Genomic DNA, 55,910 nt, shown 5'->3' on the forward strand with positions numbered 1-55,910 from the left:
GCTTTCAGTGAGATATTTACTTACGCATTCACACCGCAGGCAGCGGCAGGCGGTCTCTCTGGTTGGCTGGTTTACTCGGCTATCAGATACGGCTTTGCAAGAGGATTGTTCTCCAATGAGGCTGGATTAGGTAGTGCTCCAAACATGTACGCGTATATGTCTGTCGACCACCCTGGTAGAGTAGGCCTCTACGGTATCTTCGAGGTCTTCATGGATACAATAGTCATATGCTCTATGACCGGTATAGTCGATATAGTTACCCGTGTATATATTGAGAGACCAGATCTATCTGGCGCAGCATTGGCTATGGAGGCTTTCTATAGAGCCTATGGGATATGGGCACCTGTAGTACTTGGTATAGCATTAGCGCTTTTCGCGTATACAACCCTGTTGACATGGGAGTGGTATGGCGAGGTCAACTGGATCTACTTCTGGAGTAGAACACTTAAATTACCTGAGAAACCAATGAGGTGGGTGTGGAGGGTTATGTGGGTTATACCCATAATACCTGCAGCGATTGCTGGAGAATTATTCGAAGTATTCTGGAACTTCGCTGATGTGGCAAATGGTCTCATGGCTATACCAAACCTGATAGCTGTCGCGTATTTCACACCAGTGGGTATAGGGCTTATAAGGGACTTCCTAAGGTCTGGAAAAATATAGTCGATTCATACAGTAGTCTTTTTTATTATTAATCATTTATCATGCTTTGGATTGGATTACTCCTTCATATGTTAGCTTATATATTTCACTGGATTCCAGCCTCCTTCTATCTCTGATGTATTTCCTGGTTACCTGTCCTTTTGGCAGACCGTATTTCCTCGAGTATTCTTCAAGTGATATACCGTATTCTTTATGTATTTTATCCCTGTATATATCGTCGAATATATTGAATGCGCAGAAGGGTATTAATCTACCATCTGGCACCGAGTAATGTATATTACATCTCTGAACCCTCTGTATATCGTAGTTGTAGAGGTCCATGAAGTGCATTTGACCCAGGAATAATAGCTTGTAATGGAGCTCGCCCAGTGCATCATAGCTTCGCTTTATTACAATGTTGAATAATAGCTTGTATAAGTCGAATCCCTCAGGCTGCTTGCTTGAGTCAATGAATTTCCTTATGGAGTATAGTAGCCTCAGCCCAACCATATACCTGTTCGACCCAGTTACGAGGTCCTCCCATTTCTCTCTCAGGTACTCGAGTAAACCCTCCACATCCACGAAGCTAGTAATAGGGGTTAGCTTTATCTCGTTGCCTTTTTTCTCGACGTATATATAGGTTCCAACGCCGCATATTGGGTGATTACTCATCTCGAACTTGAATTCGCCGCTGAATCCCTCTATGAACCTTGAGAATAATGCGCTAACGTTTACCGGGAACCATGCATCCCTGGTTACCTGTCCATCGGTCTGCTCCTCTATCAACTTTGCTACTTCTGGTATCGTTATCCTGTATTTCTCCCTCTCATGCTTCTTCATGTATCCAGTAAGGCTCACTGGCTGTAAGTTCACTGCTCTTATGACATCCATGTGTTTAGCAGCGAACCTGACTATAGCCCCGAGCTCATGTGTGTTCACGCCTTTAATAACTGTTGGAACCAGTACAGTGCTGGTCATGCCGGCCTTCCTGAACGTCTCAAGTATGTATGGTACCTCCCAATGGTTCTTCCAGTTTGTTACGGGCGTTACCCCGTCGAAGCTGAGGTATACGGTGTTCACGCCGTTGCTTCTCAGCTCTCTAGCGTACTCAACCGCTTTAACTGGATCCTCTATATATAGCTCGGCGAATCTTATCCCATTAGTATTTAACTGTATGTGTCTTACCCCCTCTTCCTTTAATAGCTTCACGATGTCAACGAGGTCCTCCCTTAATAATGGTTCCCCTCCAGTCAACTGTATTGCAACAGTTACACCCTGCTTCTTAATGCTTCTAACCATCTCCCTTATTTGATCCAGTGTCGGCTCATAGACGTATCCCGAGGCCTCTGAGTAGAAGAAGCAGTACCAGCAGGATAAGTTACATCTATTTGTTATAACCATGTTCACCAGTGCCGTATGCTGTTTATGCATCGGGCACAATCCACAGTTGAATGGGCATAGTGTTTTAACCTGTGTGTATATGTGTCTGGCTCCCCTCCCGTCTTCGGTGTACTTTACAATCCTCTTATAGAAATCTACATCGCCGTAGTATAGTTCCTCGATTTCACCGTGTTCCGGGCAGGTTCTTCTAATATATACCTTCCCCTCTCTCTCAACTATTACAGCTGGGAGAACCCTGTAGCAGTATGGGCAAACACTTGTTGTAAGGGATAATACTTCCTCGCCACTATGTAGCTTCGGCAGGATGTAAACTATTTCCCCGGGCTTCTTTGATGACTCCTGAATACTCAAATCACCCACCAGGTGGTCTATAAACATGTTATAACGGGATCCCTATTTAAAAACTTGGCTTGACTCCGGGTTTGTGTTATAATAAGGGTGACTTCGCTAATAAACCAGGGGTGTTTAAATGGGTAAGATAATAGTGGTAGCTGGGGTGCCTGGTACAGGGAAGACCAGTGTATCAAGGGAGCTGGCCTCCTTGACGGGGTTTCAGTTAATCGAGCTTGGGAGGTATGCCTTGGAGAGAGGACTAGTTACTGGTTTCGACAATGAGAGAGGTAGCTATGTGATAGATGAGGATGCTTTGTCGCGTGAGGTGTCAATGCTTGCGGGAAGCAGTGAAGGCTATATCATAGTTAGCACCCATTACCCTGAGATCCTGGATCCCAGCGTAGTTGAAAAAGTATTCGTGCTGAGAACGCATCCCCTGGTGCTGGAGAAGAGGCTTGAGTCGAGGGGATGGGACAGGAGGAAGATCAATGAGAACGTGATGGCCGAGATACTTGGTGTTGTATCATATAATGCGTTAACAGTGTTCGGGGAGGAAAAGATATATGAGATCGATACGTCTAACACTACACCAGGCGAGGTAGCGGGGCTCATAGCTAATGCATTAAGCAACAAGACTGTTATTCCCTCAGGCATCAGAATAGACTGGCTCTCAGTACTCTCAGCCGAGGAGTTATCGAGGTTTGAGAGCTATGAGTAGGGGAGGATTCATACTAGCATCGTGGAGCCAGCTAGATAGAATGATCTCCAGGGTAGACGTCGTCTTAATGGTGCTGGATGCAAGGGATCCCTTAAACACGTTCAGTAAGAGGCTTGAATCCATTGTTAGGAAAAAAGGGAAAAAGCTGATCCTGGTGTTAAACAAGTCCGACCTGGTTCCCAGGAACGTGGCAGAGGAGTGGAAGAGGTACTTCATGGAGAAAGGATATACAACAGTCTACATGGCTGCTGCTAGACACATGGGTACCCTCAGGCTCAGGAGGACTATACGTAGAGTAGCCCCCTCGCTGCCAACGATAGTGGCTGTAACAGGGTATCCTAAGGTCGGTAAGTCATCTATTATAAACGGGTTGAAGGGGAGGCATTCAGCCCCGACAAGTCCATACCCTGGAAGCCCAGGCTACACGAGGCACTTCCAATTATACCGTGTAGACAAGGATATACTGCTGGTCGACTCGCCTGGAGTGATACCTGTCGAAGGAGGAGAGCTTGAAAGGGTGATAAGGGGTTATCCAATAGAGAAGCTCGAGGACCCTGTTCTCCCGGCTATAAAGCTCATCGAGAGGATAATGACCTACCACCCTGACGCATTCATGGAGGCTTATGGTGTCAGTGAAAGGGATCCCTTGAGGATCCTTGAGGAGATAGCTGTGAGGCACGGGTGGTTCTATAAAACTACCAGGGAGCCTTTGATCGAGGAGGCAGCTAGGAAGGTGATTAGGGATTACCATGATGGAGCCGTGAAATTCTATATAAGACCGGCTTGGATCAGAGATATTGGTGAGCCACGTGATCAAGGTGAGGGTGACCGGTGAGCAGGCACCTAGAATACTGGATGCCGGAGAGATAAGTGTTTCAGAGCTACTTAGGAGGCTGGGGCTCTCTAAATCAGAGCACATAGTGTTAAGGGAGGGGGTCCCTCTAACAGAGGACGATGTCATCAGGGATGGAGACGAGGTAGTTGTATACCTGGTTAAATCAGGTGGCTAGGGATGAGTCTAAGCAGTGTAGAGTATGAGAGGTATAGTAGGCAGTTGCCAATAATAGGCGTGGAGGGGCAGTTGAAGCTTAAGAAGACAAGTATCCTTGTCGCCGGTGCCGGCGGCCTCGCATCCACGATACTCTATTATTTAACAGCGGCTGGGGTTGGGAGGATAGTGTTCATCGATGACGGATTGGTGGAGCTGAGTAATCTCCAGAGGCAGATACTATACAATACTGAGGACATAGGGAGACCGAAGGTACGGGCTTCATATGAGAAACTAAGGAGGCTGAATCCAGATGTAACGCTGGAACCCATACAGGCGACTATAAGTAGGGAACTCCTGGATAAACTAGTCCCCAGTGTGGATATAGTCGTCGATGCCCTAGATAACTGGGAGACACGATTCCTGCTCGACGAGTCTGCATGGAGGTATGGAAAACCACTTGTCCACGCTGGGGTTGGAGAGTATTATGGACAATTAACGGTTGTGATACCTGGTAAAACCCCCTGTCTTAGATACTTGTTCCGCAGTGTTGGGGGAGGCGAGAGGGGAAGGGTCATAGTCATGGCACATATACCGGGCTTGCTTGGATTGCTAGAGGTAAACGAAGTATTTAAGCTCATACTGGGCTACGGCTCTCCATTAGCCGGTAAAATACTATTATTCAATGCGAAAACCCCTTCGATAGACCTTGTTGAAGTGAAGTATGAGAATAGTGAAGAAATAGAAAAATACTGTGGCGAACCCGGAGTCAACCACCCATCTCGGGAGTAACCAGTGTTATCCTATCACCGTCTTTCAAAGGAGTATCCGGGGATAGAACCGGCTTATCGTTTACGAGTGTCACGAATATGTAGTGTCCATCAATATATCTCTCGTAGAGCAGTGGATTGGTTTTCTCGCTGAGAACCCTAATGGCATCTCTTAGCATGGCGCCCTCGGGGAGCTCTAGCTCCACTATGCTTCTACCAGTGTAATCGCTCGCCCTTCCCAGCGTGATCACTGTGATTCTCATGTGTAGTCCTCTCCTCTAGCTACTACTATCCTTACTGCTCTCTTAAATCTTAACACGGTTATACAGCTTCAACCATGTGAAACGCTTCTATCGCCACCTACGATATCACATCATCCTCGATGATTGGGCAATTTCCGAACACCGCCGTAGAGAACTTTCAGAGACGGGCAACCAGTGAGCCTATGTCCCTTAAAGAAGCATGGGTTTCAAGCGATTTATTCGCATCCAATATTGACAAGTTACGTATGCAGGCTTGTGAATTAGTGTGGAAGTATAGATGAGCTAATAATGGGCATCGTTGATCCATCTATTATAAGGCTCGTCACTAAGAGTTCATCTCACTGGTGGACCTATATCAAGAACCCAGGGATAGTATTCATATACCTATCATTCCTCGCGAAGATGGTGGGGAGTTATGGAGTACTAAGATGAGGGTTAGCCACCGAGGAATTCCTCTATTATTAGGATACGGTTTCTACTTGTTATCTTCATAGTGTAGTCCTCTACGAGCTTGTCATCTACTAGTACTATGATGTTGTTTCCTGTAAGCTTGTCTCTAGCTGATTCCACTAGGTCTACTACCCGGGCTTCCTCAGCGTCTATGCATAGGGTTTCGCCTTGTGGAAGTATCTTGGCGCATATCACTTTTACCACTTTTGAAATTTATTGGTTACTTGGTATCTATATATATTTTGGAATTGGTTCCCGGGTGTTTTTGAATCAACCAAGTGTTATTTCACTCGGTAAGCGAGATCATATTGTGTGAGGTTAGGTATGTTGAAAAAACAAGTCTACAGGGTTCACTAGGTTACTTGGGGAATTTCCTGTCGAAGTATATGTTCTTGCCTTTAACTGATAATGGTATCCCGTACACGATGTCAGCGTCTATTAACCCTAGCTCCTGGGCTGCCACGCCTATAGAGTACATTATCCTATTGTCTATGTTTAGCAGTGATGCTGTCTTGACTGCTGAACCCAGTGCTATGCCCAGGTTTACTATTGAGTTAACGGTGTCTGCGTCGAGCACCCATTTCTCCGGCTTAGCTAGGTTGAGCCCGGTTATTTTGCAGCCTATTAGTACCACTGCGTCGCTATTCAACACGTTCTCAGCGTCTCTCTCGAAGAACATACCGTACTTTCCTGCGAGTTTCTTCATGTACCCTGCCAACGCCTCGAGCTCCTGTTTCTCGGTTATAATGGCTGATACTATGTTGTCTATGCCTCGTGCCTTAGGCGCTGTCTTGGCTGATGCGAGCATTAGTGATGCAACGGTTTCAACGGCTTTCTTGAATGCTTCCTGCTCGGTTATCAAGCCTACCACCATGTTACGCTATAGATCTCTACTTAAGGATATATAATCAGTGGTCTCCATGCCGGCCCCCTAATCCCTTGATTACTGTGCTATATTTGTAAATCATGTACATGGCTTGTCTAAGTATGCAGGGATCGGTTAACCATGTATTGATCAATAAGGGTAGTTAATCGCTTATTAACTGGAAGAGTGTCAAGTTAACCAGTGATCCAACCATGGTGTGGAGGCGATCACTCCTCATGGACGGGCATCTATTAGATGCTACATGGTTCCCGGGGCTTCACGGCAGTGAGGATAAGTGTACATGAATATGTATCAGGGTTAAATAGTATTATACATGGATACAGAGGTATGCTCGATAATACCCATGAAACCTGAACAACTGCCCCGTCTACTCGAGCACCTATATCAAATAACAGGGCCTTGCCTTGATCGGCTTCAATAGGTAATACCATCATGATCATGCATAGTAATATGGTTAATGTATTGTAGTAATATAATTATAATCCTAGATAACTAGTTTTGTACAATATATCAAGGATTGCAACATGAATACCGATTTAGTAAGGTATTACCCTTGGAAGGTAATCTAGTCAAGGGACCCCCAAGGGATATAGGTGCATTAAAGATTATCTTCCTAGATCACTTTTCAAGGGTAATACCGTTGTAGATGAGTCATACATGAATAATACATGATATAATGATTCATGAATAGATTATATTATTATGAGTGATTGCTTCTAAATCATAAATACTTAACTATGTTTCATGATTATTGATAGAGATATGTAAAATAGTTAATATTGAATAATAATTAAAATCAAGTAATCAAGTACATGACTATGAATTAATTAATTGAATATAGATGTAAAAAACAATATAAAACAATGAATTGGATCTATTGATGGAGACTACTTAATCAATAAGCAGAGATGTAATCAATTAACTTGTAATATACCACTGTTACTCCTTTATGTACGGCTTACCCAGGGCCCTCGGCATCCTGATCTTCTTCATTATCACGGTTATCACAATAATAGTCGCAACATAAGGCATCATCTTGAAGAGATATGTTTCAGCAGTAAACTGCCTGCCCAGCATGGATTGAAGCTGTATCGGTAGGCTTATCGATAACGCCTCGAAGAACCCGAAGAGCAGTGCACCGGCAACAGCCATCGCGGGGTTCCAGTTACTGAATGCCTCATTAGCCAGGGCAATGAAGCCTCTCCCAGCCGTCGTCGCCTTAGTATAGTTCCCGAACCACTCGGCTGAAAGAAAGACTCCACCTAAACCCATCACAACCGCTCCGAGAACAGTTGCTAGGAGCCTGGTCCTGAAGACATTGATTCCCATCGCCTCTGCTGCACGTGGCTCGTCACCACACGCCTTCAGGATGAGCCCGTACCTCGTCTTCTCGAGGATAAACCACTCGGCGAACCCGATGAGGATTGCTGCTATGGAGAATAATGGGATGATGAAGACTTTCCCGCCTATGGCTAACTGTAATCCCTGTAGCTTCTGTATCTGGGGGGTCTGGGAGTAGTCTCCCCATGTCGTCACCATCATTACTATTGTTAATCCGGCTGCAACCATGTTGAAGCCTACGCCGATAATCACCTGGTCTCCTCTGAGGTATACGGAGATCAAGCCGTGGATTAAGCCCGCTAACCCGCTTACCATCAGGGCTAGGAGGATGCCTATAGCCAGGTTCCCTGAGGCCAGGGTGAAGTATACTGTGGAGAAAGCCGATAATATGAAGATGCCTTCGACACCTATATTCACCACGCCGCTTTTCTCATTGATTATGGCTCCAAGCGCTCCCAGCAACACTACTGTAGCTGAATACAGTGTGTTCTCGATTAAGGCTATAAGGATATCTATCATTCTACCCCCTCCTCAACTTGGATACTAGTAGCTCGTAGGTGTAGGTAGCTGATAAAGCAATAACTATGATACCTATGACTACATCGGTTAAGTAGGGGGGTGCCCCGGTACGTAGCTCAACCCATTGCCCGCCGAATTGGAGTCCACTTATAAATAACCCGGCTAACACCACCCCGATAGGGTTATTCCTCCCAAGTAAGCCTATACCTATACCGAGGAAGCCGAGGCCGTAGATAGCGGACATCGTCGTATCAATCGAGTATATGACTGAGAGCACGAAGAGCGCGCCCCCGAGTCCAGCGATCGCTCCAGAAATAAACATAGCGGTTATAAAGATCTTCTCTAAGTTGAACCCGGCGTAAACAGCCGCCTTAGGATTCAGACCGGCAACCCTTATAGAGTAGCCGAGCGAGCTATACCTTAACACGATATATGTCAGTACAGCTACTCCAACAATCATTGCGAAGCCAAGGACATTGGGTATCCTGGAGGATGCGGGCACGAAGACACTCATGTGGGAGTAGATTGGGTCAGTGAACCTTGAGACAATTAAGTAGAGCACTAGATAGTAGGTGGCCCAGTTCATCATTATCGCGACTACAACCTCGTTAACACTCCTCCGCGCCCTCAAATACCCTATTATAAAGCCCCAGAATCCCCCTGCCAAGGCCCCTGATACCAGGCCTGTTACAGAGGATAACACGGGTTGACCGGTGGCGTTATATATAATATATGTTGACGCAAGCCCTGTGAAGGCACCTATGTACAGCTGGGACTCACCCCCTATATTGAATAACCCGGCTAAGGAGGGTATAGAGAACGCGAGCCCTGTTGCGATCACTGGTATGCTTTGCTTCATCAATACCTCTATATTCCTGAATCCCTCGCTGAACAGGATACTGATAACGGGGAATGGTTCATACCCGTTGAACAACAATATGACTACGGCTACCGCGAAGCCCACCAGGAGTGAGACAGCTTCCTCTATAATCACCTTGACTATCCTCATGTAGTTGAAGGCCTCAGGCACTGACACCACCCATTAAAAGCCCTAGCTTTTCAAGGGTAAATTCCTCTGTTCTTCCCTCACCAATTACTCTGCCCTCGTACATCACGATTATTCTATCGCTTAACTGAATCACCTCGTCTAGGTCCGTGGATATCAAGAGTATTCCAACCCCCCTGGTCTTAAGCTCCAGTAGCTTTCTCCGTATAAACTCTGTCGAGGCGACATCCACGCCTTGAGTAGGCTCGGAAACCACGAGGATCCTTGGCTTCTTCACTAGCTCCCTGCCAACCAGGAGCTTTTGCTGATTTCCCCCGCTGAGATGCTTCACCATAGTATAGGGGTTGGGAGGGTTGATATCGTACTCCCTGATTATTTTAAGAGCGGTCTCCACTGCCCTACCCCAGTCTATGAAACCGTATCTCCCAATGTAACTATACGTGCTCGTTAACACCGAGTTCTCGATAATATTCATTTCATGGATTAACCCGTTCCTCCTGCTTTCAGGAACATATGATATACCCAGCTTGTATCTACTCATAGGGTCAAGCATGGTGATATCCCTCGAGTCAAGGATTATCCTACCCCGGTAAGGCCTCCTTAACCCAGCAATAGCCTCTGCCAGCTCTGTCTGGCCATTGCCTTGAACACCAGCTACTCCAATGATTTCCCCTTCCCTTACCGAGAGATTAATGCCTTTCAAGACATCTACTCCCTCACTGCTTCTAACCCATAGATCCTCTATCCTCAATACTTCCCGACCGGGCTGAATGCCAGGGGGCTTCTCCAAGACTAGTTCAACATCCCTGGCAACCATCATTCTAGCTAACTGGGCCTCAGTGACCTCGCTAGTCCTCACCGTCCCCACTTTAACCCCTCTCCTGAGAACTGTTACTCTATCGGTTACAGCCTTGACCTCTCTAAGCTTATGTGTAATCAATATTATCGTCATCCCCTTCTCCTTTAACCTCTTCAGGGATTGAAATAACTCCTCCACTTCAAGAGGTGTTAACACGCTTGTGGGCTCGTCGAGTATAAGTATACGTGCATCCCTTATGAGGGCTTTAAGTATCTCGACCCTCTGCTGGACACCGGCAGGGAGCTCCTCAACCACTTTGTCAAGGGGTATCTTTAACCCTGTCTCACCGATCAACTTCTTGGCTCGTGCCTCGACCTCGCTTCTAGTAATACGTGGATTAATAGTTGCTAAGGCAAGGTAGAGGTTATCCAGCACCGTCATCGTTGGGACAAGGGAGAAATGCTGGTATATCATTGCCATGCCCTGCTTAATAGCATCCCTTGGATTCCTGTATCTAACTCTTTTACCGAGTACCTTGATCTCCCCCTCTGTTGGACGTATCTCACCGTAAAGTATACGCATTAAAGTGGTTTTACCGGCCCCGTTTTCCCCGAGTAACCCGTGTATCTCCCCTTCCTCAGCCTCGAAATCGACTCCATGTAAAGCTATTACGCCGTCAGGGTAAATCTTTCTAATACCGTGCATTTCAACAGTCTTCATAGTCGGACGCCTATAAAGAGGCCTATGTTATTCCTGTTTCATTGAGAAAAGAGATGAATGGATAAAAAGTTTTCTTCTTCTCTAGACGCTTCCCTTGCTTAAAGCTGCATTTAAGTCTCCGTTCTTGAGGGCATTCACTATTTGAGCGTATTCATCCTCTGTGGAGGGATTCTTGAATGCTATCTGTCCACTTATAATTAGTTGCTCTAATTCACTCATCACGCTCCAACCAGTCTCCGTGATATAGGTGTTCCTGGTTTCATTAACTATTCTTACAACATCATTCGGTGTGAGCCCGGTTTCCAGCTTGCTCTGGTTGTAAGCTATCTCCGCGAAGTATTTAACGCCATCGAGATCCCATATACCTACTCCACCATCTTTCAACCCTAACACATGTATTCCAGGGATCCACTTGTTTTCAACAACCATTTTAATGACATCATATACTGCTATATCAACTCTTTTAGCACCGCTTATAGGCATATATCTCGGCATATACCACTCCTGGCTGGCGTCTTGGCCTATGGCTAATGCAACCCCTTTACCCTGCTTATTCCAGTCTCGTACAGCATCGAACATTCCAACATGTGTTAAGCCGGCTAAACCGTAGAGTACGCATGCTCCCTCCTGCAGCATTGATGTAGCATACTGGTATCCCTTCTGAGTATCACCGAATGTACTCGTGTACTCCCAGAGGAAGCCTATGGTCTTATTTGTTTTCATCTCATAGTATTTAACACCGAATAAGTAGCCTATGTGGAATCTCCATAGAGGCGGTATAGACATACCGGCTACAGCACCTACCTTGTTACACCCTATTTTAGAAGCCATGTCAGCTGCTAAAACACCTACTAGCGCCCCTACTTCTTGTTCAGAGAATAAGATATCGACCTCGTTAGATCTATTGATGAACGTGGATGAATCAATTAAAGCATACTTCTGGTTAGGGTATTTATCAGCTGTAGCGTTCAACGGGGATGTCCATAGGAATCCAACCAATACTATCAAGTCGTATTCGCCGCTGGCCGATAGTGACTCCAATAGATCCTGCATCTTAGCCTGGCTCTGCGGAGTCGTGTATTCAACCTGTATATTGAAGTCCCTTACGGCTTTCTCAGCACCAAGCCACGCCATATCGTTGAAGCTTAGGTCTCCTCTCCCACCTACATCAAAGAGTATTGCAACCTTGATAGGTTTACTAGTTGTTGTGGTTGTTGCGGTTGTTGCGGTTGTTGTGGTGGAGGGGGATGCATAGTTATAGTAGTAGTATACCCCTATTGATGCCACTATGATGACTACTATTACAACTAATACAAGGGTTTTCATAGCTAGGGATCTCATCAGCTCACCTCTTATTGATAATTTAAGTAATGACAGTAAATAAATATAAAAACATATTATGTTTCTTAGATACATTACAACATGTATGGGGATACAGTGTGAAGGCTCTTCTACTCCTCGGTGCAAGAGATCTAAGGCTTGAAGAAGTTGAAGAACCGAGACCTGCTCCAGAATGGGTCCTCATCAAAGTTGAGAGGGTTGGTATCTGTGGAACGGATAAAGCCATGTACTCGGGGACATATAAGTTACTTAAGAAGCCCCTTATTCCGGGTCACGAGGTTTCAGGTATAGTTGTCGATGTTGGTGAAGGGGTTCCAAGGGATCTCGTAGGGCACAGGGTTACAACCGAGATAAATGTCTACTGTGGTAGGTGCTGGTATTGTAGAAACGGAATGCACACTCATTGCCCCTACAGGGAGACCATAGGGATAACGCGTGATGGAGGTATGGCAGAATACATGGTGACGAGGCGGGATCTTATCCATGTAGTCGATGACTTAACACCACTTCAGGTAGCATTTATTGAGCCTCTTGCAGCAGTGGTCGAGATGATTGAGATGGAGCCAGTTAAACCATTAAGCAGAGTTGCAGTTATAGGTGTTGGGGCGATTGGGTTACTCGCCATACAGGTGCTCAAACTATTCGAGCCAGAGCTCCTGGTAGCTGTCTCGAGGCCTGGTTCTCCGAAGGCTCACCTAGCCAGGGAGCTTGGAGCAGATTTAGTCGTGGATTACCAGGGGCTTAGTGAAGTAGTTAAGAAGGATACCCCGGAGGGGCAGGGATTCGACTATGTCGTTGAGGCCACTGGTAGCTCCAGCGGCTTAGAAGTAGCGCTTGACGTAGCTAGACCGAGAGGCGTCGTTGCATTAAAGTCAACCCATGGCTCCTTGGTGAGCTTTGATCAGACCAAGGCTGTTGTAAAGGAGTTAAAGCTATCGACGTCCAGGTGCGGTCCCTTCGATAAAGCAATAAGCCTGCTGAGGAGAAGAAAAGTGGTTGTCGATAAACTAGTTACCTCAGAATATCCGTTGACAAGGGGTGTTGAAGCCTTCGAGAAGAGTTTTGAGAGAGACCAGGTGAAAATACACCTGGTCACCTAGGTTTATTTTATGTTTGAATAATTATTCTAGGAGGGATGAATCCATGCGTGTAGCGGTTGGATCAGATGACATATATAGTGTTGCAAGATTCATCGTGGACTACCTGAGGAAGAAGGGATTTGAGGTTAAACTAGTCGGCGCCCTCGCGACGGGAAAGCCGTATCCATGGCCCGATGTAGGCTTTGAGGTGGGTTCCATGGTGGCTAGAGGCGAGGTAGATTACGGCATTGTTATATGTTACACTGGTACAGGTGTATCGATAGCAGCCAATAAGATCAAGGGAGTTAGGGCAGCACTCGTCACAGACGCCAGGAACGCTGAGGGAGCTAGGAGATGGAATGACGCCAATGTCCTCGCGTTAAGTGCCAGGTTAACCAGTGAGGAGCTGGCTAAGGAGATAGTGGATGCATTCTTTAATACTAGGGAAATAGATTCATCTGAGGTAGAGAACATAGAGAAGCTAAAGGCTATTGATAGTGCTTGATAGATTTCAACCACTAGATAAAATAGTTATCAGGCCTATAGATGGATCAGACGGATAGGGCTGGTTACGGGGGAAGCCGCGGTTCTAAGAAGCATGTTAAACGAGCCAGCCACAACAGTATTCATAGCGCACCTGACTTTAAAAGACGGGGTGAAACCCGCTGACCTCCTCCCCACCCTGAAGGGTAAGACTTTCAGCTGTAATCCACGTAATTTACAACTGAAAGCCTCTCCCTTTTAGTTGCAGGGTAGAGACATTGAAATTGATGAGGACTCGAGGACTACTTAGGAGCTATTCCACTGTAACAGTTTTAGCCAGGTTTCTCGGCTTATCCGGGTCGATGCCCTTCATCGTGGCGACATAGTATGCGAGTAGTTGAAGCGGTGGTGTATGGGTTAGAGGCGTCAGTATCCAATGTGTCCTTGGGACCTCTATTACTATATCTGCTCTCTCATTTAGGTTGAATCCCTGTGGGGCAACACTGATTACGAATCCGCCTCTAGCCTTCATCTCCTCTATGTTCCCCAATAATAGTTTCTCAAGCTTTCTATCACTTGGTACCGTGAATACTACTGGGAATGAAGGCTCCACCAATGCTATGGGACCATGCTTGGATTCACCGGCTGGATATGCTTCAGCATGTATATATGCGATCTCCTTTATCTTGAGGGCTCCTTCTCTAGCAACCGGTAGCCCGATATCCCTGCTGAGATAGTACATGCTTTTAACTGGGACCAGTTTCTCAGCTAGCTTCTTCACGGTTTCACTACTCATTGACACTGATTCCTCAACATATCTAGGGGCGTTTCTCAGCTCCTCCAATAGCTCGGTCACCTCATTACTGTTTAATCTACCTGTCTCACTCGCTAATAGAATGGATATCCATGAGAGGAATAGGGTTTGAGTTAGGAAGGTCTTGGTGGCTGCTACCCCTATCTCTGGCCCGGCCTTAGTGTAGAGAGCTATGTCGCTTTCCCTAGCTATGGCTGAGTCGACTACATTTGTTAAACTAATGATTCTACACCCCTTCGTCTTGAAGGCTCTCACAGCCTTCATAGTGTCCATTGTCTCCCCGCTCTGGCTGACAGCTATGAGTATGTCATTGGAACCAGCTACCTCAGCATATACCTCATACTCGCTGGCTATGAAGGGTATAACTGGTTTCCCGGATAGCTTCATCGTTGTTAACGCGAAGTATTCTGAGGCATGGTAACTCGTGCCAGCTCCAGTTATAAATACCTTGTCAGCATCAGCTAGTAGCTTAACTGCTTCATCAATTATCACATCATTTACTAATCCATGGATAGTGTTTCTAAGGGCCCTTGGCTGCTCATATATCTCTTTAATCATGAAGAACGGGTATCCCTCCTTCTCGGCGTCTTTTAGATCCCATTCAACCACCCTGATATACCTGTTTGACTCTAGTAGACGGCCCGTATCTAGTTCCTCGATGTGTATCTCTGATGGAGTAATGTAGCCGATCCATCCATCCCTTACGACTATCACTCTCCTCGTGTGCTCTAGTAGGGCCGGTATATCGCTTGCCACGGCATTGTATCCATTGCCAACCCCTATTACCAGAGGGCTATCCTTTCTAGCGTAGAATATCTTATGGGGTTCAAGTGGTGTAATCAGGAGGATTGCATATGTGCCTCTCAGTGATGATATAGCCTTCTTAAAGGCTTGGTAAACACTCCCTGTCTCCTTATAATACTCCTCAATCAGGTGTGCCACTACCTCTGTATCTGTTTCACTCTTGAAGACATGCCCTTTTGAGGCAAGGATCTTTTTCAACTCCATATAGTTCTCTATGACACCATTATGTACTATCGCAAATATGTTGCTGCAATCAGTGTGGGGATGCGCGTTTACATCGTTTGGAGCACCATGTGTGGCCCATCTGGTATGACCTATCCCGGTTACACCTTCGAGGCTTGTGAAAGAATACTTGCCTTCAAGCTCGCTCAGCTTACCCTTACCCTTTAAAATAATGAGCCCATTATCACTGATTACAGCTATGCCTGCCGAGTCGTATCCACGGTACTCAAGCCTAAGGAGACCCCTGTATATGGCTTCCCCTAGCCTTAAAGTATTCTTGTCGTGTAGGCACAAGCCTATTATTCCGCACAAACCCGGCTATCCTCCCAAGGTACTATAATTAAAATATCAGAGTATGTTTAAAAAAGACGGTGGTGAAGATGAGTGATGTGCTTGTCCTAAAGATAACGGGTAAGGCATTCGACGAGGGTTCGACCCTGATCTCTAGATACGTAAAGCTGCTGAAGAGTATGGTGAGCGAATATAGACTGGTAGTAATAACGGGAGGCGGTAACATAGCTAGAAAATACATCTCTGACGCTAGATCACTAGGCGTCTCCTCGAATTACTGGCTTGACTTAATAGGAATATGGGTATCAAGACTCAACAGCCTGCTCATAGCTTCTTCACTGCAACCCTATGCCTACCCAAAGCCGGCTGTAAGCCTTGAGGAAGTATTAGAGGCATTATCTTCACACAGGGTTGTTGCAATGGGTGGATTAATCCCAGGACAATCAACAGCGTCGACAGCTATAGAGGTGGTTGAAGCGGTTGGCGCCGAGAAGCTCTACTATTTCTCAGCAGTTGGATACGTATATGATAGAGATCCAGCTAAATACCCTGATGCAAAACCACTGAGAGAAATAAATGCAAGCCTCCTCAAAAAAATACTAGAGCAGAAACAGCTACCGGGAGAATATGCATTAATAGATGAGAAGGCACTGGATTTAGCGATTAGAAGCAAGATACTGGTTCAACTAATAAGCTACCGTGAACCCGAAAAACTCTTGGATGCATTAAGAGGAGAAAACCCTGGAAGCTTGATTCACCCAGCTTAACTCCAGTTACTCAGGTTCTCAACTCTATTTAACAGGTAGAAAATATAAGTATTTAAAAAATAACTATCGGGAGAGAAAGCAAGCTCTTCAATCCCATCCAAAATCCAAGAGAGAAGACTTATTTGAACGCGAAAAAACTGGAGGAGTTTAACGAGAGCTTACAAACCCGTGGCTTTATTAACTTAGAATACCGATTTCATGAGTCCTCCATCGATCGGTATTGAGACACCGTTAAGGTATGAAGCATACCTGCTTGCTAGGAACACTATTACTCTACCGTACTCTATTGGTGAGCCAAGCCTCCCTAAAGGTATATCGCTGACGAATTCCCTGTATGCCTCCTCATATGACTTGTTACCTCTTCTAGCTCTATCTTCGATCAGTCTTCTTATTCTATCAGTCTCGATGTAGCCTGGCATCACTGCATTAACCCTTATTCCCTCACGGCCAAGCTCTTTAGCGAGTGTTTTAACCAAGCCATGGATACTTAGCCTGAGGACGTTTGATAATGCCAGGTTATCTATTGGCTCCTTAACTGCTAAACTAGTTGAAAAGATTATCGAGGGATTACTTGACTTCCTCAAGTATGGGAGAGAAGCATTGACAAGCCATATCGCATTGAAGACGAGGAGCCTCGCATTATACTCCCATTCATCTTCGCGTATCTCCTGGAATGTGCCGGGTCTAGGAGGACCGGTTATATAGATTATTGAGTCAAGGCCTCCGAGGAACTTTACAGCCTCATCCACCAGCCTATAGACATCCTCCCTAACGGTTAAATCAGCTGCAACCCCGTGAACTCTATCACCAAATCTACTTTTCAGTTCTCCAAGGGTTTTCTCAACATTATCCCGGCTTCTCCCATTTATAACGACTTTCGCACCCTCCTCTAGTAATGCTTCAGCGGCACCCCTTCCAAGGCCTCTCGTGGAAGCCGTTACAAGAACATGTAGTCCTTCAACTATACCCATAATATTCACCTGGAAAGACTTTTTGAATACTAGTTAATAAAATATAATATATTGTTGTATAAGGGATGGCAACGACCAACATCAACCCATACTGGACCCGAACCCTTGATAATATGGTAGCAGTAGAAGATTTTAATCATAGAATAATTGTTAGAGATTCATTATGCTCCTTAGCTTCGATTTCGCGCTCTCCATGTTGTTCTTTGCCTCCATGATTAGTTTCTTAACCATTGTAGAGAATTCACGGTCTCCTGTTAAGAGAGCTATTGAGTCCTCTATAATGTTTTCATCAATGTAGATCATTTTAGTTATCATGCCACCATCTATGATGATATTCACACCCGTCATCCATTCTGCTTCATCTGAAGCCAGGTAGGCCACAAGGGATGCCACATCCTCGGGTCTTCCAACCCTGCCTGCTGGATGTTGTAGATGGTCGAGTCTCGTCAGCGAGGGGATTCTAGGGGGCACCTGCCACATACTTGTGTCTATCCAGCCAGGAGACACGGTGAGCACTCTTATTCTATATGGAGCTAAGCTCACGGCTAGCGAATGTGTGAGGGCTACGAGCCCACCCTTGGATGCGGAATAAGGCTCTGTATTAGGCTCGGATTGAAGGGCCCTGGTTGAAGCTATATTTATGATGACGCCGCCTTTTTTCTTCATGTATTTAACAGCATGTTTACTCATGAGGTATGGTCCGGTGAGGTTTACACTGATTATCCTATTCCATTCTTCAAGTGTCTGTTCTTCTATGCTTCTTCCTGTGAATCCTATGCCGGCATTATTCACGAGAACATCTATCGAGTTATACTTGTTGAACACGTATTCCACAGCCTTCATCACATCATGCTCTATGGATACGTCAGCTTTGATGAATACTGCTTTAAAACCTTTCGAGATTAGCTCGTTCTCCCTTATCCTACCTGCTTCTTCATCTATGTCTATTATAGCGGTGTTGCATCCTTCAAGTGCTAATCTTGTCGCAATGGCTGCCCCAATGCCTCTAGCACCACCTGTTACGATACAGGTTTTACCAGTAAACCTATTGTACAAGGTTTCACCCTTAGTTATAGAATTATAGTGTTTTAGGTTTTATTATGAGGAAAGATGTCTTCTTACTCTTTGAAGCCAGTATCTTAATAAGGCGGCCTCTTTTTCTGTGAGAAGTGCTTTGCCGAGTATTCTCCTCCATAGGATCCTTGATCTAGTTATTTTCTCCTCGGTAGTCATAACTAGCTTTGAGATCTCTACTGTTAAATCAAGTAATTGCTTCAGTGTTTCCTTGCTGGCTAAAGGGGGGATATTGGTTGCAGTGATACTCCTCTGCTTCCAGAGCTCCCATAGCACTATGGCTACTGCCTGGCTAATATTAAGTGCCTGGTATGATGGGTTTGCTGGTATCGTGACCAGGATATCGGCTTTACTGATTTCTTCCCGTGTTAAACCAGTGCTTTCCCTACCGAATAATATAGCCACGCTCCTAGTTCTCGGGAATATTTTCTCGGCGAACCCGTTTAAATCAATGGCTTGTCTAAGCATGTCTCCTACACTATATCCTTCATCACTAGTAGCCACGACCAGGTCTACTCCCTTAACGGCTTCATCAAGTGAATCAGTGACCCTGGCTTTAAGCAGGAAATCTCTTCCCCTAGCTGCGTAGTTTAAAGCCTCCTCGATACTGGCTACTGGTTTAACAATGTATAGTTCATCAACATTGAAGTTTACACAGGTTCTAGCTATGACTCCAAGATTCACTGGACCCTCAATACCCACCAGTACTATCCTCAACATGCTTCTTCACTACTCCAACACTATATAGTGTTTCAAAAAACATGTTTTTAGTTATAGAGGCCACCCTACTAAACCCCTTCTTAGACAAGTATTCTTCCACCACCAGCGGATTCGATAGCGACGAGTAAACAAGCACTAGTAATCCACCGGGCTTGAGAACATACCATGCTACATCGATGAAGTAGAGTATTGCCTCGTACCCGTGTACACCGCCCTCAGTAGCTATATCCTCTATGCTGCCGCTCCATGCAGGCAGGTATGGGGGGTTGGCTAGGACTAGATCTATTGATGACTCCCTTATAGACGTACCCGTGTCACTCGATAAGATGATGCTTTTCCCAGCGGCATTGTTTAACACTGTGTTCTCTCTAACCGTGTTGAGGGCGTCTTCATCGATGTCTATGAAGATGACTTTTTCACAGTATTCTTTTAACAAGGCGTGGAGTCCCAGTACACCGCTACCGCATCCGAGATCCATGCAGAGATCTGCTTTCGGCTTAATGGAGTCCAGTAGCTCTACTACAAGCCATGAGTCATCACTAGGCCTGTACACGTTTCCCTTGAATACTAGTTTGAGACTCCCTACAGTAATCCATTCTCCCTTAGTCTTCTCGCTAATGCCGCATACACCTCTCCGCTGACCTCATATACTCTCTTATCTCCAAGTAGTTCACGGGCATACATATATATCTCGCTGTCCTCCCCTATACCAAGGGTCTTGGTGAGAACTCTTAAAGCTATCCTCCTCCTCTGAGTAAACAATAGCCTGGTCAACTTCTCGAGGGCGAATACATCCTGATTAAAAACGTGTCGCCTGGTTAAAGTTATAATGGCGTGTCCTACCTTTGGCTCAGGGTAGAATGAGGAGGGACCATATATACCTGTGATTTCTATGTTAAACAATACGTTGAGTAGAATAGTTATCCTACCATATTGCTTACTACCTGGCTTGGCTACAAGTCTCTCGGCGACATCTTTTTGAAGCGTGAATACAACTCTCTCCACGTTATTCGATCTAGCTATTGAAACCAATATATTGGATGTAACATGGTATGGTATATTCCCTACCACCTGCCTAGAGAACACTGTGTACTTAGTGGCATCAGCATTGATGAAGAGAGTGTTGGATGTATCCAAGTTTTTAACAGCTATACCCAGCAGTTTCTCATCGATCTCTATGCATATAAGTCTAGGAACCACTCTGCTTAATGGAATGGTTAGAGTACCTAGTCCACAGCCTATTTCAGTGGTTTCCACATGGTTTACATGGGTTATAAAGTCCCTTATAAGCCGAGGATCTATGATGAAGTTCTGGCTCAGCTTCCTCCTGGGTCTTAAACCATGCTCACGGAGTATGCTTATAGTCCATGAAAGGAGGTCACGCCTACTCATTTCATCTGGCCTAATATAGCTCCCCATATAGTTTCTCCAAGTACCCTAAGTACAGCGTGTTAGGCTCGGGGGATTTTATGAATAAATAGTACTTCTCTCCACCAATCAACTCCTTGATAACCCTGTTTACAAGGGCTTTAACAGGATCTATACGAGTCCTCTTCTTTATGTCCTCGAAGCTCTCAAACCTCTTCTTGCTTCTCTCCTCGAGTATCTGGTTCATTGTCTTCTTACCTATCTCGGGGAGTAATTCAAGTGCGTGTAGCCTTATGTTGACTGGCTCAGCTATATTGAAGAACTCAACGAATACCTTCTCGTTCTCTAGTACTATGTTTTTAAGGGCCTCGGGTAGATTGGTTTTAGCGACGCTGGTGAGCTCACTGTATACTATATGCATGATTCTTTTGACCTTACTCGGGTATCCAAGGTCTATTTTCTCAAGTATCTCTATTTTAACCGCGGGTAGGGGAGTTGCTTCGAGTAGAGAGAAGTATTTCACCCCGACACCCTGGATGAAAGGCTGGTTCCTGTGTTCATAATGGGGATCAGAGGGGTTTCCAAGCTCAAGGTAGTCTAGAACATAAAGCGCCGGCTCACGTCTTTCATCCCAGTGTCTCTCCCCATGCCTCCTATATCTAAAATTGTGATCGCGATGTGACAATGCAATCCCCTTTAAGCAGGCTTGATACAGGTGAGGATTAGGAAGGGGCTACACCCGTACAATAATTGCTTAGGGTGGCTAGTATCTCTTCTAAGATGCCTTGCTCCGGGGTCTTCTCTTCGAGCTCCATAAGGTATCTTAACTCATCTATCGAGGAGGGACAGATATTCATTAACATTACAATGGTTTCATCTTTCAAGCCCTTGGAAGCCAGTAACTCACGGAGTTCCCCTGCTTTCTCCGGGGGTATTTTATGATGGGTTTTAAGATATTCCAAGACCCTTGAAAGCAGGAGGGGCACTGTTCCGGTTTCCTCCTTTATCTTCTCCACTATATTTCTGAGAATCAGGTATGCCTCACTATTTGACAACTGTTTCTCCTCTATTGCTTTTAATACTATGGTATTCGACAATACTGGTCACCACCATATATAGTTATAAGCCTAGGAATATTAATGTTTACGGGTTAGGCTTACTGTGCCTGAGGGATGTTTAAGGGTCTCATGTGCTCTGGCCTTACAAATAATATCTTCTCCTTGTCCCCCATCATCACTTTAACAATATAGGCTTTTCCACGTTTTCCAAGTACTACACCGGTTTTTCCATGGAACCTCCTATACGGCATTCCCTTGTGTACTGATGGATTGATAACTATGTGTACCTTCTCCCCCTCTTTATACTCCCTTAGCACTAGGCTTAGAGGCGGTATCGATCCCTTCTCCCTGACATTCTTCTTGAAGAGCTTCCTGGTTCTATGCCTATACCCCTTTGGTGCTTTAACCATCTTTTCCACCTTTCATACTGCAGGCTTAAGCATCCATTGGACACGCTATATCTAAAATCCCCTGTAACCAGCTTATAAAGTTATTTATCCCATGCTTTCTCAACATAGAGTACATCTAGTTCTAGTGGATAAGCAGGCGTCCCCAGTATCTCGCTGAAACAAGGGGTAGTGCGTCCATTGTCGCAGTGCACTAGTTCCTTAACGTATAAGCCGCCATCGCAATATATTAATGCCTCGAAGACCCGTGGAGAGATACTGATAGCTTCGACGCGGTGTACCCGTTTAACTCTCTCGCGATCTTTTTTCCTCCTCAGTATTCTCATTGGTGTTCTTTGTTTAACACTTCTCTCCTTGAAGAAGCTTGAGAGCCTTTCGAGGTCTTCTTGAGATACTGGTTTCTCAGTGAGGACTGCTACCCTATATATCTTCCTCCTCTTTCTGGATCCCTCCTTAATGGACTCGATATCCCTTCTAGTTGCAGCCCCTATTACCGAGACCTTGATAAATTGATCATTCAGTATATAGTTTAACAAGTCTAGATCGACATTCCTGAACCCGGGTTCTTTAACCTCTATTACTAAGGGTCTCCCGGAACCAAGCATTCTAGCATCCACGTCTTCCCGTCCAGCCGCATGAATTTTAATGTCTCGTGCATCGAAGAGGCTTGCTATACTATCCCTTATAAAGTCCTGTATGCTTTCAGGGTATTTCCTGGATCCATTACTTGTGAACCATGGTACATGGGATATTCTACGCCCTCTCTTGAAATATATCGCCTTTAACAGTATTGGGTTTACCTGCGTTTGTATCGAGTAATCGAAGTCCCTATTTACATCCACTATTACTACTACATCCGGCTTATCGAAGTCGGGTGGTATATTTGTTAGTTGAGTCACTCTCTTACCTATCTCGCGTTTCAACTCGTTTTTCAATGACTCACTTGACTCCAATCCTGCCAGCACGTGTACATCCAGCTCCTTCTTAACTACCTCGCTATCCAGTTTTACACCTATGATGAATGAGGATGCATTCAACTCGCTTAGTTTCATTGCTACTCTCCTAGCTATTTCATCAATATAATCGCTGGATACCCTGTGGAGACATATATGGCATGGATTTACGGAGATCTCTCTACCAGTTATTTTTCTATATAGCCTTGTAACGGGATCCCCTGTGTTTGATGCTATTTTACCAATATACTCGGTATCAATGATTCTACTAGTGTAGTCTGCGTAGAGCTTCATCGCTAGTAGAGTCTTGATCGCTCTCCCTCTTTCCTCATTGGATAACTCAATCCCCTTCTTCGCGAAGACACGGCCTAGACATCTATCGCAGAGAGGGTATTCTGAGAGAATTTTTACAGCTGTCTCAATGATACTACAGTGTTCTCCACATCTATTTTGTTGAGGGGTCTCCATGATCATCAATCCTTCTTATCCCTAGCTTCCACCAGGCTCCTCTTCTAGTTTAAGATCCTCGGGTTTGATACCAAGTTTCTTTAATATATCTCTTCTACGTAGTTGCTTACTCAGCTTCTTCATTAACTCATATTGTTTAAGTAATTCCCTTACATCCTCGACTTCGACACCGGCTCCATAAGCTATCCTCTTGATCCTGGATTTATCTATGATATCTGGGTTCTCGAGTTCCTCGTAGGTCATAGAATTTATTGCAGCAAGCCATTTACTCAGCTTCCCCTCTAGTTGTTTTGGATCCACCTCGAGCGGTAGCTTCACCCCTAGACCCGGTATCATCTGCATTATCTTGGCAAGTGGGCCCATTTTTCTTAGGCTTACTAGTTGCTTGTAGACTAGCCTCATGTTTATTTTTCCCTCGATGAGTCTTTTAGCATCCTCCTCCGTGAAGTCTAGTTGTAGCCTCCTTACTTTCTCAACAAGGCTCTCTATATCTCCAAGCCCCAGTATTCTCGAGACGAATCTAGGTGGGTTGAATATTTCTAATTCATCTATTTTTTCCCCGGTCCCAATAAATTTCACCGTGGCACCGGTTGCCGCTACCGCTGATAACGCGCCTCCACCTTTAGCCGTTCCGTCAAGCTTCGTGACTATTATAGAGCCTATTGGGGTGGTTTCATGGAACTTCCTGGCTATATTATGAGCCTGTTGCCCTATGGATGCATCTATGACGAGTATTACTTCATCTGGTTTAACCTGTTCACTTATCTTCCTCATTTCATCTAAGAGGTCTTCCTCCTTGTGGTGTCTTCCAGCGGTATCTATTATTATAATATCTGTTCTCCTATCAATGAAAAAGGAGACTCCTTTCACCGCTATCGAGACAGCATCATTGTTATCTGGCTCACCATAAACCGGTACACCTATCTGTTCACCAAGTTGTTTAAGCTGCGTATATGCTGCAGGCCTGAAGGTGTCTGCTGCTACTAGTCCCACCTTATAGCCCTCTAGCTTATAGAAGTATGCTAGTTTAGCAGCTGTTGTAGTCTTACCAGAACCCTGTAAGCCGACGAGCATTATAACCCATGGCTTCTTCGACGGCTTTATAGAGGGTTTTTTATCGCCACCTAGGAGCCTGGTTAATTCCTCATAGACTATTGTTACAAACCATTCTCTCCTACTAATACCTGGCGGGGGCTCTGATTTAAGGGCTCTCTCCTTTATCCTGTTAGTGATCTCCACCGCTAGCTTCAAATTAACATCGGCTCTTACGAGTTCCTTCTGTAGCTCCCTTATAAATTCCTCCACGGATTTCTCGTAGTCCCCTCCCTTCAGAAACCTTGTTAAAGCATTCCTGATATTATCAAACACCATAAGTAGCACCCATCCTCAAAAATAGGGATCTCAACCAGGATTTTAACCATATACAGATCGCTCCAGGGTCAGGGAGTAATGGAAGGTGCGGGGGGTGGGATTTGAACCCACGCAGGCCTACGCCAGCGGATCTCTCCCTGGGCTCGTCTTGAGTCCGCCCCCTTTGGCCAAGCTCGGGCACCCCCGCACTGATTCATAATTAATGATTTCCGGGAGTATTAAATCCTTCAGGCTGGGGAGTCAAGGTATATAAATAAGCGGCGGGTTAAGGTTAATAAAGCCTGATTACATGAATGAAGGGGTAGGTGATTAAGAACATGCCTCTACGCCCAGCCAGGTGCTACACGCATTTCAGTGGTCCACCATATACGAGGAAAGAATATATTCCAGGTGTCCCCCAGCCGAAGATAACTAAGTTTGAGATGGGTAATCCAAAGCTAGACTATGATTACGAGCTTGCACTAGTAGTCGAGGAAGCAGGGCAGATAAGGCATAACGCGTTGGAGGCAGCCCGTGTAATGGCTTTAAAGAAGCTCAGTGTTGATGCCGGTGAGAACAACTTCTACCTTAAAGTCAAACCATATCCCCACCATGTTATCAGGGAAAACAAGATGATGGCCTTCGCTGGTGCGGACCGTCTACAGGATGGCATGAGGCTCTCATTTGGTAAACCCATTGGGACAGCTGCACGAGTGAGCCCAGGGCAGGAGGTGATAGTGATAAGGGTGAAGGCAGGGCATGCTAAGATAGGTAAGGAAGCGTTAAAAATAGCTGCCTCGAAGCTTCCGTTACCGGCAAGAGTAATTGTTAAACCATTGAAGCCTGGTCTCCCGCCACTATAGCTGAGCCCTAAATGCGTTCTCTTCTACAGGACCTGAGAACTAGGTTATTTTATATTTGAAAGCCTTGTTTTTCTAGGTACAGTAATATTAGGTCTTCCACATTGGTATAATGGGATTAAAAGGCGTGTTATTCATGGAGGACATATGCAACCTCTATGATATCGAGCTTGATACATTATATAGGCTTATCGAGAAAGGCGTGAAAAGGGTTCTCCTCCACGCGCCAGACGGCTTTAAGCCTTTATATAAATGCGTCGCCGGTGTTTTCGAGGGAAGAGGTATTGAATTATTCTTTTCCTCGAGCCCTGGGTATGGAGCATGCGATGTCCCTGTGGAGGAGGCTGAAGCCCTCGGGGTCGACGTCCTTATTCACCTGGGGCATCTAGGGTATTTCCACCACGGGTTTAAGCCGGGTGTAAGCATTGTTTATATCCCTGTCTACGCACGTCCAATGATTAGTGAGGGGATGCTTGGAGAGCTAACTAGCTACCTCAGATCACAGGGGATTATAGGTGTTTCCATCTCCTCAACAATTGTAGAGGAGAAAATAAGAAGGATTATTGCAGAACACCTCAGCTTAAATGGGTTTAGGATTCATGAGGTACACAGCCCTCTACTGGGTTGCCTCTACACGCATGTAGCATCCCTAGATGACAAAGTTGACGCTCATCTCGTGATAGCTGGTGGGATATTTCATCCCCTGGGTCTTGCACTGGTTTCCAGGAAGCCTGTAGTAGTCTTAGATCCCTACAGGGGTAGGGTATGGTCGGCTAGTGAGGAGGCTCAGAAGACCCTTAGGAAGAGACTGTTGAAGATCTACGAGGCTAAGGTAAGCGGTGCCAGGGTTGGACTTGTCATTGGGTCTAGGCTGGGCCAGTATCGTTCCTGGCTTATTGAGAAACTCGAGAAGGAAGCCTTGGAGAAAGGGTATAGGGTCTACAAGGTTTCCTCAACGTATCTTAGTATTGAGCGATTAATAGCCATAGATAACGCTCTCAATCTCGACATATATGTTGTCACGAGTTGTCCGAGGCTCCCCATAGACGACTTAGATGACTTCTATAAGCCGGTGCTAACCCCTGGCGAATTCCTGATGCTTCTAACCGGCTTGGAGAAATATGTATACCCGTGGTGAAGCAATGGGGCTTATTAGGAGTAAGAAGGAGCTAGAGTTGATTCTCTCACGGATCAACTGGTACAGGCACTCGAAGAAGAGGCTTGAGCAATATCAGACACCACCGAGCATAGTGGCACATATGGTTTGGACAGCGTATATGAGGGGAGACGTGGAGGGATTGACGATAGGTGATTACGGATGTGGTGATGGGAGGATATCTATTGCGTCGATACTGATGGGTGCTCGTAGAGTTATCTGTGTAGATATTGATGAAGACATATTACTACATGGTTTAGGCACAGCAACATCCTTGTTTCCAGGTGTGGCAGGCAGGATTCTCTACGTGGATGCAGACGTGGAGCGTTTAGGACTCAAGGATGTTGACACAGTGATAATGAACCCTCCATTTGGCGTGGTCGCTGAAAACAGGGGCTTAGACATAGTCTTCCTCAGGAGGGCTATGGCAACGGCTAGAAGCATATATAGTATACACAAGTATTCTGAGGCATTCATAGATATCGCTAGGGAGGTGGCCGAGGACAACGGGTTTACCCTGGACTCATATGAGCTACTGGACTTCGAGATACCAATGATGTTTGAGACCCATAGGAGGCGAATATATAGGGTTAAAACAGTATTCATTATCCTGACAAGGGTGTGATTAAGTATGCAAGAGATAGTGATGCCTGGTGAACCACTTGCAGTAGAGGAGGAGGCGTTGCCTCTCCAAGGTGCTTACATCGATGAAAAAGGTTTGGTCAGATCCCAGGTATTCGGGTTAAAGGTCTTCGATAGATATAAGAAGCAAGTATATGTTAGACAAGTGAAAAACATAGAGTTGATTAAGCCGGGAACTATTGTCGAAGCGTATGTCGAGGCTGTGACAGATGAGCTGGCTTTTCTAAAGATATATAGTGTGGAAGGGCAAAGAGTTGAAGCCTCCGGGATTATACATGTATCACAGGCATCCAACGAGTTTATGCAAAGTCTTCTAGGGGCCATTAGACCCGGCGACTTCGTTAAGGCTAAGGTGCTCAATAATTCTATACCGTATCAATTAACCATTAAGGAACCAGGGTTAGGCGTTATAGAGGCGTATTGCAGTGTATGTGGCTCCCTGATCTACAAGAGCAACGATAAATTAGTGTGTAATACATGCGGGAATATCGAGAAACGTAAAATCAGTTTAAACTATATATATGTCTCAAGGTGATTGCTTGCCACTGGTTAAGCGGAGATACAGGGTTCCATGTAGAGGCGAGGAATGTTTAAAATTATATGAGCTTGTCAAGGATAGGGTTCCCTCAATAGAGCATGTTGAGTTCGCGGTAACCAGTAACGGCTTAATAATAGATGCCTACGGATATGAAACAGACTTGAAAAAACTATGGATCGAGTTAAAGAATTATTCAAAGATGGTTAAGGGGGTCGGTGGGCCGGGTTTGCAAGCATTCAGTATTGACACGATAGTTAAATTAATCAGGAAGACCTTCCCACCCGAGGTGCTCGTGAAAATCCTTGAGAAACAAGGGTATAAGGCTAGGCTTGAGGATGACACTATTTACACTAATATGGAGAAGAACAGGCTTCTCGAATTAGTTGAGAGAATAAGTGAATTAAACACAGCTGTCAGAGGCAGGGTGAAGGGTGCGGCAGCAAGGTATTTCATCATAACGGTAACCATTATAACAGGGTTACAGTTAGATGACGCTATAAACCACGCAGTGGAAGCGGGGCTCCTCGGGGTCGATGAGTCAGGCTTATATGTTTTAAAGCATGAGTGGCGGGATGCAGTAGACTTATTTATTAAGAGTTTTAAACAGCAAAACGAATAAGGGGTCCAAGGTGTTTTAAATGGAGGTACGTGTTGTATCCAGGAGTGAGAGAGAATTAGTGTTAGAAGTATATGGCGAAGACCACACACTTGGTAATCTATTAGCGAAGGAGGCAATAAGGCATCCTGGTGTAGAATATGCTGCATACAGGGTTCCACACCCTCTTAAAAACATGTTTGAGTTCACGATTATAGTTAAGCCGGGTTATACCGTGGAATCAATACTAAGGGATATAGTAGATGGATTAAAGAACTCGCTTGCTGAGCTTAGAAGGCTGGTAGAGGAGAAGGTAGTTGAGTAGGAAAAGCGAGACACGTATACTTGTCTATGGTGTTACGGAGAGATACGGCGTCTTTGCAACTTATAGGGGAAATTTTTAGAGGAGCTAAAGATACTAAGGGTCACCGGCTCCCTGGCGCTATTCATTAAATACGTGCTTGATTCCATGACGACGCGTGAAGAACTAGGGTTCGCGCTACCATGCGGATATAGCCCACTTAACGCGGTATTTACTGGTTTGAAAGGCTTCAATAGCTCAGAGTATCTGGCTTTAAAAACAGTTTATTGTGGAGTGGTTGATACGGTGCTACGCCTACTGGAGTTATACATGCAGTATAGGAATACACTGTTGAAAACCCCTCTTCCAGGGACTACATCATCCGGCTACCCTGTTATTTACATGTGTTAATGTTTAACGTGATACCCTTTATCCAGGGTTCGGGTCTGAACGATACTTTTAATCGCTTTTGAATACTTTCAATTACTCCCATCAATATTTAAACGGCTACTCGTTGATTATCTCTACTTGGTTCAAGACGGTGGTTTCACATGTCCAAGTTGTGCCCGAAATGCGGTGGCTTAATGCGTCCCCGGAAAATAGATGGTAAACTGTATCTAGTTTGTACTAGATGCGGGTACAAAGTAGAGGCTAATGCATCCGAGGCATCGGGTTTCAAGGTTTCCACGAGAATAGATCACAAGCCAGGTGAGAAAACCCTTGTACTGGAAAGCGGGGGAGAGGCTAATCTCCCTGTTACAAGGGAAGTAACGTGTCCGAAATGCGGTTGGCATGAGGCATACTACTGGGTGATTCAGACAAGGGCTGCGGATGAGCCGCCTACAAGATTCTTTAAGTGTACAAAGTGCGGCTACACTTGGAGGGAGTATGCTTAGCATCCTCTGTATTTGATAATTTTATTTATTCAGATAGCAGTAAAAGTATAGTGGGTGGTTTGAATGAGGCTTAAGTTTCGTGACGCTGTTGCATGGAGATACGCTATAACATCCATCTCTAAGATTATTGATGAAGCAAGCTTCAGGATTAGCGGTGAAGACGGATTATTATTGAAAGCTATGGATCCCAGTACTGTTGTACTTGTAGAGTTCGCAATACCGAAGGAGGCTTTTTCAGAGTACAGTGTAGAGGGGGAGCTTGTAGTAGGAGTAAGAATGGATGAGCTGGCTAAGGTGTTGAAGAGGGCTAGGAGAGGTGATGAACTCGTTTTAGAGGTGCTAGAAGACGGCAGGTTAAGCATAGTCTTCGAGGGTAGGGGTATCAGGAGATTTACCCTGCCAAGCATAGAGTTGACTTACGAGGAGATACCGGAGGTTAGTTTCGAAGTAGGGTTTAAGGGGAAGCTTCTCCCCAAGTTGTTTAGAGACATAGTTAGGGAGGTAGAGCCCATCAGTGATTCCATCGAGTTTTCAACCAGCAAGGACAGCGATAAGCTGACTGTCTCATCGAGGAGTGAAATAGCTGAGGCTGAAATAGAGCTCTCAGCCTCGGATGGCGCGTTAATCGAGTACCAGGTGCTAAGTGATGCAAGGGCTAAATACACGATTGACTATCTGGTCGATATATCGGTTGCTTCTCAGGCGGCTGAATTAATGGAGATAGAATTCGGTAATGGAACACCGCTTAAGCTAACATACGAGATACCCGGCGGAGGAAGACTAGTGTTTTATGTTGCCCCACGGGAAGACTAGTGTCTTCTTGAAGAAGGTCATAAGGGACTACTATAGGCTCAGGCCTCTCGAAGAACCAGGCAACCTACATATGAGGGAGATTGCTTTAGAGAGCCTTGAGGATCGCAGGTATATCAGGCACTTATCCTTCCCATACATGGAGCAATTATATAACTTCATAGAGACCGTGAAAACACCGCTCCACCTATATTATTCTTCAGCCCTCTACAGCAATCCCTCGGCTGAGGAAATGGAGGCCAAAGGGTGGCAGGGCTCGGAGTTAATATTTGATATAGATGCTGACAAGTATCCTGGATGTAGGCAGAGATATTTAATCTGCAGTAAGTCAGGAGCAATAATTAATGAGGGGGAGTCATGTCCCTCAGGCGAGGAGCCTTTAGAATACTCCCCAGTAAGCTGGGAGTGCATCTTGGAAGCCTGGAGCGATGCCTTAAAACTACGTGATATACTGGTGCAGGACTTCGGGTTTAACAGGGTTAAAATATATTTCTCGGGTAACAGGGGGTTCCATGTAAGAGTGCTGGATGAGGAGGCATTGCCTCTAACACGTGAGCAGAGACGGTTAATAGCGGATTATGTGGCGTGTAGCAACATAGACGTGGACAGGATCTTCCCCTCATACAAGGATATAGTGGTTTTCCGCAGAGTTGAATATGGCCTGAGAAGAAGGGTGCTCGAGTTAGCTATATCGAGGAAGCTAGTGAAGGAAAGAACCGTAGCGGGTTTAAGGGGATTAACAATCCATAAGAGTGCTCTCGATGAATTAATTCAGGAGAGCTGTGTTAAAGTAGATAAGGTCGTAACAATGGATACGTCAAGGCTCTCAAGATTCGTCAACAGCTTAAACATGAAGTCCGGGTTAAGGGTTGTAGAGGTTGTGCCCACCATGGATCTAAGAGGAAGGGGCTTCACTGATTTCTCACCATTCCATGGGAAGGTCGTGGTTAAACCCTTGGTCAATGCTTCTCAGATCCTGGTTCTAGATAAATTTATTGGGCTTAGAAAGGGAGAAATAATTAGTTTAGAGGCACCCTATGCTCTATATCTAGCCGTCCACGGGCTAGTAGAGGTAAGGGACTCATCAGGGGTCGAGGTAAAACTATGAGTAACACATATATCCGCTTAATTAAAGAGGAATTACAGGCATCGAAGTGTACCCCTGTCCAGAAGATTAGGCTAGATGAAGTAAACGAGTTAATCAGGAGATCGCTGTTCAAACTACCTCTATTAAACCCTGAGAGTAGGGAATTATTTATCGAGATGATTAATAAAATGGTTATGGATACTGAATACTTAAGTAGATTGAGAATAACTAAAATAGCGCTTGGCTCACCGCTCCCAGTAGACACCATAGATGAAGGCGTCTTGAAAGCTGTGGAAAACATTATCAGGTTGGAGAAGGAACTCTTATATCCCCTTCCGGTGAGGTACCGTGATAAAACGCTGGTTTTATTTATAAAGGACTGTGAAGTAGGTGGCGATAAGTATAGGAGGAATGATGTAGCGCTTCTATCATTTAACGAGTTACTCGTGGCAATAATACAGGAATGCGTGAAGCCGCTGAGACATGTATTAATGGTTAGTGAGGAAGAAAAGTCTTCCTTAGGAGATTCAAGGTAATTATCCATCTTTCTACATGGCTGCCTCAATATAGTAATATCCTAACAGTATGTATGCCGCTATGATCACTATTAACAATATGAGCGAGCCGATAAAGATTATATCCCTTAATTTCACCTCACTTATACGTTTATGCGTCTTTGGTCTGGCTGATGGAACATAGTAGGGAATAGAGTATGCTACCAATACCGAGAATGATAACAGCAGCGTGTAGAGCAGTGAGGTCGCGATCAATTGGTTGAACTGTTGCTGAGATAGATAACTATAGTTAAACCATAGGTACAGCCAGTTCCCGCCTATAATAATCCAGGAAACAATAGCCACAGCCATGAGCATCTTTGAAACAGTGTTTACTAGTACATCGTACTCGAAAATGTATCTAAATATCTCCCTGCCATGCCTCCTCAATGCAGATCCCTGTTCAACACTATTATGAATATCAATTATTAAACCTAGACCTAATAACCATTATACCTATCATCCATTATGATGAAGGGATTTCCTATTAATGTATGTAGAAGGGATGGGTGTCGAGCGCCGCCGCCGGGATTTGAACCCGGGTCACGGGCTCGACAGGCCCGCATACTAGGCCGGGCTATACTACGGCGGCATCCTTCACTAATTTGATTATGTACAGGGTTTTTAAATTGTTAGTTCCATGGATCAAGGCTTATATGGTGGTTTTTCATCTAGCTTGATGATTCCCTTTGAGAGTTTTTCCTTGAGCCTGTACTCCACGTATTTATCAATAGGGCTGAAGCGTGGTGGATGGGGTACTATTAGCTCTCCCTCGCAGTATGGGCATTTATCCCTGCTTAAAGTATACCTACCACATTTGCTGCATTTTCTAAGTAGCCAGTTCATGCTTTCTCACGTTCTCCCTTGAATATTACACCATATTCTCTACTAGCCTCTTCAGCTTTCTTTAGTATTTTCTCAACTATTGACTCAGCTGTTTTATAGTCATGGGAGTATACTTCGAGGATGTATCTCGGTGCACCGGCTGAGTAGAGTTTAAACTTTACATTTTCAGAGTTAAGGGATTCTGCTATCACGTCAAGTACTTTCCTTACTCTTTCAACGCCGTCTGGATGGCGTGATTGGATTAGTAGTCTTACACGTATTGATACCTCTTTCACCTTTATATGCCTCTTCGCCTCGTTTAATAATGGCTCTATCCATTCACTAGGTATTCCGGCTTTCTCCAGGATGTCTCTACCGCTCAACACTGCTTCTTCGAGGGCGTAAAGTGGGTCTCCATATGAGTCTTCAAGCTTCCATATTACTTCTTTATAGGCGGCATCCTTGGTTTTTCCGAGACTTTCGGCGACAAGCTCGGCTATTTTAGTTGCTTTCACATACCGCTTCCACCACATCATCTTTTTTCTCTTATCGATATCGGATACCTTCTTTAATGAGACATCGACTTCTTTCCTGGCTCTATCAATTCTGATGACTTTCACGACTATCTTCTCTCCCTCCCTGATGACATCCCTTATGTTCTTAACCCATTTGGTTGCTACTTCGCTCCATGGTAGAAAGGCCTTTAAGTCGCCGTATTCGTCGAGGGTGACATAGGCGCCGTAATCGTATATTTCCCTAACCGTGGCTACAACGTACTCCCCGATCTCGGGTAATTCCTTCCTAGCCAGCATTTCTTCTCACCGAGGCTATTGTTGAGTGAACTCGTAAACCGCTACTACATGTATTATCTGGTATTCGCTATATAAACCAGTTACATTCATAACTGGTACGCCAATTACTGCCACTGGTTTGAAGTAATTTAGATTGCTTGACAGTGGTGTGTAACTGTATAGTTCATTATACACGGTGTAACCCAGCCTCTTCAGTGAGTCTATTGCTAGTTGTGCGAGCAATGTATTGAATCCCTTGTTGTTCCATGCGAGGGGTATCTCATAACCTGAGCGTGCATTATATATGTTCACGTAATTCACGTAGCTAGTGTTAGTGATGCTGGCGTATAATATCAGCCTAGCTAGATCACCTGTTGCTACGTAGTATACGTATTCATAATAGTTCTGCGATTGAACCGGTACAGCTAGTCCCAGGTAGGCGTTACTTGTTTTATTACCTCCCATTACTCTGATGCTAGCCAGATATGATACCATTATATAAGTCCTCTCAGCGTTTATTGTTGATGTGACATTACTTATTATCCTGGATGCAGTAGCTTCATCGCTTAACATTATTGATGAAACAATGTATTTACCCCTATCTCCCCCTAATATATGGGCCAACGTGTAAACCCTGAGAGCTGGTGGTGATTCAGCTAGGAAGCCCTGGATCCAGTAGGTATACCCCCAGTATGATATTACCAATATATTGTCTACGCTGGTATTAGATATGGCTTGCCTTAACGCGGTTAACGCATTAAGCCACGCGCTCTCATTTCTTATCGGTGTACCTATGTTGCTGTATCCCTGGAGATCATAGGTGTATATGTATGGTTGGCTCTTATTCTGGGCTACCGCTAGAAGCACGCTGCTGGATACTATGCCCAATACTATGATTAAGGCTGTGACCCTATATAGTATTGTCTCGAAACCTTTGATTCCATGGCTCCACACATAACCCGTAACCATGTATAGGGCTAACCCTGATAACACGGCTGAGAACAGGGCCTCGGCTAGTGCAAGGGTTGGATCGTAGAGGGACGCTATAAGCAGTATTATCGTGGCTGATATAATGGTGATCCTTACTGAGGGAGACCCCTCGAGCACTCTACTCCTAGCGAACACTATTAAACCCAATAACCCCGTGGCGCATAATACCCCGTAGTCTATTAGCGGGTTATAAGGCTTGATAAATACACTGGTATAACCACCGCCTCCAAGCAACTGTATTAATGCGGCTGATAAAGCTATGGATGCTGAGACAACGGTGGCTACCAGCACCAAGCGTGTGCCTGTGGAGGGATCCCTATCCTCAAGTAATTTACTGGTAGCTAATATCAGTAAACCTGTGAGAAGGGGTATTAATGAGTGAGTGTTTCTAAGCCATGGGAGTAGCAGTAGTGGCGTAGTGGATAAAGTGATTGATAACACCGTCTTAACATCAACCCGCTTAAGGGGTGCAACTATGTACTCTGCTGATAAACCTATCAATGCGGCTTCAACAATCAGCCATCCCATCGGGTTAAATAATTGGAGTACAAGCCCGGTTAAACCTGTGAGAATCGCGGTGAGGGCGCTTCTCACTTCCCCTGCCTTATATAAGGTGAGCAGGAATAATGCTATTAGAATACCGGTGAAAACATGTGGGCCGGCATTAGATGGGGTCAGCCAGAACACTGTGACCGAGGCGGTTCCATAGATTAATGCAGCGAGCCCAGCTATCACGGGCTCTTTAAAGAGCCTGTAAACCATGTAGAATAATAGGATTAACGTGAGGGCTGGGATGAAGAGAGCCCCGTAGGGTCCTAGGACCCCGAGTATTCTAGCCGACAACCATGTGTAGGCTATGAAATAACTACATGTATTATCGAGTGGATTAATCCCGGTACATGCATCGCTTAGTACTGGCTTACTTGACAAGTATTCTGTAAGCCAGGATACATTGTCGAATGGTACCTTGGTGTTCATTGTATAGGTTAACACTGTGCTAGCTAGAATGCTTGTAACAAGCAACATGATGCCTGTTATGGTTCTCCTATCCATAAAGTTGCACCCTTAAACTAGCTGTATCCTAGATAACGAGTGAATAGTAAATAAAGTTTTAAATCCACTTTAGCCTCCTGTGAATCAATTGCAATTATCGCTGGTGATTAAAACGGGTGATTTTGTAACAGAGCATTCGTTTTTGGTTTTATATTAGGTTTTATCGGTTGACGCTATTTCCACCTCGTACCTGAAATTTATTAACTAGGAAATGGTAATTAGCATACCGTGGATGCAGGGGCAGAAACGATGTTTATGGTGTTTTAGGGTTGTTTAAGTCTTTTTAGGGCTGGGGGTAAGTGCTTGCTGTGTGCTCAGTTTAAAAACTCTCTGCAAATCATGGATTATTGGCGGGCTCTAGCCTCCGAGAACCGTGGGAGAACCGCGGTGAAGGGGCCAGAGCATCGCCGTGATGAACCCAAGGGCGGCAATAAACAACCACTCCCGGGTGAACGGTAAACGGCAAAGGCGTAGACCGGCTGGATAAAGGGTAAAAGGATCGAGGATAGATTTAAAAAAATGTCTAGAAGCCCCTATACATGCTCCTAGGGGCACCACATACAGGGCATCTCTCCGGGGGCTCCTCACCAATATACGTGTGACCGCAGACCGGGCAGATCCATACTTTACCCTTTATAGGCATATCCTTGCCTTGATCCACGTATTCCTTGGCCTCCCTGTATAGTTTCGCATGTATCTTTTCGGCTTCTAATGCGAATCTAAAGCTTTTCTCAGCCTCGCTAACCCCCTGGTATCTTGCTACCTCGAGATACACTGGGTACATCTCGTTTACCTCGAATTCCTCGCCCCTGATAGCTAGTTCCAGGTTTTTGCTGGTTGAACCAGGACCGATAGGAGTTCCAGCTGCCACGGTTTCATCAGTGTTATACCCCCTTAGTACATTGTAGTGATTTCTAGCGTGAACCTGCTCAGCGAACGCTATTGCTTTAAATAGTCTAGCCACATTGGGGAAGCCCTCTTTCTCTGCTATCTCGGCGAATATCAGGTATCTCATATGGGCCATTGACTCCCCGCCGAAGGCGTTTAATAGGAATTGCCTGGTCATGGTCCTTAGTTCACTCATTTCACTCACTATTCATTATTTACAACTTTAATACTTAAAAATTTTCTTCTTCAAATATGTTTTAAATAATATTTAAAAATTTCATTAGAATATTTAAGAATTTAGAGGGTCAAATTGATATGTTCAAGCTAAGATCAAATCTCTTTGAGAAAATAATCAAGAGAGAAGGTAATGTATTATACTTTAAAACTTATCTGGCCGGGGAATGGATTGAGACAGGGGAATACTTCGACGTCTACACGCCTATAGATAACTCGTTAATAGCCAGGGTAGCTAAAGTTCCTTGGAGCACAATGGATTCGGTACTTGAGCTCATTTATTCCAGGGGGCGATGGAAGGTAAGGGATACGCCCGGATGGAAGAGGCTTAAAATACTTGAGAAACTGGCCGTCCTATTAGAGGAGCATAGAAGCGACATGGTTAACACACTTATCATTAACTCGGGCAAAACAAGGAAACAAGCTGAGGGGGAAGTCAGTGCTTCAATAGAAAGAATCAGGGCGGCATCACTAGATGTTAGAAAAGTATTTGGAGAATACATGCCGGGCGACTGGGATGAAACAACAATTGAGACCGAGGCAGTGGTGCGCCGAGAGCCCTATGGGGTAGTGCTTGCAGTGATACCATTTAACTATCCATTATTCGACACAGTGTCAAAAATCGTTTATAGCTTTGTAAGCGGTAACGCCGTCATCATCAAGCCGCCTTCAGCCGATCCAATACCGGTGCTCCTATTAGGTAGGCTGCTAGAGGAGGCTGGGTTCCCGCGTGAGGGATTAGCTATAGCAACAATACCGGGACGGGAAAGCTCGAGGCTTGTTTCGGATAGAAGGATTTCAGTAATAAGTTTCACAGGTAGTAGTGAAACCGGTAAGAAGATATTGGAGACAGCCGGAATCAAACAATTCATAATGGAACTTGGAGGAGGGGACCCAGTTATAGTGCTACCAGATGCCGATCTCGATGATGCAGCACTCAAAATAGCTACTGGGATATATAGCTATGCAGGTCAGAGATGTGATGCAATAAGATTAATCCTTGCTCATGAGAAGATATATGATGAATTAAGGGATAGAATAGTTAAGGAGCTCTCTAAGATACGTGTCGGCGATCCACGCAGAGAAGACGTTGACATGGGGCCCTTAATAGATGGGGTAACCGTTAAGCTATTAATGGAGGCTGTCGAAGACGCTGTCAAGAAAGGTGGGAGAATACTCTACGGAGGTAGAAGCCTCGGCGGAAACTATGTTGAACCAACACTGATAGAGTTCCCTGATAAAGAGAGGATCAAGGAGGTAAAACTATACCATGAAGAGGTCTTTGCACCAGTAGCGATTATAACTAGTTACAGTGTTCTCGATGAAGCAATAGATCTCGCGAACGGGAGAAGATACGGGCTCGATGCGGCAATATTTGGACACGATATAGAATCCATTAGAAAGCTAATAAGACTCCTCGAGTTCGGAGCAATATATGTAAACGATATGCCACGCCATGGCATAGGGTATTATCCTTACGGTGGTAGAAAGGACTCAGGCATAGGGAGAGAGGGCATAGGGTATTCCATAGAGTATGTTATGGCATATAAAACCATTATATATAATTATAGAGGAAAGGGTGTTTGGAAATATACCCTCTAAACCCGTTTTTCAAGAGCAACCCTGTAACACGTGATCCCAGTAAATATTATGCTTAATATGCTTACACCTGAAAGCCCCGCTCTTTTAGAAGGATCAACATATAGATTAAGTATGCATTATATATGATGGTTATTAATGTAGCTGATATACCCCTCCCGCTATTGAGGATGCTGAATAAAGTATAAAAGACAGGGGAGCTACGTATGTAAATTATGAACTTATATATAATAGAATCTATGCCAACACTTAACGCAACGAGTTGCTCTGCTGAAATCCAGTTTGAATCTTCCACTATCAATATATCATCACCCACAATTGCAGCAGTAAACTCTATGAAGAAGCCGGCTATGAGCCCTATGAGTAGTGGGATAAATATGTAGAGAGATAATAGCTTACTCGGCAACCTCGGGAAACTCCTCGATAAATATATCGTGATAAATAGAGAAGCCCAGAGATAGTAGTTGACGTTCCCGACTTTATTAAGTAAAAGCAGTAGTATTGATGTAAGAGTAAAGTATACTAGCAGCACGTCGGGATCCTGGGGAGCCCCTTTACGATAGAAATCAACGTATACTATTAGTAATGCCAGTGTAAACGGTATTATCCATACCCAAGTAAGCCATGAAGGGAGTGAAGCCAGGTTGAACCAGCTCAGGTAAACCGGGAGGGCCCAGAGGCTATATTGCTGGGGGTAACGGGAGCCATGGAACAATACTACTTTATTGATAAACCCCCAGGGATCATATATGAGGAAAGGCAGGGCGAATAACGAGGTCGTCAAGGCGGCCACCCCTATTGATTTAGCCATATTTCTATAGTCCCTCCGAGCGAGCAGTATTAATGGTATAAATAGAAAGAACACCGCTAGTAGCTGCTTTATAAGCGCTGAAAGCACTATCATTATGGTTGACCTCACATATCTTCCTTCGGTCAAGTATATGAAGCCCATGAGCAGGAATAATACCGCTACCAGGTCGAATTGGAAACTAGCTATTATGGCGTACCCGATGTAGTTCAGGAGCCATAGATTACTAGCTGAACCTCCATATCTCCTCCTCAAGATGAAGTATATACAGTTGAATGCTATGATTAAAGGAAGCTTATCTATTAGCTTGACAGCGAGATCACTGCCTATACTAGAAGCTATGAGGTGAGTTGAAATGAATAGGTATACCGCTAATGGTGGATAAGCGACTTTAGCCCTAAGTGGCCCGCTATATATTTCTAGTAACCTGCCTTCCTTAAAGTAGTCGAACCAGTAGTTTATAAAGTACCTTACATCATAGTAGTTCCAGCCGGATACAGCTAATGCAAACACTATTATGTTAGCTACTATTATTCTCCACTCATGCCTGAGAAAGCTGGTGTTGAAGCCCGCTTTCACATTAGAGGCACCGCTGAATACTATTACTTTAATAACGCTAGGGAAATAATAAAACGTTTTACCCGTGTTTCCAATACTTGAAATGCGAGGGTGCATGGATTGACGTCATTACAGGACACAGTATATGTTAAACTAGGAGGTAGCTTCATAACTATAAAAGACAAGCCTGTCACACTCAGGAGAGAATCCCTTAATGCTGTGGCAGAGATCTTAAGGCAAGTATATGGTAGGGTAAGACTTATACTAGGAAATGGCGGGGGCAGCTTTGCTCACTATGCTGTGAGAAAGTATTGTGGAGACAGTCGAGTCGACTGTGTCGTGAAATGCCATCAGGCAACAAGGTTATTAAATAGGATAATCACAGATCACCTTGTCGAGGCCGGTATACCTGCGTCAAGTATTCAAACAAGTGCGGTGATCACGGTAAGCCAGGGTGGAGAATTCAAGGTTTTCCCAGATCCAGTGTATAATTTTATCTCGGCTGGACTCATACCGCTTCTATACGGGGAATGCATACCATGTAGCAATGGATACCACGTGGTATCCACTGAGAAAGTGTTCGAATTACTTGCAGAAAGCATTAAACCAGCACGCATCGTGCTTTTAACAGATGTTAAAGGGGTATATACTTGCAATCCTTCCAGGTGTAGTGATCCAGTTTTAATTAAATCTATAAATAAGAATAATATCAGCCAGGTCCTTGAACAACTTAGTAGGGAGAAGAATAGTGATGCAACGGGTGGGATATATAGCAAGGTGAAATCAATGTATGAGTTATCTGAGAGACTAGGGGTTAGAGTGATCATAGTGTCCGGCTTCAGCAAGCAGGATGCAGTTAACGCTATTCTACATGGAGAAATCTCCGAGGGTACCATAATAGAGCCATAGCTTCTACATCAGAAGCCTGGTGTATGTCATCGCCAAAGCGGCTACACGCTTTTAACCATCATCATCGAGTAATACTACATGATAAACTCGTTTAAATACCTGGTTTATTAATTGAAGACTTTCACCTTGATATAATGGTTTTCAACGTTATCCTGAGAGGAATCGATAAGGGATCTGGACAGTAATACCATTAGCCCTAGGATTTAAATGTCTTTAATAAGGGCATAATGATAAAGGGGTTTAAATGTGGCTCGATAAAATAAGCAGTGTGTTAAACGGGTTCTTTACGGTCTTAAGCGGTATAAATGGTGTAGGGGTATGGTTGTTTCTAACAGGGTTCACCATACTAATGATTATCGGTTTATCAATAGCTATAACTATACTTATTAGAGCGGTAAAAGAGATACCGAACCTCACAGTGAGCCAGTTTATCAAGCTAACAGTGGTAACAGCCATAGTGTTAATGATTATAGGTATATTTATCCCGTGAAAAAATCATGGCTTTCTCGGGAACACCCTGAATCCAGGATACCGTGGCTTCTCCAATTCCTCGGCTATCTCTAGTAGCCTATTATATTTAGCAGTTCTCTCCCCCCTACCCGGTGCACCAGTCTTAATTAGTCCCGTGGATAATCCAACAGCTATATCAGCTATAGTGGTGTCCTCTGTTTCACCACTCCTATGACTGATTATTGCTTTATACCCGTTTTCATGTGCCATCCTAACTACTTCAATGGTTTCGCTCAGGGTTCCAACCTGGTTGACCTTAACTAATACGGCGTTTCCAGCATTACTCTCGATACCCTTGGAGAGCCTAGCAGGGTTCGTTGTAAATAAGTCATCTCCAACTATCAGGATTTTATCCCCAAGTCTCCTACGTATTTCAGCGAATCCCTCGAAGTCCTCCTCGTATAACGGGTCCTCTATACTTACTATCGGGTAGTCCCCTACTAGTTTCTCGTATAATTCAAGCATTTCATTCCTACCTAGCTCCCTTCCCTCTACGACATATACTCCCTTATCCTCTCTATAGAATTGAGAGCTGGCTGCATCAAGTGCTATCGCTATCTCTCCACCCGGCTCATACCCAGCCTTCTTTACTGCTTCAACTAAGAGATCTAGAGCATCACGTATCTTCTCGAGTGGAGGGGCATACCCGCCTTCATCACCAACGTTAACTGCTGAAGGACCGTACTTATTCTTTAAGACTGTTTTTAATTCATGGTACACCTCGACAGCCGCCCTTATTGCGTCGTGGAAGCTGTTGAAGCCGGCGGGAACAATCATGAATTCCTGGAAATCTAGCTTGTTCCCGGCGTGTACCCCACCATTAATTATATTTAGAAGCGGCACCGGGAGTAATTCCGCTGTCCTACCACCCAGATAGTAGTATAGGGGTACACCCATAGTTGATGCTGCAGCCTTGGCTACAGCGAGGCTAGTCGCCACAATAGCGTTTCCACCAAGCCTAGCCTTATTGGGGGTGCCATCTATCTCAATTAGTTTACCATCTACTTCGTATTGATGCCTCGAGTTCAAGCCTATTATAGTAGGGGCAATTACTTTGTTAACATTTTCCACAGCTTTCAAGACACCCTTACCCTTGAACTCCTTTCCACCATCCCTTAATTCCACGGCTTCATGCTTGCCGGTGGATGCACCACTAGGGGCATTAGCTACCCCTATTCCAAGACCTTCTGTCACTACTCTAACCTGGACCGTTGGATTACCCCTGCTATCCAGTATCATCCTGGCTTTCACATCTTTTATTACATATGCATCATCATATATTTCTAGGTACATTCCAGACGCACCCAAGGTGATAATTAACATGGAGGAGTTATTATGGTTATTGCTTCTAGTAAATATTATTGCATCATATATACTATGGTGCATATACACCCTTAGATTCTACGTGAAGATAAAAAACATATACTTATACCTGGCGTTCCCACTAGCGGTACTATCTATAGCACTAGTTTTAAAGACCAATAACTATTATATCCTACTGCCCGCGTTACTCACGACGTTGATATCGTACATTATATTGGCGAGGAATAAGGGTAGAAAAATTATTTTAGTGCCTTTACCACTAATTATAGCGATACTGTTAACGATGGAAGGGTAGTGTACCATGAGTAAGCAGCCACAATTGAAATGCCCTAAATGCGGTAGCAGCGAAGTGGATGTTGAGAAAACATGGCAACTTGTATCCCCTCTTCCGGATGCTCAGGGCAGGATCACTATAACAATTATGGGTGTAGTTAAGTGTAGAAGATGTGGGTATAAATGGAGAGGGACCGTCAGCAAGTTAAAGGTTGGTGGTAGAACAGTCGAGATAGAGGGGGAGAAGGCGGGTAAAGTAATTGAGAGTGAAGAGGAGCCAAGACCGCCTAAGGAGATCGTACTGGATATCGATGACATCATGAATGAGGAGTAGCGGTAATGAATTTAAGCTATAGCAGGATACTATATTATATGATAGTAATAGTATTCGCAGCAATACTCTTAACCCTGATCGCCTTGGTTGTTCTACCGATAATCCTAAACGGCTTTTCTCCCTTGGCCGTAGTAAAAGGGTACAGCATGCTCCCGACACTAAGGGAGGGAGACATAGTTATTGTGCAGAGAGCGACCCCGGATGCCATAAGACCCGGTGACGTGGTAATATATAGTACTGGGGGAAAGCTCATAATACACAGGGTAATAAAAGTAGTGATCAGAGATGGAGAATACTATTATGTTACCAAGGGAGATAATAATTCACTACCAGACTTCATGTATTTCGAAGACAACATAGGAATACCATATAATAGGGTACTTGGAAAAGTAGTAAACATTAACGGCTATATAGTTAAAATACCTTATCTAGGATACCTCGCATTATTTCTTAGAGGGGGCTAAACCCGGCGAGAACCAGGAATGTAGCCGCAACCTCCCTGCTCTAAAGGGAACACCGGTCCCTCAGGGCTGGGAGGAGGTCAGAGGGAAAGTGCTTTCATATCGTCTTGACCCGTTCTAGAATAAACCCGGAATTCTAAAGCTTTTAAAAGGAATGATGTTATGATATTAATGAACACGTGCCGCCGTAGTATAGCCCGGTCAAGTATGCGGGCCTTTCGAGCCCGTGACCCGGGTTCAAATCCCGGCGGCGGCACTCCTCTCATCTCTTAGATCGCTTAGTGTTCTCCACTACCGCGACTTTTTGAATACTTCTAGTCACAGCAGACGGTTAATTACATCTGCCCCGGGTTCCCTCACCACGGTGGAGCTATCGTTTGGCATTAGTAATGAGTAAGGCTAAATAAATTCTCTATTGCATGGCTTTTTAGGTTGGCTCGTCATAGGGTTTTTGAGAAATCTAAAGAGTTTAGAAGCAGTCAGAGTGGTCAGAGCTCCCTTCATCCCGGCTAAGGCTTTATTCTCAATAATAGAAAACTTATAAGCTGCCATCATCTCCACTCTGATGAGCGAGGCGTTTAGTTGTGAAAATTTAAAAGGATTAGTTTTCATCCTAGTATGAAGGTGCACAATTAACTTAGATAGGTGCACCTTATGGTGAGCAAAGAGCTCATAGAGAAAGCAAAAGAGTTTCATGGACACATATGTCCATTCGTAGTTCTAGGTCTTAGAGCTTCTGAGATAGCTATGAGCAGGCTTGGTGTAAATAAAGCCGGTGTAATGGAGACCATCAGAGAGGATATTGTAGCCATCGTTGAAGTCAATAACTGCTTCGCCGATGGTGTTCAAATAGCTACCGGTTGTACTCTCGGCAATAACTCACCAATATATATCGATGCCGGGAAGAATGCCCTCACGTTGTTTAGGAGGGGGAGTAAGAAAGGTGTCAGGGTCTACGTGGACTCTCAGAAACTAAGAGAAAAATACTTCCCTAGAGAAGCATTAGATCTCTTCAAGAAGGTCGTGGCTGAGAGAAGGGGTAGTAGAGAAGAAACCGAGAAACTTCACAAGCTTTGGAGTGAAATAGGGTATAAGATGGCCGATATCCCAGAGGAAGAATTCATCATACAAGAGATTGAAATCGTAGAAGAGGTAGAGAGGGCTCCGATATACGAGAGTATTAGGTGCTCTAAATGCGGAGAGCTCGTAATGGCGCCCAAGGCTGTCTATGTTGATGGAAAACCTCTGTGTATCCAGTGCGCGGGTGAAGAGACCTTAGCTGTAATAGGAAGAGGCATATCGCGCACGAGGATCCCCTACAGGGTGGTCTCCAATGCTCACTAAAAAAGTTGTCACGACAACCCTGGTTGCGATCATGGTTATTGCTGTGGTGGCCACTAGTCTCTATTACTCTTTTTTCTACGATAAAAACCTGCATGTAGGGAAGGTTGAGGAGACCCCGTCATATATTATCGTCACGGATGTCACCAATAGAACAGTTGAAATCCCAGCAAACCTAAGCAGAGTAGTCGCTATAGGCCCAGGAGCTCTGAGACTAGTTGTATACCTGAATGCTACCGATCTCCTTGTTGGCGTAGAGGAAGTTGAGGTAACCCGAGATCCCACTGGGAGAGATTACGGAATGGCCCAATATAACATCCTCAAGAACCTGCCCATAGTAGGACCCGGGGGTCCAAACAATCCCCCAGACCTGGAGAAACTTAGAGCTGTAAAACCACAGTTGATAATAATGTCGGGGACATATGCGCAACTCTACCCACCAGATAGATTAGCCGAGGAGGTTAATGCCAGCGTCCTAGTGATCGATTACGGGACCGCGGGCTACTTAGATGTAGAAGCTCTTAAAAACGCCTTGCTGATCCTTGGAAAAGCCCTTGGGAGAGAGGGGAGAGCCAAGAGCCTAATAAACTATATTGATCAAATAGTGAGTGACTTAAACAATAGGACTAGAGGTATTGATCCAAGGCCAAAGGTGTATGTAGGTGCTATATCGTACAAGGGTGGGCAACCATTTACATCAACACAAGCCAGATTCGCCCCTCTACAACTCCTGAATACACCCTCTATTATTGACTCAGTCGCCGGTAAAGCCGGCTACATGTCAATAGACTTCGAGTATCTAGTACAGCAGCAACCAGACTTCGTGTTCATAGATGAGAATAATTTGAATATTGTTCTAAGCGATTACAGTAAGGATCCGTCTCGATACTGTAGCCTAAATGCGTTCAGGGCGGGAAGGGTTTACGGTGTCTTACCATTTAACTACTATCACACAAATATCGCGACAGCACTTGCGAACGCGTACTTCATTGGGAAAGTGCTCTACCCGGATAGATTTGTTGACGTAGACCCAGTTGTGAAGGCTGATGAGATTTTCACAATGTTCGTTGGTAAACCAATATACCAGGGGTTTATCAATGGTGGGTACAAAGGATTCGTGAACCTCAGCGAATTATTCCCGTGTGGCTGAATACATATGGCGGTGGAAAAGCTTTTTAAAGCGAGAAAAATCTCCCTGCTGGCATCGGCAACTATACTAGTATTCATATTACCTTTTTCTCTCTCCGTGGGTTCATACAATGTTACTTACCTGGATATATTAAAGCTCCTCATCGGATACAGTAATCTACCACCCGATGCAACGAGTATTCTACTGACTAGATTGAGAAGGGCTCTAGCCAGTATCCTAATAGGGTTCATCCTCGGGGCCTCTGGTACCGCGATGCAGTCTGTGCTAAGAAACCCTATGGCGTCTCCTTTCACGCTCGGTATATCTAGTGCTTCAGCGCTTGGGGTAGCAGTCGTCTTACTACTAGGTCTAGGAGGCTCTGTGAGAGGGGTCATTCTCGCGTATTCAAACCCATATATCATACCTATCTTCGCACTCGCCTTCGCGTTAATTCAAACAGTCATTGTTTTACTACTAGCTTACAGGGCTGGGTTGAGCGAGAAAGCCTTGATTTTAGCAGCTATCGCAATGAATTTCTTTTACCAGGCACTGCTAAGTCTTATCCAGTACCTCAAGTTGAACGAACTCCAAGTCGCTCTCATCGTCTTCTGGAGCTTCGGTGATGTTGGTAGAGTAGGATGGGTGGAGCTGAAGATAATAGCCGTTGCTGCCTCCGCGCTCTCAATATACTTCATTGCCAGAGCACTAGACTTCGATCTCATGGGTCTTGGAGACGATGTTGCCTATGCCAGCGGTGTAAACGCTAAGAGAGTTAGATTAGAGGCCTCGATAGTAGCGGCGATAGGGGCCTCAATTGTAACCGCGTTCTCTGGCGTAATAGCCTTTCTCTGCCTGGTTTCACCACATATAGCGAGACTCGTTGTCGGAAACAACCACAGGTACCTGATTCCAGAATCTATGATTGTAGCGGCAATCCTCCTTATAGCCGCTGACAGTATTGGCAGATTTATACTCTCCCCGATAACGCTCCCCGTTGGTATAACACTGTCCCTGATCGGGTCGCCACTACTCGTATGTCTTCTTCTGAAGAGGTGATAAATATGGTTGTTATAAGAGTGGCTGACGTAGATGTAAGATATGATGGCACCAGGGCTCTGGAAGATGTCTCCATCGATATATATGAAGGGGAGGTTGTAGCCGTCGTAGGACCAAATGGTTCGGGGAAAACAACCCTTCTGAAAACAGTAGACGGCATCCTAAGACCCACGAAGGGATCTGTCTACATAGATATGAAAAACATTCTCATGATCCCTAGGAGAGAACTTGCGAAAAAGATCTCCCTAGTAACACAGTTCACGTATGTAACACCCGGCGTCAAAGTCGTAGACTTCGTTTTAACCGGGAGGAGGCCACACATAGACTTTGCACCAACTAGGAGAGATCTCGAGATCTCGATGAACGTGCTTAGGGCCGTGAGAGCCGACAGCTTAGCAGAGAGGGATTTAACAGAGCTGAGTAGTGGAGAGTTCCAAAGAGTCTTGATCGCGAGAGCATTGGCGGCAGAACCAAAGGTGTTGCTACTAGATGAGCCTACGTCGAATCTAGATCTATTGTTTCAGATAGAGATCCTGAATCTCATAAAGAGCCTCAGCGTAGACAAGAGGCTCACAGTAATGATGTCTCTTCACGACCTTACACAAGCATATAGATTCTCGGACAAAGTCGTTGTTTTAAAAAATGGGAGAGTCTACGCCGTAGGAGAACCAGATAAGGTTCTAAGCGAAGAGATCATCGAGAAGGTATACGGGGTTAAAGTAAGAGTCGACAAGGATTTAAAGGCAGTCATACCGCTTGTCTAACCTTCTTCCCCTAACCTCCTCCCAGTCCTAAAATGACGAGGCTTTCAGTTGTAACTTTGTGCACCAAAAAGCTTTTATTTGTGTGTGAATGTTTATTCACGTGAAAGGTGGTTCACATGAAGGGGCTGGTAGTGTGTATGTCAGGGTACATGTCCCTCGTTCTCCAAGATCAATATCTTCGAGCTATTAAACAAGTTTAGGCGTGAGAAAAAAGTGGATTTTGTGGCAATACATCCGCAACTCTGCGCTAGTGATGGAGATAACTTCTGGAAAGTACTGCTATCTAATGGCGACAAGATCTCAAAGCTTGTCGTGGCTGGTTGCGCACCTGAAATGCAGTTAAAGATGTTCAGGTGGGTATTCAAGGAGACGGGGTTCGACGAGTCCAAGTTCAAACCTGTTGAAATAAGGAATATGACTACCGAGGAAGCTGCCCAGGCGATAGAAAAAGCACTTCAAGACTAGGTGGTGCTGGAAGTGGCTAAGAACTGGTACCCGATAATAGACTACGAGAAGTGCACCGGTTGCCTAACCTGCTACAACTTCTGCCCCCACGAAGTATACAGCGTAAGCGAAGATGAAAAGCCCAAGGTGGTTAACCCGGATAACTGCGTCGAGTTTTGCAGGGGGTGCCAAAGAATCTGCCCAGCTGGAGCAATAAGATACTATGGAGAGCAGTGATTATTTTAGCTGTTAACATATTTTCTTTTTGGTGCAATCTATGGTGGACGAGTTTTCCTTGAAAGAGGCAGTACAGAGGGTTAGGGAGCTGAATCTCTGTACCAGGCCCCCTCCTATCCAAGAAGCCGATAAAGTATTGCGTCTACCTGGTAAAGACCTCGAGAACCTTCTCAACACTTTAAGAGCTGCCCTGGAGCCCACGCGATTCAAGATCCTATACCTCCTTTATCAATCCCCGCTTCCAGTCTGCGTAATAGCATACATACTTAAACAAGACCGAACACTTATCTCACATGATTTAGCCATACTCAAAAAACTCGGCCTAGTGAAGGTCGAGCAGGTAAAGCGCTTCAACATATACAGTCTCACAGAATACGGCACAGCAATAGTAAACAGGATCCTAGCCTTTCAACAAGCAAATGCGAAAATCTAGTGGGGATCAATGCGGTCAATTATATCACTTTTAACCAGTTAGTTTAACCAGATGTTTCAACCGGCCAGTCAATGATTCCATAAAGACTGTAGTGGATGACGGATTCGGGTCTGAACAACACTTATGAATTCTTTTAAATGAGAAGCCAATTATTAGTGCGGCGGCCGGGATTTGAACCCGGGATTTCCGGCGTGGCAGGCCGGCGTCCTAGTCCAGGCTAGACGACCGCCGCATCCAATAATCTCTTAGAGTTATGAATGGGTTTTAAATATTTCCCAGCCATTATCCCCGGTTCTTAATCCCTATTTACCAGGTACCGGGATGAGATAGATAATTGTAGATAGAGTTCCAGGATATTGTAGTTTAGCGAGGGATCTCTGTTCCTTAAGAGTGGATGAGGGGGCTGGAGCTATAGGTCATAGTAGGTTAAGTCTTAATAACTATTTCTATTCCTTAACGGCATTACCTATAATACCTTTTTCTATAAGGATCCTTAAGCAGTTTCTCAGCGTTCTTCTGATGATCCATCTCTTATTTAGTGATCCATAGAGTTTCAGCGATGCCTCCCTTATGCTACCGTGCTTTATAACCGCGTCTATGATCCTGAGCTCGTCTTTGCTTAATTCTTTTTCAAGGTATCTGTATGCAAGGCTAGCTATATCGGCCGGGCTGAGCCCCATGTATATATCCTGCATGCTGAGGTCTAATAGGCTCTTAATCACCTCGAACTCTATTATTGTTACAACATCGCTTGGAGCTATTTTACGGTTGTATACTTTCTCGAGATCCTTGAGGAGCTCCTCTACGGAGCTATATCCATCTCTATGAGCATCTTCCTCTGTAAGCTGGCATACTCTCTTATAGACGACACTGGTTATCATGGCCTTGGCTACTGGTCTACCACCACCGTGTATGAAGACTTCTTTATACCTCGGGATAACACAACCAAGTCTGATTGTGGACCTCTTCTTACCAGTGAGGATATATTCGGTAAACCTGCCTTTAATCATTATATGGCGCCTGAGATATATCCTATTACTACATATAACTGGTTTCTCCGCACAGGTCATTTGCATCACTAATATAGATATTATTGGTTTACTGCTCCCTAAAAGAACTCTATTCATTAGTTATTGGTAAGCCGCTTAGTACTCTATCTCCCTTTTCTTCGTTATCAGTGTAGTGATGTATTTCTCTAGTTCTTCTAGTGGTCCATAAGGTATGGATATGAGGGTTGTTCGACCACGGTTACCCATGTTCTTGGTGACGGTATTGATGACGCCGGTCTTACTTAGGTTTCTGGTGTACTCGTATAGCTGTGTATGGGAGCGTGGTATTTCCCCGTGTATATTGCAGAGTAGTCTGTATTCGTCTTCGACCTCCCCCATTTCTACTTCTTTATCGTTTTTCCTGCGTAGGAGGCGTATTATGCTTAGTAGTAATAATAGCTCGTGAAGGGGGCTATATCTTAATACATCGTTAATCCTCTCTATTTCCTTGCTTCTATCATGGATCGTTATAGCTTTCCTGACGTGCTCTACGCTGATTCTTCCAGCTCCTTCTTTCTCAGCTATATCTCCGGCTGTAAGTAGTATTGTCAAGGCGTGGCGAGCATTACCCTCGCCGTTCCTGTCCACCCCTTCATATTCAGCGATAAGCTCCAATAATTTCTCATCATATGCATCCTCATGGAAGGCCAGGCTAGCCCTATACCTTAATATATCAAGTAACTGGTTGGAGGTGTATGGTTGTAGTTTTATAATATATCTATTCAGATACGACTCGGTGATAGGGTCGAAGAACCCTGTTATATTTATATCGGTTGACACGAAGACCATGTTCAACCGCTTCGACTCATGGAAGGCTTCATATGCCCTTGTAATAAAGTATACCGCTTCCTTACCAGCCATGTTCACGAAGTAGTGAAAATCGTCGAATACTATTAAAGTATACCGGTTGCCCTCATCTAGGAACGAGACAACAGCATCCATTATCTCCTTTGATGATAATCCTCTATGTGGTACTGAGAGGCCTAGTTGCAGGGCTATGTCTCTCACTATACTGAATAAGCTCCTATTCCTATAGCAGTTGACATGAATATAGTCGAAGGATAAGCCCCTCTCCCTTGCTATACTCGTTAAATTTGTGGCAAAGGTCCTCATTAACGTTGTCTTACCGGTTCCGACTCTACCTACTATGAGTACTCTCTGAGACATGGAACCCGGGTTCACTATTAAATGCCTGAAGTAGGAGGCTAATAATTTGAGCTCGTTATCGCGGTGTGGCAGTGCTTCAGGTATGTATTCTGGCATAAGGCTTTCACGATTCTTGAAGATGGATTGCTTGTTTAACTCGTCCTCTATTATTTTTCTTGCATCCCACTTCACCACCTATCTCATCCCCCATGTACTGCAATACGTGTTCTGCAGTGCCCTAGGCCTATGTAGACTCTATCCTTGATCCCCTCGATAAATAGGCATTCATCCGCCGAGGGTGTATGCACCACACCCCTAGACCTCAGATTCTTTAATACAAGTGCGAAGACACGCGTACTCAGCTCCCTAACCCCTCGCATCCTAACCCTGATCTTCACCTCCCTAGGCATCTTCAAGCCGTCAATGCATTCAAGTCGTTCCTCCAATACCTCTTGAAGCCCCATGATACAGTGAACCGGTATTATGGTTTCAACGAACCCGTACTCCCTACTTATAGCCCTCCTATATATACTATCGACATCTCTACATCCATAGACCTGGAGGAGCCCTGGAAAACCCGCTTTCTCAACAACCACACTATTATCGAGACCGAAGACCGCGTCTCCTATTTCACGAGCACACCATTCATCGTTCCCGGTTCTACATGTTACCAGCAGGACTATTCTACAAGACATAGTTATCCTCATAAAGATAAACTGGGAACAGGGTTTTATTGCTTTAAAGACCGTTTGTCCCTAGAAGGTCGTTTCCTGTGTTTTAGGGTTGTTTAGGGTCACCTCTAGGGGTCTTCCGCCTTGCCCAGAGGTCGCATTGAGCGATCTCTCCTCACAACTACTTATAACTGAAGCCCCGCCCTGAAGGGCGGGGAAGAGGTCAGAGAATTCACTGTATCTCTCTCAACATTAGATTATGTGGCAGAAAGCCCATAAGGTATTTTGAAAATCACAAAACCTACATGAAACAAAACAACAATAGAAGGCATTTATTTAGAGGCTTCCATTATAGTTTTATAACTGAAGCCCCGCCCTGAAGGGCGGGGAAGAGGTCAGAGTGTAGAACCAGGTGTCCCTCTTGCTCATCTTCATTGGTGCTGGTTATTCACGTAGACATTTAACTCAGGAAGCATTTGAGTCTTTGAAGAGTGCTGAAAAGATATATGTTGATACCTATACATCAATGTATGAGGATGGCTTCAACTGGCTTAGAGAGGTTAATCCGTCGGCTGAGATAGTGTTTGCTAGAAGAAGGGATTTAGAGGGAGAGGGTATAAATAGAATAGTAGAGGAGGCTAAGGAGAGAAATATTGCGATACTCTGTGCCGGGGACCCATTTACAGCCACAACACATGACGCTATTAGGGTTGAGGCATTGAAGAGCAATGTAAGCGTAAAGGTTGTAACTGGTATATCAGTGGTGAACCTAGTCCACAGCAGGATTGGTCTCCAAGCATATAGATTCGGTAAAATAGTCACCCTAGTATATCCCGACAGCTTTAAACCATACAGTGTTGTCGAGACCGTGTATGATAATCTAGGTAGAAACCTCCATACACTCATACTGCTTGATCTCAGGTTAGAGGAGGGATTAGCGATGAGTATTCCAGAGGCTGTGGATATACTTATGGAGCTTGATGAGAAACAACAATTAATGAATCAAATAAGCATTGGCGTGGCTAGGCTTGGGTGGAGTAGTGAGGTAATCAGGGCTGGGAGGCTTATTGAGTTGAAAAGATATAGTTATCCTCCTCCACCTCATTCGCTAATCATTGCTGCCAGGCTTCACCCAATAGAGTTAGAGAGCCTCAGGTATATAGCTGGCCTCACGATAACGGGTTAACTTCGCATGGTGAAGAGAAGAGATGGTGTTTAAGGTGATGCTGGCTAGTAGTATGGTATAATGATTTTCCTGCCTCCAGGTATTTCAGTGACCACGAACTCTACACCGTAGACTTCTCTTAGGGTATCCAGGTTTCCCATTAATTCATTCAGCCATCCATGGAACACTATGGAGCCGCTTCTTAGGACTACTATATAGTCGCAGGTGTACGATGCAAATATTGGGTCGTGTGTAGCGATAATTATTGTTGAGGACTTAGACCTCTTTCTAAGTATTTTGGAGAGGACTGGTTTGAATCCTGTGTCGATATGGGCGTCTGGTTCATCAAGTAGTATGTACTGTGGTTTCTTTATCAGTACTGAAGCTATCACTATTTTCTGTAGCTCGCCGCTGCTTAATTCATTGATATATCTATCCAGTAAACCCGTGATGCCTAGCTCTATTGATGTATTATATATTGCCTCCTCGACATCTATGTTTTTAAGCGGGTAAAGCGCCATTTCAAGCACCTCCCTAACCCGTAACTGTAGGGACGTAGATATGGTTTGCTGTGACCCATACGAGAGGATCCTTGATAAAACTGTCAACGGCGTCTTTGAGACCTCTCTTCCATCAATTAGTATCGAGCCCTTGTAGCCTACCAGCCTGGCTAGTGCACGTAAGAGGGTAGTTTTACCTGATGCATTAGGACCCATTAAGCATGTGATTTTCTTCTCCATTATTTCGAGAGATGTATTGTTTAATCCCTTTAATCCACCTGTATATTCGACTACCACGTTACTGGCCTTAATCACCATATATCCTCCGCCTCGAGAGCAGTAAATATATGAAGAATGGTGACCCCATAAGTGAGGCGATGGCTCCAGCCGGTATCTCACTCCACATTACAGCGAAGAGCCTCCTGCTTGCAAAGTCGGTTACATAAAGTATTATAGATGATGTGAAGGCCGCTAAAGGCGCGACAACCCTGTTATCACTCCTACCAGATAGGTACCTCGCTATATGTGGTGATGCCAATCCAATGAAACCTATTAAACCATAGAGCGAGGTGACGATACTGCTGGTTAGGCCGGCGACAATTATCGAGATCAAGCGTATAACTCGGGGGTTAAACCCGGTTATTACTGAGAATTCATCGCTTACCTCCAGCGTGTTAAGGGGTTTTGCAAGAACGAGCATTATGGATGCTGAGATGACTAGAGGAATAGATAATATATATAACTTATCATTGGTGGCAACTATGAAGCTTCCAACGAGAAGAAGCTGTGCATACGGGTAAACACGGATCGTTAGATAAGATAAGAGAGCAGAGAGGCCTGAGAAAAAAGAGTTAACGCCAATGCCGGCTAACACGTATGAAGTAGCTGTGCCAGATAACTTCTCCGCCAGTATGATTGTGAGGAATAAGGCTAGAAGTCCGCCAAGCATCGAGGACAATGGGGTGGCGAGAGTGAAGCCTCCGGCTATTAAAATACTTAGATAAGTAAATACGAGTGAACCGCTTCCTATTCCGAGTATGTAGTGGTCTACTAGTGGATTACGCAGTGAGGACTGAAGGTATACTCCGGTTAAACCTATAATTATACCAGTTGAAATCACTGAGAGAATCCTGCTTAATCTATAGTTGAATAATAATGGGCTGTGTTGAACATCATTGAGATCGTATATTAGCATTATGGAAAAAACGAGTATTAGGCCTAGAAGCCAGAGATCCCTTTGCTTCATTTCTTCCAATACCTCTTTGCAAGCACTATAGTAATCAACGCTACTAAAGCGACGAGTATAATGATCACCATGACTGAGTATGCTGATGACTCCTCACTACCGGTTACACGAGTAATATTTGACCGTGTTAAAACATTATAGATTACCTGGGGCGCATATATTATAAGGGGTCCCGGCCTCGAGATTATATCTGTTTCTGTCTGGTTTAATACAATAATGGGTTTACCCAGATTAGTTAGCCCGCTCTCTTTTAACGTATTAGAGCCGGAGCCGGTGTATGTAACCACTATGATGTCTGGAGCCAACTCGATTACTTTCTCGAGGCTTATGGATGACCATGAATATATATTACTACAGGCATTCGATAAACCCAGCCTTTCAAGTATGTCATCTATGTATGTTCCTTTACCAGCAACCCATATGCCACTTGTTAAATCCACCACGATTAATACCTTGACACCCTTGTATTTACTGGTTATTAGATCCCTGTATTTACCTAGCTCGCTCTCTAGTTTAATAGTGAAGTCGTCGGCCAGGCTAGTCTTATTTAAGAGCATGGCAATAGTGTAGAAGTCGCTTAAAACATCCTGTATACTTTTAGATGAACCACCAGCTAGGTATACTACAGTAATATTGTAGTTCTTGAAGAAATCTAATAATGGAACATGGGCTCCTTTATCGGCTAAAACTATATCCGGGTTGACTCTGAGTATTTCTTCGGCTTTAAC

General features: G+C 44.7%; 65 protein-coding genes, 4 tRNA genes and 1 pseudogene (1 of these 70 running past the window's edge). 35 read left to right on the forward strand and 35 right to left on the reverse strand.

From position 1 onward, the window contains the following. On the forward strand, nucleotides 1–663 hold a 663-nt coding region (locus tag QXV08_RS03895; protein WP_342821411.1), incomplete at its 5' end, for an alanine:cation symporter family protein. Nucleotides 664–702: 39 nt separating this feature from the next. Here the strand turns inward: QXV08_RS03895 and tes are convergent. Continuing rightward, nucleotides 703–2,421 carry a tetraether lipid synthase Tes gene (gene tes, locus QXV08_RS03900; protein WP_342786735.1) on the reverse strand — a complete coding sequence of 573 codons (1,719 nt, stop codon included), beginning with the start codon at nucleotides 2,419–2,421 and terminating at the stop codon, nucleotides 703–705. A gap of 91 nt (nucleotides 2,422–2,512) precedes the next feature. Here tes and QXV08_RS03905 point away from each other — a divergent pair, with 91 nt between their 5' ends. From QXV08_RS03905 to QXV08_RS03920, 4 genes are read left to right on the forward strand one after another with little or no spacing between them, the layout of a single operon-like run. Then, nucleotides 2,513–3,094, forward strand: a complete 582-nt coding sequence (locus tag QXV08_RS03905; RefSeq protein WP_342786734.1) for an adenylate kinase family protein — start codon at nucleotides 2,513–2,515, stop codon at nucleotides 3,092–3,094. After that, nucleotides 3,087–3,929 (forward strand): GTPase, encoded by an 843-nt coding sequence (locus QXV08_RS03910; RefSeq protein WP_342786733.1) that lies wholly within the window; start codon nucleotides 3,087–3,089, stop codon nucleotides 3,927–3,929. Before QXV08_RS03905 ends, QXV08_RS03910 begins: the two co-directional genes overlap by 8 nt. Beyond that, a complete protein-coding gene (locus tag QXV08_RS03915; RefSeq protein ID WP_342786732.1) occupies nucleotides 3,904–4,104 on the forward strand; it encodes a hypothetical protein in 201 nt (66 codons plus the stop codon). Before QXV08_RS03910 ends, QXV08_RS03915 begins: the two co-directional genes overlap by 26 nt. A 2-nt stretch (nucleotides 4,105–4,106) precedes the next feature. Continuing rightward, nucleotides 4,107–4,874: a HesA/MoeB/ThiF family protein gene (locus QXV08_RS03920; RefSeq protein WP_342786731.1), complete on the forward strand. Its 768-nt coding sequence runs from the start codon at nucleotides 4,107–4,109 to the stop codon at nucleotides 4,872–4,874. Here the strand turns inward: QXV08_RS03920 and QXV08_RS03925 are convergent. Further along, nucleotides 4,852–5,115 carry a MoaD/ThiS family protein gene (locus tag QXV08_RS03925; RefSeq protein WP_342786725.1) on the reverse strand — a complete coding sequence of 88 codons (264 nt, stop codon included), beginning with the start codon at nucleotides 5,113–5,115 and terminating at the stop codon, nucleotides 4,852–4,854. The two genes, QXV08_RS03920 and QXV08_RS03925, sit on opposite strands and share 23 nt — an antisense overlap. A 119-nt stretch (nucleotides 5,116–5,234) precedes the next feature. Between QXV08_RS03925 and QXV08_RS03930 the strand changes: the two genes are divergently transcribed. Further along, complete coding sequence (locus QXV08_RS03930; RefSeq protein WP_342788390.1) at nucleotides 5,235–5,396, forward strand: hypothetical protein; 162 nt, start codon at nucleotides 5,235–5,237, stop codon at nucleotides 5,394–5,396. A 154-nt stretch (nucleotides 5,397–5,550) separates the two neighbouring features. On the opposite strand, the gene QXV08_RS03935 is transcribed toward QXV08_RS03930, so the two are convergent. The 6 genes from QXV08_RS03935 to QXV08_RS03960 form a co-directional block, all read right to left on the reverse strand. Next, nucleotides 5,551–5,769, reverse strand: coding sequence for a hypothetical protein (locus QXV08_RS03935; RefSeq protein ID WP_342788134.1), 219 nt, complete (start codon nucleotides 5,767–5,769; stop codon nucleotides 5,551–5,553). A 154-nt stretch (nucleotides 5,770–5,923) separates the two neighbouring features. Then, nucleotides 5,924–6,427, reverse strand: a complete 504-nt coding sequence (locus QXV08_RS03940; RefSeq protein WP_404990997.1) for a ferredoxin domain-containing protein — start codon at nucleotides 6,425–6,427, stop codon at nucleotides 5,924–5,926. 963 nt (nucleotides 6,428–7,390) lie between these two features. Beyond that, entirely contained in the window at nucleotides 7,391–8,311 is a 921-nt protein-coding gene (locus QXV08_RS03945; RefSeq protein ID WP_342788136.1) for an ABC transporter permease, read from the reverse strand. A gap of 1 nt (nucleotide 8,312) precedes the next feature. Further along, the gene (locus QXV08_RS03950) at nucleotides 8,313–9,341 is read right to left on the reverse strand and encodes an ABC transporter permease (RefSeq protein WP_342786471.1); all 1,029 of its coding nucleotides are present in this window, start codon (nucleotides 9,339–9,341) and stop codon (nucleotides 8,313–8,315) included. After that, nucleotides 9,334–10,836, reverse strand: coding sequence for an ABC transporter ATP-binding protein (locus tag QXV08_RS03955; RefSeq protein ID WP_342821412.1), 1,503 nt, complete (start codon nucleotides 10,834–10,836; stop codon nucleotides 9,334–9,336). The genes QXV08_RS03950 and QXV08_RS03955 overlap by 8 nt, the downstream gene beginning before the upstream one ends. 81 nt (nucleotides 10,837–10,917) lie before the next feature. Further along, nucleotides 10,918–12,177, reverse strand: coding sequence for a BMP family protein (locus QXV08_RS03960; RefSeq protein WP_342821413.1), 1,260 nt, complete (start codon nucleotides 12,175–12,177; stop codon nucleotides 10,918–10,920). A gap of 98 nt (nucleotides 12,178–12,275) precedes the next feature. On the opposite strand from QXV08_RS03960, the gene QXV08_RS03965 reads away from it, so the two are divergent. Next, nucleotides 12,276–13,277: an alcohol dehydrogenase catalytic domain-containing protein gene (locus QXV08_RS03965; RefSeq protein ID WP_342786474.1), complete on the forward strand. Its 1,002-nt coding sequence runs from the start codon at nucleotides 12,276–12,278 to the stop codon at nucleotides 13,275–13,277. Between the two features lie 43 nt (nucleotides 13,278–13,320). Continuing rightward, on the forward strand, nucleotides 13,321–13,761 hold the full coding sequence (locus tag QXV08_RS03970; protein ID WP_342786531.1) for an RpiB/LacA/LacB family sugar-phosphate isomerase: 441 nt from the start codon (nucleotides 13,321–13,323) through the stop codon (nucleotides 13,759–13,761). Nucleotides 13,762–14,052: 291 nt separating this feature from the next. Here QXV08_RS03970 and glmS read toward each other — a convergent pair whose 3' ends face one another. Then, on the reverse strand, nucleotides 14,053–15,891 hold the full coding sequence (glmS, locus tag QXV08_RS03975) for a glutamine--fructose-6-phosphate transaminase (isomerizing) (protein WP_342786475.1): 1,839 nt from the start codon (nucleotides 15,889–15,891) through the stop codon (nucleotides 14,053–14,055). A gap of 68 nt (nucleotides 15,892–15,959) precedes the next feature. Here glmS and pyrH point away from each other — a divergent pair, with 68 nt between their 5' ends. Then, on the forward strand, nucleotides 15,960–16,637 hold the full coding sequence (pyrH, locus tag QXV08_RS03980; RefSeq protein ID WP_342786476.1) for a UMP kinase: 678 nt from the start codon (nucleotides 15,960–15,962) through the stop codon (nucleotides 16,635–16,637). Nucleotides 16,638–16,819: 182 nt separating this feature from the next. On the opposite strand, the gene QXV08_RS03985 is transcribed toward pyrH, so the two are convergent. From QXV08_RS03985 to QXV08_RS04035, 11 genes are all read right to left on the reverse strand, one after another. Further along, a complete protein-coding gene (locus QXV08_RS03985) occupies nucleotides 16,820–17,608 on the reverse strand; it encodes an SDR family oxidoreductase (RefSeq protein ID WP_342786477.1) in 789 nt (262 codons plus the stop codon). Nucleotides 17,609–17,758: 150 nt separating this feature from the next. Next, nucleotides 17,759–18,664: an SDR family oxidoreductase gene (locus QXV08_RS03990; protein WP_342786478.1), complete on the reverse strand. Its 906-nt coding sequence runs from the start codon at nucleotides 18,662–18,664 to the stop codon at nucleotides 17,759–17,761. A gap of 42 nt (nucleotides 18,665–18,706) precedes the next feature. Continuing rightward, complete coding sequence (locus QXV08_RS03995; protein ID WP_342786479.1) at nucleotides 18,707–19,402, reverse strand: TrmH family RNA methyltransferase; 696 nt, start codon at nucleotides 19,400–19,402, stop codon at nucleotides 18,707–18,709. After that, nucleotides 19,374–19,955: a methyltransferase gene (locus QXV08_RS04000; protein WP_342786480.1), complete on the reverse strand. Its 582-nt coding sequence runs from the start codon at nucleotides 19,953–19,955 to the stop codon at nucleotides 19,374–19,376. Before QXV08_RS04000 ends, QXV08_RS03995 begins: the two co-directional genes overlap by 29 nt. Nucleotides 19,956–19,984: 29 nt before the next feature. Continuing rightward, nucleotides 19,985–20,794 (reverse strand): 16S rRNA (adenine(1518)-N(6)/adenine(1519)-N(6))-dimethyltransferase RsmA, encoded by an 810-nt coding sequence (rsmA, locus tag QXV08_RS04005; protein ID WP_342786481.1) that lies wholly within the window; start codon nucleotides 20,792–20,794, stop codon nucleotides 19,985–19,987. A 10-nt stretch (nucleotides 20,795–20,804) separates the two neighbouring features. Beyond that, the gene (locus QXV08_RS04010) at nucleotides 20,805–21,455 is read right to left on the reverse strand and encodes a DUF655 domain-containing protein (protein WP_342786482.1); all 651 of its coding nucleotides are present in this window, start codon (nucleotides 21,453–21,455) and stop codon (nucleotides 20,805–20,807) included. Nucleotides 21,456–21,492: 37 nt separating this feature from the next. Then, nucleotides 21,493–21,867 (reverse strand): RNA polymerase Rpb4 family protein, encoded by a 375-nt coding sequence (locus QXV08_RS04015; protein WP_342786483.1) that lies wholly within the window; start codon nucleotides 21,865–21,867, stop codon nucleotides 21,493–21,495. Between the two features lie 59 nt (nucleotides 21,868–21,926). Further along, nucleotides 21,927–22,238, reverse strand: coding sequence for a 50S ribosomal protein L21e (locus tag QXV08_RS04020; protein WP_342786484.1), 312 nt, complete (start codon nucleotides 22,236–22,238; stop codon nucleotides 21,927–21,929). Nucleotides 22,239–22,318: 80 nt separating this feature from the next. Continuing rightward, on the reverse strand, nucleotides 22,319–23,656 hold the full coding sequence (locus QXV08_RS04025) for a tRNA pseudouridine(54/55) synthase Pus10 (protein ID WP_342786485.1): 1,338 nt from the start codon (nucleotides 23,654–23,656) through the stop codon (nucleotides 22,319–22,321). Nucleotides 23,657–23,677: 21 nt separating this feature from the next. Then, nucleotides 23,678–25,027, reverse strand: coding sequence for a signal recognition particle protein Srp54 (locus QXV08_RS04030; RefSeq protein WP_342786486.1), 1,350 nt, complete (start codon nucleotides 25,025–25,027; stop codon nucleotides 23,678–23,680). A gap of 86 nt (nucleotides 25,028–25,113) precedes the next feature. Continuing rightward, nucleotides 25,114–25,214, reverse strand: a tRNA-Leu gene (locus tag QXV08_RS04035). A gap of 130 nt (nucleotides 25,215–25,344) precedes the next feature. Here QXV08_RS04035 and QXV08_RS04040 point away from each other — a divergent pair. The 11 genes from QXV08_RS04040 (at nucleotide 25,345) to QXV08_RS04090 (ending at nucleotide 32,427) form a co-directional block, all read left to right on the forward strand. Next, the gene (locus tag QXV08_RS04040) at nucleotides 25,345–25,869 is read left to right on the forward strand and encodes a 50S ribosomal protein L16 (protein ID WP_342786487.1); all 525 of its coding nucleotides are present in this window, start codon (nucleotides 25,345–25,347) and stop codon (nucleotides 25,867–25,869) included. A gap of 133 nt (nucleotides 25,870–26,002) precedes the next feature. After that, nucleotides 26,003–27,004: a diphthamide biosynthesis enzyme Dph2 gene (gene dph2 / locus QXV08_RS04045; RefSeq protein ID WP_342786488.1), complete on the forward strand. Its 1,002-nt coding sequence runs from the start codon at nucleotides 26,003–26,005 to the stop codon at nucleotides 27,002–27,004. A gap of 4 nt (nucleotides 27,005–27,008) precedes the next feature. Next, the gene (locus QXV08_RS04050) at nucleotides 27,009–27,647 is read left to right on the forward strand and encodes an METTL5 family protein (protein WP_342786489.1); all 639 of its coding nucleotides are present in this window, start codon (nucleotides 27,009–27,011) and stop codon (nucleotides 27,645–27,647) included. A 6-nt stretch (nucleotides 27,648–27,653) separates the two neighbouring features. Continuing rightward, on the forward strand, nucleotides 27,654–28,199 hold the full coding sequence (locus QXV08_RS04055; protein ID WP_342786490.1) for an exosome complex RNA-binding protein Csl4: 546 nt from the start codon (nucleotides 27,654–27,656) through the stop codon (nucleotides 28,197–28,199). A gap of 4 nt (nucleotides 28,200–28,203) precedes the next feature. Further along, on the forward strand, nucleotides 28,204–28,821 hold the full coding sequence (locus QXV08_RS04060) for a DUF2067 domain-containing protein (RefSeq protein ID WP_342786491.1): 618 nt from the start codon (nucleotides 28,204–28,206) through the stop codon (nucleotides 28,819–28,821). A 19-nt stretch (nucleotides 28,822–28,840) separates the two neighbouring features. Beyond that, complete coding sequence (locus QXV08_RS04065; RefSeq protein WP_342786492.1) at nucleotides 28,841–29,122, forward strand: DNA-directed RNA polymerase subunit L; 282 nt, start codon at nucleotides 28,841–28,843, stop codon at nucleotides 29,120–29,122. A 144-nt stretch (nucleotides 29,123–29,266) separates the two neighbouring features. After that, a complete protein-coding gene (locus QXV08_RS04070; RefSeq protein ID WP_342786493.1) occupies nucleotides 29,267–29,509 on the forward strand; it encodes a hypothetical protein in 243 nt (80 codons plus the stop codon). Between the two features lie 140 nt (nucleotides 29,510–29,649). Beyond that, nucleotides 29,650–29,994, forward strand: coding sequence for a transcription factor S (locus QXV08_RS04075; protein WP_342786494.1), 345 nt, complete (start codon nucleotides 29,650–29,652; stop codon nucleotides 29,992–29,994). Between the two features lie 63 nt (nucleotides 29,995–30,057). Beyond that, nucleotides 30,058–30,807: a DNA polymerase sliding clamp gene (locus QXV08_RS04080; RefSeq protein WP_342786495.1), complete on the forward strand. Its 750-nt coding sequence runs from the start codon at nucleotides 30,058–30,060 to the stop codon at nucleotides 30,805–30,807. Nucleotides 30,808–30,814: 7 nt separating this feature from the next. Next, the gene (locus QXV08_RS04085; protein ID WP_342786496.1) at nucleotides 30,815–31,912 is read left to right on the forward strand and encodes a DNA primase small subunit domain-containing protein; all 1,098 of its coding nucleotides are present in this window, start codon (nucleotides 30,815–30,817) and stop codon (nucleotides 31,910–31,912) included. Next, nucleotides 31,909–32,427 carry a hypothetical protein gene (locus QXV08_RS04090; protein WP_342786497.1) on the forward strand — a complete coding sequence of 173 codons (519 nt, stop codon included), beginning with the start codon at nucleotides 31,909–31,911 and terminating at the stop codon, nucleotides 32,425–32,427. The genes QXV08_RS04085 and QXV08_RS04090 overlap by 4 nt, the downstream gene beginning before the upstream one ends. Nucleotides 32,428–32,439: 12 nt before the next feature. Here the strand turns inward: QXV08_RS04090 and QXV08_RS04095 are convergent, their stop codons facing one another. From QXV08_RS04095 to QXV08_RS04120, 6 genes are all read right to left on the reverse strand, one after another. Continuing rightward, nucleotides 32,440–32,835 (reverse strand): hypothetical protein, encoded by a 396-nt coding sequence (locus tag QXV08_RS04095; protein ID WP_342786498.1) that lies wholly within the window; start codon nucleotides 32,833–32,835, stop codon nucleotides 32,440–32,442. 127 nt (nucleotides 32,836–32,962) lie between these two features. Further along, nucleotides 32,963–33,037, reverse strand: a tRNA-Asp gene (locus tag QXV08_RS04100). 53 nt (nucleotides 33,038–33,090) lie between these two features. After that, on the reverse strand, nucleotides 33,091–33,291 hold the full coding sequence (locus QXV08_RS04105) for an RNA-protein complex protein Nop10 (protein WP_014766865.1): 201 nt from the start codon (nucleotides 33,289–33,291) through the stop codon (nucleotides 33,091–33,093). Then, nucleotides 33,288–34,082: a translation initiation factor IF-2 subunit alpha gene (locus QXV08_RS04110; protein ID WP_342786499.1), complete on the reverse strand. Its 795-nt coding sequence runs from the start codon at nucleotides 34,080–34,082 to the stop codon at nucleotides 33,288–33,290. The genes QXV08_RS04105 and QXV08_RS04110 overlap by 4 nt, the downstream gene beginning before the upstream one ends. 15 nt (nucleotides 34,083–34,097) lie before the next feature. Next, nucleotides 34,098–36,104, reverse strand: coding sequence for a peptide transporter (locus QXV08_RS04115; protein WP_342786500.1), 2,007 nt, complete (start codon nucleotides 36,102–36,104; stop codon nucleotides 34,098–34,100). Nucleotides 36,105–36,627: 523 nt separating this feature from the next. Continuing rightward, the gene (locus tag QXV08_RS04120) at nucleotides 36,628–37,188 is read right to left on the reverse strand and encodes a rubrerythrin family protein (protein ID WP_342786501.1); all 561 of its coding nucleotides are present in this window, start codon (nucleotides 37,186–37,188) and stop codon (nucleotides 36,628–36,630) included. Between the two features lie 119 nt (nucleotides 37,189–37,307). On the opposite strand from QXV08_RS04120, the gene gapN reads away from it, so the two are divergent. Then, a complete protein-coding gene (gapN, locus tag QXV08_RS04125) occupies nucleotides 37,308–38,828 on the forward strand; it encodes an NADP-dependent glyceraldehyde-3-phosphate dehydrogenase (RefSeq protein ID WP_342786502.1) in 1,521 nt (506 codons plus the stop codon). Between the two features lie 61 nt (nucleotides 38,829–38,889). Here the strand turns inward: gapN and QXV08_RS04130 are convergent, their stop codons facing one another. Further along, a complete protein-coding gene (locus QXV08_RS04130; protein WP_342786503.1) occupies nucleotides 38,890–40,308 on the reverse strand; it encodes a glycosyltransferase family 87 protein in 1,419 nt (472 codons plus the stop codon). Between QXV08_RS04130 and QXV08_RS04135 the strand changes: the two genes are divergently transcribed. Together QXV08_RS04135 and QXV08_RS04140 are read left to right on the forward strand one after the other, a co-directional pair. Beyond that, nucleotides 40,303–41,100 carry an isopentenyl phosphate kinase gene (locus QXV08_RS04135; protein ID WP_342786504.1) on the forward strand — a complete coding sequence of 266 codons (798 nt, stop codon included), beginning with the start codon at nucleotides 40,303–40,305 and terminating at the stop codon, nucleotides 41,098–41,100. The two genes, QXV08_RS04130 and QXV08_RS04135, sit on opposite strands and share 6 nt — an antisense overlap. Before the next feature lie 244 nt (nucleotides 41,101–41,344). After that, the gene (locus QXV08_RS04140) at nucleotides 41,345–41,590 is read left to right on the forward strand and encodes a hypothetical protein (protein WP_342786505.1); all 246 of its coding nucleotides are present in this window, start codon (nucleotides 41,345–41,347) and stop codon (nucleotides 41,588–41,590) included. A gap of 5 nt (nucleotides 41,591–41,595) precedes the next feature. On the opposite strand, the gene eno is transcribed toward QXV08_RS04140, so the two are convergent. Then, nucleotides 41,596–42,903, reverse strand: coding sequence for a phosphopyruvate hydratase (gene eno, locus QXV08_RS04145; protein WP_342786506.1), 1,308 nt, complete (start codon nucleotides 42,901–42,903; stop codon nucleotides 41,596–41,598). A 28-nt stretch (nucleotides 42,904–42,931) separates the two neighbouring features. Here eno and QXV08_RS04150 point away from each other — a divergent pair, with 28 nt between their 5' ends. The 11 genes and pseudogenes from QXV08_RS04150 (at nucleotide 42,932) to QXV08_RS04200 (ending at nucleotide 49,405) form a co-directional block, all read left to right on the forward strand. Next, nucleotides 42,932–43,228 carry a hypothetical protein gene (locus QXV08_RS04150; RefSeq protein WP_342786507.1) on the forward strand — a complete coding sequence of 99 codons (297 nt, stop codon included), beginning with the start codon at nucleotides 42,932–42,934 and terminating at the stop codon, nucleotides 43,226–43,228. Between the two features lie 6 nt (nucleotides 43,229–43,234). Beyond that, nucleotides 43,235–43,540: a chromatin protein Cren7 gene (locus QXV08_RS04155; protein ID WP_342786508.1), complete on the forward strand. Its 306-nt coding sequence runs from the start codon at nucleotides 43,235–43,237 to the stop codon at nucleotides 43,538–43,540. Between the two features lie 5 nt (nucleotides 43,541–43,545). After that, a complete protein-coding gene (locus QXV08_RS04160) occupies nucleotides 43,546–44,004 on the forward strand; it encodes a signal peptidase I (protein ID WP_342786509.1) in 459 nt (152 codons plus the stop codon). Nucleotides 44,005–44,182: 178 nt separating this feature from the next. Beyond that, a tRNA-Glu gene (locus tag QXV08_RS04165) sits at nucleotides 44,183–44,257 on the forward strand. A gap of 398 nt (nucleotides 44,258–44,655) precedes the next feature. Then, nucleotides 44,656–45,345 carry an FmdE family protein gene (locus tag QXV08_RS04170; protein WP_342821414.1) on the forward strand — a complete coding sequence of 230 codons (690 nt, stop codon included), beginning with the start codon at nucleotides 44,656–44,658 and terminating at the stop codon, nucleotides 45,343–45,345. Continuing rightward, a complete protein-coding gene (locus QXV08_RS04175) occupies nucleotides 45,335–46,492 on the forward strand; it encodes an ABC transporter substrate-binding protein (protein ID WP_342821415.1) in 1,158 nt (385 codons plus the stop codon). Before QXV08_RS04170 ends, QXV08_RS04175 begins: the two co-directional genes overlap by 11 nt. Before the next feature lie 6 nt (nucleotides 46,493–46,498). After that, the gene (locus QXV08_RS04180; protein ID WP_342821416.1) at nucleotides 46,499–47,527 is read left to right on the forward strand and encodes an iron ABC transporter permease; all 1,029 of its coding nucleotides are present in this window, start codon (nucleotides 46,499–46,501) and stop codon (nucleotides 47,525–47,527) included. Between the two features lie 5 nt (nucleotides 47,528–47,532). Next, on the forward strand, nucleotides 47,533–48,291 hold the full coding sequence (locus tag QXV08_RS04185; RefSeq protein ID WP_342786513.1) for an ABC transporter ATP-binding protein: 759 nt from the start codon (nucleotides 47,533–47,535) through the stop codon (nucleotides 48,289–48,291). A 116-nt stretch (nucleotides 48,292–48,407) separates the two neighbouring features. Further along, nucleotides 48,408–48,756: pseudogene (locus tag QXV08_RS04190) on the forward strand (heterodisulfide reductase subunit A-like protein). A 12-nt stretch (nucleotides 48,757–48,768) separates the two neighbouring features. Further along, entirely contained in the window at nucleotides 48,769–48,972 is a 204-nt protein-coding gene (locus QXV08_RS04195; protein ID WP_342786514.1) for a ferredoxin family protein, read from the forward strand. A gap of 40 nt (nucleotides 48,973–49,012) precedes the next feature. After that, nucleotides 49,013–49,405 (forward strand): metalloregulator ArsR/SmtB family transcription factor, encoded by a 393-nt coding sequence (locus tag QXV08_RS04200; protein ID WP_342786515.1) that lies wholly within the window; start codon nucleotides 49,013–49,015, stop codon nucleotides 49,403–49,405. Between the two features lie 156 nt (nucleotides 49,406–49,561). Here the strand turns inward: QXV08_RS04200 and QXV08_RS04205 are convergent. From QXV08_RS04205 to QXV08_RS04220, 4 genes are all read right to left on the reverse strand, one after another. Then, nucleotides 49,562–49,637, reverse strand: a tRNA-Gly gene (locus QXV08_RS04205). Between the two features lie 214 nt (nucleotides 49,638–49,851). Then, a complete protein-coding gene (locus tag QXV08_RS04210; protein WP_342821417.1) occupies nucleotides 49,852–50,532 on the reverse strand; it encodes an ASCH domain-containing protein in 681 nt (226 codons plus the stop codon). Nucleotides 50,533–50,550: 18 nt separating this feature from the next. After that, nucleotides 50,551–51,795, reverse strand: a complete 1,245-nt coding sequence (locus QXV08_RS04215) for an ORC1-type DNA replication protein (RefSeq protein ID WP_342786517.1) — start codon at nucleotides 51,793–51,795, stop codon at nucleotides 50,551–50,553. 5 nt (nucleotides 51,796–51,800) lie between these two features. After that, nucleotides 51,801–52,307, reverse strand: a complete 507-nt coding sequence (locus tag QXV08_RS04220; protein WP_342788265.1) for an RNA-binding protein — start codon at nucleotides 52,305–52,307, stop codon at nucleotides 51,801–51,803. A gap of 376 nt (nucleotides 52,308–52,683) precedes the next feature. On the opposite strand from QXV08_RS04220, the gene dph5 reads away from it, so the two are divergent. Next, nucleotides 52,684–53,457 (forward strand): diphthine synthase, encoded by a 774-nt coding sequence (gene dph5 / locus QXV08_RS04225; RefSeq protein ID WP_404991012.1) that lies wholly within the window; start codon nucleotides 52,684–52,686, stop codon nucleotides 53,455–53,457. A gap of 44 nt (nucleotides 53,458–53,501) precedes the next feature. Here dph5 and QXV08_RS04230 read toward each other — a convergent pair whose 3' ends face one another. The 3 genes in view from QXV08_RS04230 to QXV08_RS04240 are tightly spaced (each overlapping or abutting the next) and all read right to left on the reverse strand, a layout consistent with a single transcriptional unit that may run on beyond the window. After that, nucleotides 53,502–54,254, reverse strand: a complete 753-nt coding sequence (locus QXV08_RS04230; RefSeq protein ID WP_342786520.1) for an ABC transporter ATP-binding protein — start codon at nucleotides 54,252–54,254, stop codon at nucleotides 53,502–53,504. Further along, on the reverse strand, nucleotides 54,244–55,182 hold the full coding sequence (locus QXV08_RS04235; protein ID WP_342786521.1) for an iron ABC transporter permease: 939 nt from the start codon (nucleotides 55,180–55,182) through the stop codon (nucleotides 54,244–54,246). The genes QXV08_RS04230 and QXV08_RS04235 overlap by 11 nt, the downstream gene beginning before the upstream one ends. Beyond that, a protein-coding gene (locus QXV08_RS04240) for an ABC transporter substrate-binding protein (protein ID WP_342786522.1) crosses the window boundary here: on the reverse strand, nucleotides 55,179–55,910 show its 3' portion. It continues 300 nt past the right edge of the window; the window shows 732 of its 1,032 coding nt (coding positions 301–1,032); the start codon falls outside the window, past its right edge; it ends in the stop codon at nucleotides 55,179–55,181. The genes QXV08_RS04235 and QXV08_RS04240 overlap by 4 nt, the downstream gene beginning before the upstream one ends.

This window comes from Desulfurococcus sp., from assembly GCF_038881575.1.
Classification (GTDB): Archaea; Thermoproteota; Thermoprotei_A; order Sulfolobales; family Desulfurococcaceae; genus Desulfurococcus.

What these genes read in the sequence shown, in the direction of transcription:
- QXV08_RS03970 (WP_342786531.1), top strand. Translation starts at nt 13,321, where the DNA reads ATGCGTGTAGCGGTTGGATCAGATGACATATATAGTGTTGCAAGATTC.
- QXV08_RS04175 (WP_342821415.1), top strand. Translation starts at nt 45,335, where the DNA reads ATGCTCACTAAAAAAGTTGTCACGACAACCCTGGTTGCGATCATGGTT.
- QXV08_RS04235 (WP_342786521.1), bottom strand. Translation starts at nt 55,182, where the DNA reads ATGAAGCAAAGGGATCTCTGGCTTCTAGGCCTAATACTCGTTTTTTCC.
- QXV08_RS04065 (WP_342786492.1), top strand. Translation starts at nt 28,841, where the DNA reads ATGGAGGTACGTGTTGTATCCAGGAGTGAGAGAGAATTAGTGTTAGAA.
- QXV08_RS04140 (WP_342786505.1), top strand. Translation starts at nt 41,345, where the DNA reads ATGTGGCTCGATAAAATAAGCAGTGTGTTAAACGGGTTCTTTACGGTC.
- rsmA (WP_342786481.1), bottom strand. Translation starts at nt 20,794, where the DNA reads ATGAGTAGGCGTGACCTCCTTTCATGGACTATAAGCATACTCCGTGAG.
- pyrH (WP_342786476.1), top strand. Translation starts at nt 15,960, where the DNA reads ATGAGTGATGTGCTTGTCCTAAAGATAACGGGTAAGGCATTCGACGAG.
- QXV08_RS04230 (WP_342786520.1), bottom strand. Translation starts at nt 54,254, where the DNA reads ATGGTGATTAAGGCCAGTAACGTGGTAGTCGAATATACAGGTGGATTA.
- QXV08_RS04220 (WP_342788265.1), bottom strand. Translation starts at nt 52,307, where the DNA reads ATGAGGATAACTATGTCTTGTAGAATAGTCCTGCTGGTAACATGTAGA.
- QXV08_RS04070 (WP_342786493.1), top strand. Translation starts at nt 29,267, where the DNA reads ATGACGACGCGTGAAGAACTAGGGTTCGCGCTACCATGCGGATATAGC.
- QXV08_RS04210 (WP_342821417.1), bottom strand. Translation starts at nt 50,532, where the DNA reads ATGAATAGAGTTCTTTTAGGGAGCAGTAAACCAATAATATCTATATTA.
- QXV08_RS04105 (WP_014766865.1), bottom strand. Translation starts at nt 33,291, where the DNA reads ATGAACTGGCTACTTAGAAAATGCAGCAAATGTGGTAGGTATACTTTA.
- QXV08_RS03995 (WP_342786479.1), bottom strand. Translation starts at nt 19,402, where the DNA reads ATGTTGAGGATAGTACTGGTGGGTATTGAGGGTCCAGTGAATCTTGGA.
- QXV08_RS04110 (WP_342786499.1), bottom strand. Translation starts at nt 34,082, where the DNA reads ATGCTGGCTAGGAAGGAATTACCCGAGATCGGGGAGTACGTTGTAGCC.
- QXV08_RS04170 (WP_342821414.1), top strand. Translation starts at nt 44,656, where the DNA reads ATGGTGAGCAAAGAGCTCATAGAGAAAGCAAAAGAGTTTCATGGACAC.
- QXV08_RS04080 (WP_342786495.1), top strand. Translation starts at nt 30,058, where the DNA reads ATGAGGCTTAAGTTTCGTGACGCTGTTGCATGGAGATACGCTATAACA.
- QXV08_RS04150 (WP_342786507.1), top strand. Translation starts at nt 42,932, where the DNA reads ATGGAGGAGTTATTATGGTTATTGCTTCTAGTAAATATTATTGCATCA.
- QXV08_RS04160 (WP_342786509.1), top strand. Translation starts at nt 43,546, where the DNA reads ATGAATTTAAGCTATAGCAGGATACTATATTATATGATAGTAATAGTA.
- QXV08_RS04180 (WP_342821416.1), top strand. Translation starts at nt 46,499, where the DNA reads ATGGCGGTGGAAAAGCTTTTTAAAGCGAGAAAAATCTCCCTGCTGGCA.
- QXV08_RS03960 (WP_342821413.1), bottom strand. Translation starts at nt 12,177, where the DNA reads ATGAGATCCCTAGCTATGAAAACCCTTGTATTAGTTGTAATAGTAGTC.
- QXV08_RS04090 (WP_342786497.1), top strand. Translation starts at nt 31,909, where the DNA reads ATGAGTAACACATATATCCGCTTAATTAAAGAGGAATTACAGGCATCG.
- QXV08_RS04055 (WP_342786490.1), top strand. Translation starts at nt 27,654, where the DNA reads ATGCAAGAGATAGTGATGCCTGGTGAACCACTTGCAGTAGAGGAGGAG.
- QXV08_RS04115 (WP_342786500.1), bottom strand. Translation starts at nt 36,104, where the DNA reads ATGGATAGGAGAACCATAACAGGCATCATGTTGCTTGTTACAAGCATT.
- QXV08_RS04200 (WP_342786515.1), top strand. Translation starts at nt 49,013, where the DNA reads ATGGTGGACGAGTTTTCCTTGAAAGAGGCAGTACAGAGGGTTAGGGAG.
- tes (WP_342786735.1), bottom strand. Translation starts at nt 2,421, where the DNA reads ATGTTTATAGACCACCTGGTGGGTGATTTGAGTATTCAGGAGTCATCA.
- QXV08_RS03985 (WP_342786477.1), bottom strand. Translation starts at nt 17,608, where the DNA reads ATGGGTATAGTTGAAGGACTACATGTTCTTGTAACGGCTTCCACGAGA.
- QXV08_RS03930 (WP_342788390.1), top strand. Translation starts at nt 5,235, where the DNA reads ATGATTGGGCAATTTCCGAACACCGCCGTAGAGAACTTTCAGAGACGG.
- gapN (WP_342786502.1), top strand. Translation starts at nt 37,308, where the DNA reads ATGTTCAAGCTAAGATCAAATCTCTTTGAGAAAATAATCAAGAGAGAA.
- QXV08_RS03925 (WP_342786725.1), bottom strand. Translation starts at nt 5,115, where the DNA reads ATGAGAATCACAGTGATCACGCTGGGAAGGGCGAGCGATTACACTGGT.
- QXV08_RS03945 (WP_342788136.1), bottom strand. Translation starts at nt 8,311, where the DNA reads ATGATAGATATCCTTATAGCCTTAATCGAGAACACACTGTATTCAGCT.
- QXV08_RS03955 (WP_342821412.1), bottom strand. Translation starts at nt 10,836, where the DNA reads ATGAAGACTGTTGAAATGCACGGTATTAGAAAGATTTACCCTGACGGC.
- eno (WP_342786506.1), bottom strand. Translation starts at nt 42,903, where the DNA reads ATGTACCTAGAAATATATGATGATGCATATGTAATAAAAGATGTGAAA.
- QXV08_RS03920 (WP_342786731.1), top strand. Translation starts at nt 4,107, where the DNA reads ATGAGTCTAAGCAGTGTAGAGTATGAGAGGTATAGTAGGCAGTTGCCA.
- QXV08_RS04040 (WP_342786487.1), top strand. Translation starts at nt 25,345, where the DNA reads ATGCCTCTACGCCCAGCCAGGTGCTACACGCATTTCAGTGGTCCACCA.
- QXV08_RS04025 (WP_342786485.1), bottom strand. Translation starts at nt 23,656, where the DNA reads ATGGAGACCCCTCAACAAAATAGATGTGGAGAACACTGTAGTATCATT.
- QXV08_RS04155 (WP_342786508.1), top strand. Translation starts at nt 43,235, where the DNA reads ATGAGTAAGCAGCCACAATTGAAATGCCCTAAATGCGGTAGCAGCGAA.
- QXV08_RS04075 (WP_342786494.1), top strand. Translation starts at nt 29,650, where the DNA reads ATGTCCAAGTTGTGCCCGAAATGCGGTGGCTTAATGCGTCCCCGGAAA.
- QXV08_RS04030 (WP_342786486.1), bottom strand. Translation starts at nt 25,027, where the DNA reads ATGGTGTTTGATAATATCAGGAATGCTTTAACAAGGTTTCTGAAGGGA.
- dph2 (WP_342786488.1), top strand. Translation starts at nt 26,003, where the DNA reads ATGGAGGACATATGCAACCTCTATGATATCGAGCTTGATACATTATAT.
- QXV08_RS04020 (WP_342786484.1), bottom strand. Translation starts at nt 22,238, where the DNA reads ATGGTTAAAGCACCAAAGGGGTATAGGCATAGAACCAGGAAGCTCTTC.
- QXV08_RS04120 (WP_342786501.1), bottom strand. Translation starts at nt 37,188, where the DNA reads ATGAGTGAACTAAGGACCATGACCAGGCAATTCCTATTAAACGCCTTC.
- QXV08_RS03905 (WP_342786734.1), top strand. Translation starts at nt 2,513, where the DNA reads ATGGGTAAGATAATAGTGGTAGCTGGGGTGCCTGGTACAGGGAAGACC.
- QXV08_RS04185 (WP_342786513.1), top strand. Translation starts at nt 47,533, where the DNA reads ATGGTTGTTATAAGAGTGGCTGACGTAGATGTAAGATATGATGGCACC.
- QXV08_RS03910 (WP_342786733.1), top strand. Translation starts at nt 3,087, where the DNA reads ATGAGTAGGGGAGGATTCATACTAGCATCGTGGAGCCAGCTAGATAGA.
- QXV08_RS04130 (WP_342786503.1), bottom strand. Translation starts at nt 40,308, where the DNA reads ATGCACCCTCGCATTTCAAGTATTGGAAACACGGGTAAAACGTTTTAT.
- QXV08_RS04050 (WP_342786489.1), top strand. Translation starts at nt 27,009, where the DNA reads ATGGGGCTTATTAGGAGTAAGAAGGAGCTAGAGTTGATTCTCTCACGG.